The sequence below is a fragment of the Streptomyces sp. NPDC023723 genome (assembly GCF_040639815.1).
In the GTDB taxonomy this organism is placed as follows: domain Bacteria; phylum Actinomycetota; class Actinomycetes; order Streptomycetales; family Streptomycetaceae; genus Streptomyces.
On the sequence record NZ_JBFAAP010000049.1, the window covers coordinates 1 to 53,907 of the forward strand.

Annotated in this window: 48 protein-coding genes, 3 pseudogenes and 1 riboswitch; of the genes and pseudogenes, 23 read left to right on the top strand and 28 right to left on the bottom strand. The window is 72.5% G+C overall.

Annotated features, from left to right (window positions below):
- Nucleotides 1-192: 192 nt before the first annotated feature.
- Together AB0G32_RS32405 and AB0G32_RS32410 are read left to right on the top strand one after the other, a co-directional pair.
- Nucleotides 193-1,044, top strand: coding sequence for a helix-turn-helix transcriptional regulator (locus AB0G32_RS32405; protein ID WP_361171522.1), 852 nt, complete (start codon nucleotides 193-195; stop codon nucleotides 1,042-1,044).
- 12 nt (nucleotides 1,045-1,056) lie between these two features.
- On the top strand, nucleotides 1,057-1,251 hold the full coding sequence (locus tag AB0G32_RS32410) for a DUF397 domain-containing protein (protein ID WP_361171525.1): 195 nt from the start codon (nucleotides 1,057-1,059) through the stop codon (nucleotides 1,249-1,251).
- An 8-nt stretch (nucleotides 1,252-1,259) separates the two neighbouring features.
- Here AB0G32_RS32410 and mnmA read toward each other — a convergent pair whose 3' ends face one another.
- Entirely contained in the window at nucleotides 1,260-2,393 is a 1,134-nt protein-coding gene (gene mnmA / locus AB0G32_RS32415) for a tRNA 2-thiouridine(34) synthase MnmA (RefSeq protein WP_361171528.1), read from the bottom strand.
- Between the two features lie 61 nt (nucleotides 2,394-2,454).
- Here mnmA and AB0G32_RS32420 point away from each other — a divergent pair, with 61 nt between their 5' ends.
- On the top strand, nucleotides 2,455-3,201 hold the full coding sequence (locus AB0G32_RS32420) for an N-acetylmuramoyl-L-alanine amidase (RefSeq protein WP_361171531.1): 747 nt from the start codon (nucleotides 2,455-2,457) through the stop codon (nucleotides 3,199-3,201).
- A gap of 6 nt (nucleotides 3,202-3,207) precedes the next feature.
- Here the strand turns inward: AB0G32_RS32420 and AB0G32_RS32425 are convergent, their stop codons facing one another.
- The 3 genes from AB0G32_RS32425 to AB0G32_RS32435 form a co-directional block, all read right to left on the bottom strand.
- Nucleotides 3,208-4,377: a cysteine desulfurase family protein gene (locus AB0G32_RS32425; protein WP_361171534.1), complete on the bottom strand. Its 1,170-nt coding sequence runs from the start codon at nucleotides 4,375-4,377 to the stop codon at nucleotides 3,208-3,210.
- A 298-nt stretch (nucleotides 4,378-4,675) separates the two neighbouring features.
- Entirely contained in the window at nucleotides 4,676-4,942 is a 267-nt protein-coding gene (locus AB0G32_RS32430; protein WP_361171537.1) for a DUF4190 domain-containing protein, read from the bottom strand.
- Nucleotides 4,943-4,953: 11 nt separating this feature from the next.
- Nucleotides 4,954-5,121, bottom strand: a complete 168-nt coding sequence (locus tag AB0G32_RS32435) for a hypothetical protein (RefSeq protein WP_361171540.1) — start codon at nucleotides 5,119-5,121, stop codon at nucleotides 4,954-4,956.
- 107 nt (nucleotides 5,122-5,228) lie between these two features.
- On the opposite strand from AB0G32_RS32435, the gene AB0G32_RS32440 reads away from it, so the two are divergent.
- Nucleotides 5,229-5,858: a TetR family transcriptional regulator gene (locus AB0G32_RS32440; RefSeq protein WP_361171543.1), complete on the top strand. Its 630-nt coding sequence runs from the start codon at nucleotides 5,229-5,231 to the stop codon at nucleotides 5,856-5,858.
- A gap of 6 nt (nucleotides 5,859-5,864) precedes the next feature.
- On the opposite strand, the gene AB0G32_RS32445 is transcribed toward AB0G32_RS32440, so the two are convergent.
- From AB0G32_RS32445 to AB0G32_RS32490, 10 genes are all read right to left on the bottom strand, one after another.
- On the bottom strand, nucleotides 5,865-6,725 hold the full coding sequence (locus tag AB0G32_RS32445) for a thioesterase family protein (RefSeq protein WP_361171546.1): 861 nt from the start codon (nucleotides 6,723-6,725) through the stop codon (nucleotides 5,865-5,867).
- 68 nt (nucleotides 6,726-6,793) lie between these two features.
- Nucleotides 6,794-7,453 (bottom strand): trimeric intracellular cation channel family protein, encoded by a 660-nt coding sequence (locus AB0G32_RS32450; protein ID WP_361171549.1) that lies wholly within the window; start codon nucleotides 7,451-7,453, stop codon nucleotides 6,794-6,796.
- 79 nt (nucleotides 7,454-7,532) lie between these two features.
- Nucleotides 7,533-8,930, bottom strand: coding sequence for a dipeptide ABC transporter ATP-binding protein (locus AB0G32_RS32455; protein WP_361171552.1), 1,398 nt, complete (start codon nucleotides 8,928-8,930; stop codon nucleotides 7,533-7,535).
- Between the two features lie 23 nt (nucleotides 8,931-8,953).
- Nucleotides 8,954-10,051, bottom strand: coding sequence for an ABC transporter ATP-binding protein (locus AB0G32_RS32460; protein ID WP_361171555.1), 1,098 nt, complete (start codon nucleotides 10,049-10,051; stop codon nucleotides 8,954-8,956).
- Complete coding sequence (locus AB0G32_RS32465) at nucleotides 10,048-11,046, bottom strand: ABC transporter permease (RefSeq protein ID WP_361171558.1); 999 nt, start codon at nucleotides 11,044-11,046, stop codon at nucleotides 10,048-10,050. The genes AB0G32_RS32460 and AB0G32_RS32465 overlap by 4 nt, the downstream gene beginning before the upstream one ends.
- 110 nt (nucleotides 11,047-11,156) lie before the next feature.
- The gene (locus tag AB0G32_RS32470) at nucleotides 11,157-12,950 is read right to left on the bottom strand and encodes an ABC transporter substrate-binding protein (protein WP_361171561.1); all 1,794 of its coding nucleotides are present in this window, start codon (nucleotides 12,948-12,950) and stop codon (nucleotides 11,157-11,159) included.
- A gap of 71 nt (nucleotides 12,951-13,021) precedes the next feature.
- Nucleotides 13,022-14,029: an ABC transporter permease gene (locus AB0G32_RS32475; RefSeq protein WP_361171564.1), complete on the bottom strand. Its 1,008-nt coding sequence runs from the start codon at nucleotides 14,027-14,029 to the stop codon at nucleotides 13,022-13,024.
- A gap of 309 nt (nucleotides 14,030-14,338) precedes the next feature.
- Nucleotides 14,339-15,136, bottom strand: coding sequence for an enhanced serine sensitivity protein SseB C-terminal domain-containing protein (locus tag AB0G32_RS32480; protein WP_361171567.1), 798 nt, complete (start codon nucleotides 15,134-15,136; stop codon nucleotides 14,339-14,341).
- A 193-nt stretch (nucleotides 15,137-15,329) separates the two neighbouring features.
- On the bottom strand, nucleotides 15,330-16,103 hold the full coding sequence (locus AB0G32_RS32485) for an enhanced serine sensitivity protein SseB (RefSeq protein ID WP_361171570.1): 774 nt from the start codon (nucleotides 16,101-16,103) through the stop codon (nucleotides 15,330-15,332).
- A 53-nt stretch (nucleotides 16,104-16,156) separates the two neighbouring features.
- Nucleotides 16,157-16,825, bottom strand: coding sequence for an AAA family ATPase (locus AB0G32_RS32490; RefSeq protein WP_361171573.1), 669 nt, complete (start codon nucleotides 16,823-16,825; stop codon nucleotides 16,157-16,159).
- Nucleotides 16,826-16,981: 156 nt separating this feature from the next.
- A riboswitch (glycine riboswitch) is annotated at nucleotides 16,982-17,077 on the top strand.
- A 161-nt stretch (nucleotides 17,078-17,238) separates the two neighbouring features.
- Here AB0G32_RS32490 and gcvT point away from each other — a divergent pair.
- The 4 genes from gcvT to AB0G32_RS32510 all read left to right on the top strand — a co-directional run bounded on the left by gcvT (nucleotide 17,239) and on the right by AB0G32_RS32510 (nucleotide 21,590).
- Nucleotides 17,239-18,372: a glycine cleavage system aminomethyltransferase GcvT gene (gene gcvT, locus AB0G32_RS32495; RefSeq protein ID WP_361171576.1), complete on the top strand. Its 1,134-nt coding sequence runs from the start codon at nucleotides 17,239-17,241 to the stop codon at nucleotides 18,370-18,372.
- A 67-nt stretch (nucleotides 18,373-18,439) separates the two neighbouring features.
- The gene (gene gcvH, locus AB0G32_RS32500; RefSeq protein WP_361171579.1) at nucleotides 18,440-18,820 is read left to right on the top strand and encodes a glycine cleavage system protein GcvH; all 381 of its coding nucleotides are present in this window, start codon (nucleotides 18,440-18,442) and stop codon (nucleotides 18,818-18,820) included.
- Nucleotides 18,821-18,828: 8 nt separating this feature from the next.
- Nucleotides 18,829-20,148 carry a serine hydroxymethyltransferase gene (gene glyA, locus AB0G32_RS32505; protein WP_361171582.1) on the top strand — a complete coding sequence of 440 codons (1,320 nt, stop codon included), beginning with the start codon at nucleotides 18,829-18,831 and terminating at the stop codon, nucleotides 20,146-20,148.
- 74 nt (nucleotides 20,149-20,222) lie between these two features.
- Nucleotides 20,223-21,590 carry an L-serine ammonia-lyase gene (locus AB0G32_RS32510; RefSeq protein WP_361171586.1) on the top strand — a complete coding sequence of 456 codons (1,368 nt, stop codon included), beginning with the start codon at nucleotides 20,223-20,225 and terminating at the stop codon, nucleotides 21,588-21,590.
- A 94-nt stretch (nucleotides 21,591-21,684) separates the two neighbouring features.
- On the opposite strand, the pseudogene AB0G32_RS32515 reads toward AB0G32_RS32510, so the two are convergent.
- Nucleotides 21,685-21,973: pseudogene (locus AB0G32_RS32515) on the bottom strand (transposase family protein); the annotation flags it as partial.
- 451 nt (nucleotides 21,974-22,424) lie between these two features.
- Between AB0G32_RS32515 and AB0G32_RS32520 the strand changes: the two are divergent.
- Nucleotides 22,425-22,607, top strand: a complete 183-nt coding sequence (locus tag AB0G32_RS32520; protein ID WP_361171589.1) for a hypothetical protein — start codon at nucleotides 22,425-22,427, stop codon at nucleotides 22,605-22,607.
- Nucleotides 22,608-22,777: 170 nt separating this feature from the next.
- On the opposite strand, the gene AB0G32_RS32525 is transcribed toward AB0G32_RS32520, so the two are convergent.
- On the bottom strand, nucleotides 22,778-23,245 hold the full coding sequence (locus tag AB0G32_RS32525; protein WP_361171592.1) for a TetR/AcrR family transcriptional regulator C-terminal domain-containing protein: 468 nt from the start codon (nucleotides 23,243-23,245) through the stop codon (nucleotides 22,778-22,780).
- A 185-nt stretch (nucleotides 23,246-23,430) separates the two neighbouring features.
- A pseudogene (locus AB0G32_RS32530) lies at nucleotides 23,431-23,985 on the bottom strand (hypothetical protein); the annotation flags it as partial.
- A 276-nt stretch (nucleotides 23,986-24,261) separates the two neighbouring features.
- Between AB0G32_RS32530 and AB0G32_RS32535 the strand changes: the two are divergent.
- The gene (locus AB0G32_RS32535) at nucleotides 24,262-24,936 is read left to right on the top strand and encodes a class I SAM-dependent methyltransferase (protein WP_361171595.1); all 675 of its coding nucleotides are present in this window, start codon (nucleotides 24,262-24,264) and stop codon (nucleotides 24,934-24,936) included.
- Between the two features lie 277 nt (nucleotides 24,937-25,213).
- On the opposite strand, the gene AB0G32_RS32540 is transcribed toward AB0G32_RS32535, so the two are convergent.
- Nucleotides 25,214-25,792, bottom strand: coding sequence for a helix-turn-helix domain-containing protein (locus tag AB0G32_RS32540; protein ID WP_361171598.1), 579 nt, complete (start codon nucleotides 25,790-25,792; stop codon nucleotides 25,214-25,216).
- 113 nt (nucleotides 25,793-25,905) lie between these two features.
- On the opposite strand from AB0G32_RS32540, the gene AB0G32_RS32545 reads away from it, so the two are divergent.
- From AB0G32_RS32545 to AB0G32_RS32555, 3 genes are all read left to right on the top strand, one after another.
- A complete protein-coding gene (locus AB0G32_RS32545; RefSeq protein WP_361171601.1) occupies nucleotides 25,906-26,787 on the top strand; it encodes an SDR family oxidoreductase in 882 nt (293 codons plus the stop codon).
- Between the two features lie 124 nt (nucleotides 26,788-26,911).
- Nucleotides 26,912-28,360: an MFS transporter gene (locus AB0G32_RS32550; RefSeq protein WP_361171661.1), complete on the top strand. Its 1,449-nt coding sequence runs from the start codon at nucleotides 26,912-26,914 to the stop codon at nucleotides 28,358-28,360.
- 131 nt (nucleotides 28,361-28,491) lie between these two features.
- A complete protein-coding gene (locus tag AB0G32_RS32555) occupies nucleotides 28,492-29,049 on the top strand; it encodes a glycoside hydrolase family 25 protein (RefSeq protein ID WP_361171604.1) in 558 nt (185 codons plus the stop codon).
- 18 nt (nucleotides 29,050-29,067) lie between these two features.
- Here the strand turns inward: AB0G32_RS32555 and AB0G32_RS32560 are convergent.
- The 8 genes and pseudogenes from AB0G32_RS32560 to AB0G32_RS32595 all read right to left on the bottom strand — a co-directional run.
- Nucleotides 29,068-29,757, bottom strand: a pseudogene (locus tag AB0G32_RS32560) (NAD(P)-binding domain-containing protein); the annotation flags it as partial.
- A gap of 61 nt (nucleotides 29,758-29,818) precedes the next feature.
- On the bottom strand, nucleotides 29,819-30,505 hold the full coding sequence (locus tag AB0G32_RS32565; protein WP_361171607.1) for an FCD domain-containing protein: 687 nt from the start codon (nucleotides 30,503-30,505) through the stop codon (nucleotides 29,819-29,821).
- Nucleotides 30,506-30,584: 79 nt separating this feature from the next.
- Nucleotides 30,585-30,797 carry an EF-hand domain-containing protein gene (locus tag AB0G32_RS32570; protein ID WP_361171664.1) on the bottom strand — a complete coding sequence of 71 codons (213 nt, stop codon included), beginning with the start codon at nucleotides 30,795-30,797 and terminating at the stop codon, nucleotides 30,585-30,587.
- 94 nt (nucleotides 30,798-30,891) lie between these two features.
- Nucleotides 30,892-31,509, bottom strand: a complete 618-nt coding sequence (locus AB0G32_RS32575; protein WP_361171610.1) for an ADP-ribosyltransferase — start codon at nucleotides 31,507-31,509, stop codon at nucleotides 30,892-30,894.
- Nucleotides 31,510-31,605: 96 nt separating this feature from the next.
- Complete coding sequence (locus AB0G32_RS32580; RefSeq protein ID WP_361171613.1) at nucleotides 31,606-32,109, bottom strand: ATP-binding protein; 504 nt, start codon at nucleotides 32,107-32,109, stop codon at nucleotides 31,606-31,608.
- A gap of 262 nt (nucleotides 32,110-32,371) precedes the next feature.
- The gene (locus AB0G32_RS32585) at nucleotides 32,372-33,139 is read right to left on the bottom strand and encodes an enoyl-CoA hydratase-related protein (protein WP_361171616.1); all 768 of its coding nucleotides are present in this window, start codon (nucleotides 33,137-33,139) and stop codon (nucleotides 32,372-32,374) included.
- A 39-nt stretch (nucleotides 33,140-33,178) separates the two neighbouring features.
- A complete protein-coding gene (locus AB0G32_RS32590; RefSeq protein WP_361171619.1) occupies nucleotides 33,179-34,417 on the bottom strand; it encodes an Ig-like domain-containing protein in 1,239 nt (412 codons plus the stop codon).
- A gap of 141 nt (nucleotides 34,418-34,558) precedes the next feature.
- Nucleotides 34,559-35,785, bottom strand: coding sequence for an Ig-like domain-containing protein (locus AB0G32_RS32595; protein WP_361171622.1), 1,227 nt, complete (start codon nucleotides 35,783-35,785; stop codon nucleotides 34,559-34,561).
- Between the two features lie 166 nt (nucleotides 35,786-35,951).
- Between AB0G32_RS32595 and glgX the strand changes: the two genes are divergently transcribed.
- The 7 genes from glgX (at nucleotide 35,952) to AB0G32_RS32630 (ending at nucleotide 47,649) form a co-directional block, all read left to right on the top strand.
- Complete coding sequence (glgX, locus tag AB0G32_RS32600) at nucleotides 35,952-38,219, top strand: glycogen debranching protein GlgX (RefSeq protein ID WP_361171625.1); 2,268 nt, start codon at nucleotides 35,952-35,954, stop codon at nucleotides 38,217-38,219.
- A gap of 210 nt (nucleotides 38,220-38,429) precedes the next feature.
- A complete protein-coding gene (locus AB0G32_RS32605) occupies nucleotides 38,430-39,836 on the top strand; it encodes a sulfatase-like hydrolase/transferase (RefSeq protein WP_361171628.1) in 1,407 nt (468 codons plus the stop codon).
- An 85-nt stretch (nucleotides 39,837-39,921) separates the two neighbouring features.
- The gene (locus tag AB0G32_RS32610; protein ID WP_361171631.1) at nucleotides 39,922-41,727 is read left to right on the top strand and encodes an ABC transporter ATP-binding protein; all 1,806 of its coding nucleotides are present in this window, start codon (nucleotides 39,922-39,924) and stop codon (nucleotides 41,725-41,727) included.
- Nucleotides 41,724-43,577: an ABC transporter ATP-binding protein gene (locus tag AB0G32_RS32615; RefSeq protein ID WP_361171634.1), complete on the top strand. Its 1,854-nt coding sequence runs from the start codon at nucleotides 41,724-41,726 to the stop codon at nucleotides 43,575-43,577. The genes AB0G32_RS32610 and AB0G32_RS32615 overlap by 4 nt, the downstream gene beginning before the upstream one ends.
- 31 nt (nucleotides 43,578-43,608) lie before the next feature.
- Nucleotides 43,609-45,342, top strand: a complete 1,734-nt coding sequence (locus AB0G32_RS32620) for an ABC transporter ATP-binding protein (RefSeq protein WP_361171637.1) — start codon at nucleotides 43,609-43,611, stop codon at nucleotides 45,340-45,342.
- Entirely contained in the window at nucleotides 45,339-47,093 is a 1,755-nt protein-coding gene (locus AB0G32_RS32625) for an ABC transporter ATP-binding protein (RefSeq protein ID WP_361171640.1), read from the top strand. The genes AB0G32_RS32620 and AB0G32_RS32625 overlap by 4 nt, the downstream gene beginning before the upstream one ends.
- 46 nt (nucleotides 47,094-47,139) lie before the next feature.
- The gene (locus AB0G32_RS32630; RefSeq protein WP_361171643.1) at nucleotides 47,140-47,649 is read left to right on the top strand and encodes a DUF1990 domain-containing protein; all 510 of its coding nucleotides are present in this window, start codon (nucleotides 47,140-47,142) and stop codon (nucleotides 47,647-47,649) included.
- A gap of 13 nt (nucleotides 47,650-47,662) precedes the next feature.
- On the opposite strand, the gene AB0G32_RS32635 is transcribed toward AB0G32_RS32630, so the two are convergent.
- Nucleotides 47,663-48,046 carry a helix-turn-helix domain-containing protein gene (locus AB0G32_RS32635; RefSeq protein WP_361171646.1) on the bottom strand — a complete coding sequence of 128 codons (384 nt, stop codon included), beginning with the start codon at nucleotides 48,044-48,046 and terminating at the stop codon, nucleotides 47,663-47,665.
- 82 nt (nucleotides 48,047-48,128) lie between these two features.
- On the opposite strand from AB0G32_RS32635, the gene AB0G32_RS32640 reads away from it, so the two are divergent.
- Entirely contained in the window at nucleotides 48,129-48,539 is a 411-nt protein-coding gene (locus tag AB0G32_RS32640; RefSeq protein WP_361171649.1) for a RidA family protein, read from the top strand.
- A gap of 33 nt (nucleotides 48,540-48,572) precedes the next feature.
- Here the strand turns inward: AB0G32_RS32640 and AB0G32_RS32645 are convergent, their stop codons facing one another.
- Nucleotides 48,573-51,191 (bottom strand): glycosyltransferase family 1 protein, encoded by a 2,619-nt coding sequence (locus AB0G32_RS32645; RefSeq protein ID WP_361171652.1) that lies wholly within the window; start codon nucleotides 51,189-51,191, stop codon nucleotides 48,573-48,575.
- 294 nt (nucleotides 51,192-51,485) lie between these two features.
- Here AB0G32_RS32645 and AB0G32_RS32650 point away from each other — a divergent pair, with 294 nt between their 5' ends.
- A complete protein-coding gene (locus AB0G32_RS32650; RefSeq protein ID WP_361171655.1) occupies nucleotides 51,486-52,694 on the top strand; it encodes a S8 family serine peptidase in 1,209 nt (402 codons plus the stop codon).
- A gap of 146 nt (nucleotides 52,695-52,840) precedes the next feature.
- A partial coding sequence (locus tag AB0G32_RS32655; RefSeq protein ID WP_361171658.1) for a maltotransferase domain-containing protein occupies nucleotides 52,841-53,907 on the top strand: 1,067 nt, incomplete at its 3' end.

A 53,907-nucleotide genomic window follows, 5' to 3' on the forward strand; every position in this document is an offset into this window, starting at 1 on the left:
ACTCCGGTTCCGCGTTCCTCACGCGACACCTCCTTGTGCGTATGGACGCCGATGCGAGTGGCGTGAGTCACACGCTAGGACATCGACTAAAACCCATGCTACCCGCTTCACCAAAACGAGTTATAGACCTCGAAGAAGTGGACGCGGCTTCCGAACGAGCGGCAAACTGTGCGCGCGAGCGAGGAGTTGTTCATGGCACCACGGCAGCAGCCGAGCATTCTTCAACGTCGTTTCGGGGCCGAGCTGCGGCGCCTGCGCGAGGGCGCGGGGATGTCGGCGCCCATGGCCGCGACACGGCTCGGCGTCGATCGCACGATGATTTCGAACATCGAGTCGGGCCGGTTCGGCGTCAGCCCAGAACGCTTGCGCCGTCTCGCGAGCATCTACGAGTGCAACGACCCCGATCTGGTCGACGCCCTTGCCGCTATGACGGGTGGACGGCCGAAGGGCTGGTGGGACGAGTACCGGGGCAAGATCCCGCCGGACTTCCTCGACGTCGCCGAGTTGGAACACCATGCCACCGGCATCAGAACCCTGCAGACCGCCCACATTCCAGGCATCTTCCAGACCGAGGAGCACGCCAGGGCCCTCTTCGACCTGTTCGTCCCCGCACTGCCGCGCCTCGAAGTGGAGCTACGGGTGGCCCAGCGGCTCGGCAGGCACCGTGTGGTCGCCGGCAGTCCGGGCACGCCCTACGTCGGATACGTGCACGAAGCGGCCCTGCGGATGCGCATCGGAGGCAGACGGGTCGCGAAGGGGCAGTTGCACCGGCTGCTGGAGGAGAGCGAACGCAGCAACGTCCGGCTGCTCGTCATCCCGTTCGCCGCCGAGGGCTTTCCGATGGCCGGGGACACCGTGATGTACGCCTCCGCGCCCAACTCGCAGCTGGACACGGTGCAGGTGGACTCCCCCATCGGTGCGGTCTTCTTCGACTCCCCCACCCACCTGGCCAACTTCCGTACCCGGCTGGACTTGGTCGAACGGGTGGCGTTGAATCCGGAGCAATCGAGGGACCTCATCCTCGGAATCATCGGAAACCTGTGAGAGGGACCACCCTTGTCAGAGCTGCATTGGTTCAAGTCCTCGTTCTCGGAGGCCTCCGGCAACGCGTGCGTCGAAGTAGCGCTCCGCGAGGACGAACAAGTGGCGATACGCCACAGCGTGCGCCCCGCACGCGCCCTCGCCGTGGACCGGACGGCGTTCGGCGCACTGGTCCGAGCCGTCCGGGCCGGAGACCTCCGCACCCCCTGAGCGACGGCTCAGACTCCCGCCGTCGCCCGCGTCGTGGACGCGATCGTCGCCGAGCCCACCACGCGTGTGCCGTCGTACAGCACGATCGCCTGGCCGGGGGCCACGCCGCGGACCGGGTGGTCGAAGGCGACCTCCAGGTTGCCGTCGATCAGCTCGGCGCGGACCGGTGTCTCGTCGCCGTGGGCGCGCAGCTGGGCCGTGTACGTACCGGGCCCGGCGGGAGCCGCACCGCACCAGCGGGGCTTGATCGCGCTCAGGGCGCCCACGTCCAGCGCGCCGGCCGGGCCGACCGTCACCGTGTTGGTCACCGGGGAGATGTCCAGCACGTAGCGCGGCTTGCCGTCGGGGGCCGGGGTGCCGATCCGCAGGCCCTTGCGCTGGCCGATGGTGAAGCCGTACGCGCCCTCGTGGGTGCCGAGGTGGTTGCCCGCCTCGTCGACGATGTCGCCCTCGGCGCGGCCGAGCCGGCCGGCCAGGAAGCCCTGGGTGTCGCCGTCGGCGATGAAGCAGATGTCGTGCGAGTCGGGCTTCTTGGCCACCGCCAGGCCCCGGCGCTCGGCCTCCGCGCGGATCTCGTCCTTGGTGGTGAGCGTGTCGCCGAGCGGGAACATCGCGTGGGCGAGCTGGCGGTCGTCCAGCACGCCGAGGACGTAGGACTGGTCCTTGGCCTGGTCGGAGGCGCGGTGCAGTTCGCGGGTGCCGTCGTCGCGGACCAGGACCTTCGCGTAGTGGCCCGTGCAGACCGCGTCGAAGCCGAGGGCCAGCGCCTTGTCCAGCAGCGCGGCGAACTTGATCTTCTCGTTGCAGCGCAGGCAGGGGTTGGGGGTGCGGCCCGCCTCGTACTCGGCGACGAAGTCCTCCACGACGTCCTCGCGGAAGCGGTCGGCGAGGTCCCACACGTAGAACGGGATGCCGATGACGTCCGCGGCGCGGCGGGCGTCGCGGGAGTCCTCGATGGTGCAGCAGCCCCGGGCGCCGGTGCGGAAGGACTGGGGGTTCGCGGAGAGCGCGAGGTGGACGCCGGTCACGTCGTGCCCGGCCTCGGCGGCACGGGCGGCGGCGACGGCGGAGTCGACTCCGCCGGACATGGCGGCGAGGACACGAAGAGGGCGGCGGGTGCGCTGCGGAGTGTCGTCAGTCATAACTCCTCCAGGGTAAGGGTGGTCCGGGAACCGGATCGCACGGATATGCGTTATCGATCACATGGAGGCGAACAGCCCATCTCCCGACGGATCACCCAGCGGGTCACCCAAGGACACCGACCGGCGCATCGGCAGACGCGCGCTGATCGTCGGCGGCGCGGTGACGGCCGCGGGCGCCGCCGTGCTGGCGCGTGACGAGCTGGACCGCCTGTGGTGGCGGGTGCCCGGGGTGGACAAGCCGCGTGACGACGGGGTGGTCGACTACCAGGGCGCGACCTGGGTGGCGGCGGCGGACGCCAACTGGCGGCGCGCGGACCGGCCCGAGGACTACCCCATAGACATGGTGATCGTCCATGTCACGCAGGGCAGTTTCGACGGCGCGGTCAGCGCGTTCCAGGACCCGGACCACCAGGCCGCCGCGCACTACATCGTGGGGCAGGACGGGCGGATCACGCAGATGATCCGCGAGCTGGACGTGGCGTACCACGCGGGCAACCGGGAGTACAACGAGCGCAGTGTCGGCATCGAGCACGAGGGGTTCGTGGACCGGCCGCAGGACTTCACGGACGCGATGTACGCGGCTTCGGCCAAGCTGACGGCCGGGGTCTGCGCGCGGTACGAGATACCCGTGGACCGCAAGCACATCATCGGGCACGTGGAGGTGCCGGGCACCGACCACACCGACCCGGGGCCGTACTGGGACTGGGACCGGTACATGAAACTGGTGCGGCGGGCGACGACGGCGCTGCCGTCGGGCTCGTCCTCGGCCTCGCCGTCGAGCAGCGGCTCGAAGACCTCCGCCGTGTAGCGGCCGTTACGTCAGCCCGGCCGCCCGGGCCCGTTCCACCGCGGGGCCGATCGCCTCGGCGACGGCCGTGACGTCGGCGGCGGTGGAGGTGTGGCCCAGCGAGAAGCGCAGGGTGCCGCGGGCCAGGTCGGGATCGGTGCCGGTGGCCAGCAGGACGTGGCTGGGCTGGGCGACCCCGGCGGTGCAGGCGGAGCCGGTGGAGCACTCGATGCCCTGGGCGTCCAGCAGGAGCAGCAGGGAGTCGCCCTCGCAGCCGGGGAAGGTGAAGTGGGCGTTGGCGGGCAGCCGGCCGCCGGGCGCCGGGTCGCCGCCGAGGATCGCGTCCGGCACGGCTTTACGGACCGCCTCGACCAGGTCGTCGCGCAGGGCGCCGATCTCGGTGGCGAACCACTCGCGGCGCTCGGCGGCGAGCCGGCCGGCCACCGCGAAGGAGGCGATGGCGGGGACGTCGAGGGTGCCGGAGCGGACGTGGCGTTCCTGACCGCCGCCGTGCAGCACCGGGACCGGGGTGTGCTCGCGGCCCAGGAGCAGCGCGCCGATGCCGTAGGGGCCGCCGATCTTGTGGCCGGAGACGGTCAGCGCGGCGAGTCCGGATGCGGCGAAGTCGACCGGGAGCTGGCCGACGGCCTGCACCGCGTCGGCGTGCAGCGGGACGCCGAAGCCGGCGCAGACGTCGGCGAGTTCGCGGACCGGGGTCACGGTGCCGATCTCGTTGTTGGCCCACATGACGGTGGCGAGGGCGACGCTGCCGGGGTCGCGGGCGATGGCCGCGCGCAGTGCCTCGGGGTGGACGCGGCCGTGCGCGTCGACCGGGAGGTACTCGACGGTGGCGCCTTCGTGCTCGCCGAGCCAGTGCACGGCGTCCAGGACGGCGTGGTGCTCGACGGGGCTGGCCAGCACCCGGGTGCGGGCCGGGTCGGCGTCGCGGCGGGCCCAGTACAGGCCCTTGACGGCGAGGTTGTCGGCCTCGGTGCCGCCGGAAGTGAAGACCACCTCGCTGGGCCGGGCGCCCAGCGCCTCGGCGAGCGCCTCCCGGGCCTCCTCCACGGTGCGCCGGGCGCGGCGGCCGGACGCGTGCAGGGAGGAGGCGTTGCCCGTGGGGCCGAGGTGCGCGGTGAGTGCCTCGACCGCCTCGGGAAGCATCGGGGTGGTCGCGGCGTGGTCGAGGTAAGCCATGGTGCCGCCGATTCTACGGGGCGGTCCGGGCCGGTCCCCGGCGGGACGACGGTGGCGCGCTGGGGGGACGACGGTGGCGCCCTGGGGGGGGCGGTAGCGTCCCTGCGGAACGGGGGCGTCCCCTGCGGATGCGGTGGCGTCCCTGCGGATACGGAGGCATCCCCTGCGGAACGGCGGCGTCCCCTAGGGAACTGGCAGCACCCCCCGCGGAAGGGCGGCGCCCCCTAGGGAACGGGTGGCATCCACTGCCCCCGCGGGACGATGGCGCTGGCGCCTCCCCCGGAGGGAACGGCCTGGCTCACAGGCTCCAGGAGAGCGTCTGGTCGGCCTGTACGAACGCCGCGAGGACGATCAGGTCGGCGATGCCCAGGCCGAGGCCGAGCAGGGCCCGGCCGCGGCGGGCAGTGCCGCGCCACAGGGCCACGCCGGCCAGCACGATGGCGATCGGCCCCAGGAAGACGTTGAGGACGAGCAGGCCCAGCAGGCCGAGGACGAAGGACGCGACGGCCATGCCGTCCGTGTCCCGGATTCCGGTGCGGCGGTTGGCCGGTGCGGTGAGCTGCATGACGGTCTCCCTCATCGGTCGGCGGTGGTGCGGCGGCGGCCGTGCCGCTCGCGGAGCGCGAAGACGCCGAGCCAGCCGGCGATGACGACGGCTGCGACGACGGAGAAGCCGAGCGGCGCGTGGGCGACGGTGCCCAGCGCGAAACCGAGCAGCAGGAGTGCGGCGACGATGAACAGCATGAGGTCACTCCTCCCTACCAGTAATCGGTAACAGTTGTTCACTGACTACCCAGTCTAGCGCGCACGACGACTTTTCAATTCCGGAGAACAGTTGTTAACTGCATGGCATGAGTCACACCCTGGGCGTCCGGCAGGAGCAGAAGCGGCGGACCCGGCAGGCGCTGCTGGACGCGGCGCTCGAACTGCTGGAGGAACAGAGCCTGAGCAGCCTGGGGCTGCGCGAGGTCACCCGCGCCGTCGGCGTGGCGCCCACCGCCTTCTACCGGCACTTCCGCTCGACCGCCGACCTCGGTGTCGCGCTGGTCGAGGAGGCGCTGGGCAGCCTGCACCCGATGATCCGGACGACGGTGACGCCGGACGGGGACAGCGAGGAACGCATCGTCCGCGCGGTGGAGTTGATCGAGGGCCATGTGCGGGAGTACCCCTCGCACGTCCGTTTCATCGCGCGCGAGCGGCACGGCGGGGTGCGGGCGGTGCGGGCGGCGATACGGGAGCAGCTCGCCCGGTTCGCCGAGGAGGTGCGGGACGAACTGGCCCGGGACCCGGAGTCGGCGGCCTGGCACGACGACGACCTGCTGATGCTCGCGGGTCTCTATGTCGACCAGATGCTGAGCACCGCCTCGCAGTTCCTGGAGACGCTGGAGGCCCCGGACGACGAGCGGCGGCGGGTCGCGACCACCGCGATCCGCCGCCTGCGTCTGATCAACGTCGGCCGCCGGCACTGGGCGGCGGCCTGAGCGGGGTCAGCCCAGCTTGACCCGGGCCAGTTGCCGGGACTGCGCGACCAGCCGGCCGGCGCTGTCCCACACCTCGGCGTCCTCCTCCAGGAAGCCGCCGGCCAGATTGCGGGTGCCGACCGACACCCGCAGCGGGCCCGGCGCCGGGCGGCACCGCACATGGACGGTCAGTTCGACCGTGGGCACCCAGCCGGACAGGCCCAGCTCGAAGGCGGTCGGCGGCAGCGCGTCGACCGCGAGGAGCACGGCGAGCGGGTCGGCGTCGCGGCCGTCGGCGAGCGCGAACCAGGCCCGCATCTCGCCCTTGCCCGAGGGCTTGCCGAGCGCCCAGCCCAGCGTGGCCGGGTCGACCTTGAGTAGCAGCCGGTCGGCGAAGGCGGAACCGCCGGCAACCGGCGCGGGCCCGTCCTCGGGGCCGAAGCACTCCTCCAGCGGCGGCATGACGGGCGGCTCGGCGGTGGTGCGGACGTCGTCCGGCAGGGTGCCCAGGTCGCCGTAGGAGGCGAGGACGCGGATGCGCTCGATCTCGTGGCCCTCGTCGTCGTACTGGAAGAGGGACGCCTGGCCGGTGGAGAGGGTGCGGCCGGTGCGCACGGTCTCGGTGCGGACCACCGCCGGGCCGGGGCGGGACGCGGTGAGGTAGTGCGCCGAGAGGGTGAACGGGTCGGGGTGCGGCAGGGCGTCGGCGAGCGCGCGGCCCAGGACCGCCAGCAGGAAACCGCCGTTGACGACGCCGAAGATGGTCCAGTCGGCGGAGAGGTCGATGGCGTAGACGCCCGGCTCGCGCGCGGTGAGCGCGGTGTCCCGGTCGAACTCGCTGTCGCCGAGGGTGGCCCGGGTGGCCGACGCGGAGGCTGCTGCTGGCATGGGTGCACGATACAGCAGAGAGCTACTAAGCGGTAGCTTTCACCAGTTGATCAATGTCAGCGCGGCGCTCACTCCGCCTCCAGCACCGTGGACCGCCGGTTCCAGGCCCGCGGCGCCCGCCAGTGGAACCGCATCGCGCACAGCCGCAGTACGAACGCGGTGACCACCGCGCAGCCGCTGGTGAACGGTGTGAGGGCGTCGAAGCGGATGCACAGGGCGACCGTCGTGGCGCCGACGATCGCGGGCACGGCGTACAGGTCGCGGTCCCAGCGCAGCAGCGAGGGCACCTCGTTGGCGAGTACGTCGCGCAGTACGCCGCCGCCGACCGCGGTGGCCAGTCCCAGGCAGGCGGAGGCGGTCAGACCGAGTCCGTAGTCGTACGCCTTGGTGGTCCCGGCGACGCAGAACAGGCCGAGGCCGGCCGCGTCGAAGACGTTGACGCCGGCCTGGAGGCGTTCGACGTGCGGGTGGAGGAAGAAGACCAGCACCGTGGCGAGCAGCGGGGTGACGAAGTACCCCAGGTCGGTGAAGGCGGCCGGCGGTACGGCACCGATCACCAGGTCCCGGAACAGCCCGCCGCCCAGCGCGGTGACCTCGGCCAGGACGGCGATGCCGAACACGTCGAAGTTCTTGCGGACGGCCAGCAGCGCGCCGGAGATCGCGAAGACGAAGATGCCGATCAGATCGAGCGTGTGCTGCACGGACGGGGTGAAGAGTTGCTGGTACACCCTGTCATTCTCACCCGCACACGAGCCCCCGCCTTGCGAACGAAGGCGGGGGCTCGCCGAGCGGACGGACCGCCGGGGGTTACTTGTCGTCGGCCGGAGCAGCCGGTGGAGCGTCCGAGCCCGTCCCCGGCGCCGAAGTCGCCGCCGTGTCCGACGGGTTCGGCCCGGCGGCCGCACTCTTCGCCGGCCCCTCGGCAGCGGCCTCGGTCTCGGTCAGCCCCTCGGCAGCGGCCTCCGTACCCTCTTCCGCCGCGACCTCCGAGCCCGCGGACCCCGCGGACCCCGCAGACGTCTCGGAACCCTTGGACCCCTCGGATCCTTCGGAAGCCACCTCCGCCGCCACCGCCGCCGAGGTCGCCGCCGACGCGGCCAGCGCGTCCTCGGAGACCAGCTCCGCCGCCTCCTTGGCGTCGGTGAGCAGGACGACGTCCTGCGGGGCCTGGTCGGCGAAGTTCTCCGGGTGGTGGCAGGCCACCTGCTGCCCCGGCCGCAGCTCCTTCAGCGGCGGCTCGGTGGTCTTGCAGATCTCCGTCGCCTTCCAGCACCGGGTGTGGAAGCGGCAGCCGGTCGGCGGCGAGATCGGCGAGGGCACGTCGCCCTTGAGCAGGATGCGCTCGCTCTTGGCGCCGCGGCGCTTGGGGTCCGGGATCGGCACCGCCGACATCAGCGCCTTGGTGTACGGGTGCATCGGCGTCTTGTAGAGCAGGTCGCGGTCGGCCAGCTCGACGATCTTGCCGAGGTACATCACCGCGATCCGGTCCGAGACGTGCCGCACGACGGACAGGTCGTGCGCGATGATCACGTACGTCAGGCCCAGCTCCTGCTGGAGGTCGTCGAGCAGGTTGACGACCTGGGCCTGGATGGAGACATCAAGGGCGGAGACCGGCTCGTCGGCCACCACCAGCTTGGGGCTGAGCGCGAGCGCCCGGGCGATGCCGATGCGCTGGCGCTGGCCGCCGGAGAACTCGTGCGGGTAGCGGTTGTAGTGCTCGGGGTTGAGCCCGACCACCGACAGCAGCCGCTGCACCTCCTTCTTGATCCCGCCCTCGGGCTCGACGCCCTGGAGCTTGAAGGGGGCGCTGACGATGGTGCCGATGGTGTGCCGCGGGTTCAGCGACGAGTACGGGTCCTGGAAGATCATCTGCACGTCGCGGCGCAGCGGGCGCATCCCGCCGACGCCGAGGTGGCTGATGTCGGTGCCCTCGAACTCGATGGTGCCGGCAGTCGGTTCAAGCAGCCGGGTGATCAGCCGGCCCATGGTCGACTTGCCGCAGCCGGACTCACCGACCACGCCGAGGGTCTCGCCGGAGCGGACCTCGAAGTCCAGGCCGTCGACCGCGTGCACCGCGCCGACCTGCCGCTGGAGCAGCCCTTTCTTGATCGGGAAGTGCTTCTCCAGGCCGCTCACCTTCAGCAGGACCTCGCCGGGGGCGGGGTCCTTGACGAGCGTGGCACCGCTCTGCGCGGGGATGGTCACCGCTTTGTCCTCTGCCTTGTCACTCACAGCTTCGGCGCAATCTCTTCGGTCCAGATCCGCTCCCGCTGCTCCTGCGACATGTGGCAGGCGGCCCAGTGCTTGCTGCCGACCTCGGTCAGCTCGGGGCGGACCGTGCGGGTGACGTCGTCCTTGGGCACGTCGGCGTACGGGCAGCGCGGGTTGAAGGCGCAGCCGGACGGGATGTTGATGAGCGAGGGCGGCGAGCCCTTGACCGGGATCAGCCGTTCCTGCTGGTCGCGGTCGAGCCGCGGCATCGAGCCGAGCAGGCCCCAGGTGTAGGGGTGGCGGGGCTCGTAGAAGACCTTCTCGGCGGGGCCGCGCTCCACGCACCGGCCGCCGTACATCACCAGCAGGTCGTCGGCGAGTTCGGCGACGACGCCCAGGTCGTGGGTGATGATGATGACCGCGGAGCCGAACTCCTTCTGGAGGTCCCGGATCAGGTCCAGGATCTGCGCCTGGACGGTGACGTCCAGGGCGGTGGTCGGCTCGTCGGCGATCAGCAGCTCGGGGTTGTTCACCAGCGACATCGCGATCATGGCGCGCTGGCGCATACCGCCGGAGAACTCGTGCGGGTAGTTGTCCACCCGCTTGTCCGGCTGCGGGATGCCGACCCGGTCGAGCATCTCCACGGCGCGCCGCTTGGCGGTCTTCTTGTCCACCTTGTGGTGGATGCGGTACGCCTCCACGATCTGCTGGCCGATCGTGTAGTACGGGTGCAGCGCGGACAGCGGGTCCTGGAAGATCATCGCCATCTCGCGGCCGCGCAGCTTGCGTACGTGGTCCGGGTCGGCGGTGAGCAGCTCGGTGCCGTCCAGCCAGATCTCGCCGGAGATCCGGGCCTTGCGCTTGCCGTACTGGCCGGCGGTGTGCAGGCCCATGATGCCGAGCGAGGTGACCGACTTGCCGGAGCCGGACTCACCGACGATGCCGAGGGTCTTGCCCTTCTCCAGCTGGAAGCTGAGCCCGTCGACGGACTTGACCAGGCCGTCGTCGGTCGGGAAGTGCACCTTCAGATCGCGCACTTCGAGGAAGGCGGTCGGCGCGGGAGAGGTGCCGGTGGGTTCGCCCACGGCGGCGCCGCTCTTGTCGAGGTCGGTCATGTGAGCCTCACTCGGGGGTCGATCACGGCGTACAGGACGTCCACCACGAGGTTGGCGATGAGCACCGCGAGAGAAGTGATCAGGGTGACACCCAGGATGACGGGCAGGTCCTGGTTGCGGATGGCGGTCAGCACCGCCTGGCCGAGGCCGGGCAGGTTGAAGGTGGTCTCGGTGAGGATGGCTCCGCCGATGAGGGCGCCGAGGTCCATGCCCAGCATGGTGAGGATCGGCGTCAGGGTGGAGCGCATCGCGTGCTTGCCGATGACGGTCTGCTCGCGCAGCCCCTTCGCGCGGGCGGTGCGGATGTAGTCCTCGCCGAGGATCTCCAGCATCGTGGCGCGGGTGATGCGCGCGTACATGGCGGCGTAGAGGAACGCCAGGGTGATCCACGGCAGGATGAGGCCGCCGAACCAGCCGGTGAAACTGTCCGTCAGGGGCACGTACTGCGCGTCGAGCCAGTCCAGCCCGAACGCGAAGATCGCCAGGCTGGCCATGCCCGTGAAGTACACGGGCAGCGAGACGCCCGCCAGGGCCACGACCATCGCGCCGCGGTCCCAGAAGCTCCCCCGCTTCAGCGCGGAGAGCACGCCGGCCGCCATGCCGAAGAGCAGCCACAGCACGGCCGCACCGAGCGCCAGCGCCAGGGTCACCGGGAAGCGGTCGGTCAGCACCGGCCAGATGGCCTGTTCGCTGCGGAAGGAGTACCCGAAGCACGGGGCCGAGCAGTGGGTGACATCGCCGCCGCCCGAGTAGGTGCGGCCGGCGAAGATGCCCTTGAAGAACTCCCAGACCTGGGAGTAGATCGGGTCGCTCAGGCCCAGCTTCTGCCGCACCGCTTCCACAGCGGCCGGGTCGGCCTGCTTGCCCACGAAGCTCGAGGCGATGTCGACGCCCGCCCACTTGGGGACGAGGAAGAAGATGCCGAAGACCACCAAGATGATGACCACCAGCATCACTGCGGCGGCGAACAGCCGCCTGATGAGGTAAGCGAGCACAGCGTGCGGCCCGCCGCGGGACCGCGGGCCCCGGAGGTCTTCCGGGGGCCCGCGGTCCCGCCGCGCCGGCCTTCACCTGCCTTTCGTGCCGTACGGCGGGTGTTTACCGGTTACTTCGTGGACTTCAGGCCGAGGTTGACGAAGTCGTACATGCCGCTGTAGCCGTCGGTGGTGTACACGTTCGCCAGGCGGCTGGAGCGCCAGTTGACGAACTTCTCGAAGACGAAGGGCAGGTAGTACGCGCCTTCCATCACCTTGTGGTTGATCTCCGTGGCGATCTTGGCCTTGCCGGCGTCGTCCAGCGTGTCGACGTAGTCGTCGAACAGACCGTCGATCGTCTTGTCCTTGATGAGCGCGTAGTTGTTGTTACCGCTCTCCAGGATGTAGTCGCTGTCCCACAGCGGCAGACCGTAGCCCTGGACGGACGGGAAGTCCGGGCCCCAGCCCATGATGATGATGCCGTAGTTCTTCTTCTTGACGTTCTCGGGGCTGCCGATGATGCCGGCGGTCTGCGAGCCGTCGTACTGGTCGATCTCGGCGGTGATGCCGATCTTCTTCAGCGACGCCTGGAGGGACTGCGCGGTGGCCACCTCGACCGGCTTGTTGTTGCGGACCGCGATGGTGGTCTTGAAGCCGTTGGGCTGGCCGCAGGCCTTCAGCGCCGCCTTGGCCTCCTCGACGTTGCCGTTCTTGTTGTCCGAGGCGAGCTTGTACGGGTCGTAGTCCTGACCCTCGGCACCCGGGACGGCCGGCGGCAGCATGTTGGTACCGATGTCACCACCGGCGACCGGGCCACCGCGCGCGGTCTGCAGGGAGACGTGGTCGGCGCCGAGGATGACGGCCTTGCGGCACTCCAGCTTGTCGAACGGTGCCACGCTCTGCGGGAACACGGCATAGCGGATGTAGCCGGAGACCGGGTTGTCCAGGTTGGCCTTGTGCTCCTTCAGCGCCGTGGTACGGCCCTGCGGCGACATGCCCGTCTGGTTGATGTCCAGGTCGATGTCGCCGCTCAGCAGACGCTGGTCGAGCTGGTTGGCGTCCGAGAAGAACTGAACGGTGATCTTGTCCGGGTAGGCCTTGCGGATCGGGTCGGAGTCCTGCTTCCACTCGGTGTTGCGGACCAGCGTGAGGTCCTTGCCGGGGGTGTAGGACTCGAACTTGTACGGGCCGGAGGAGAACGGGTGCAGGCCGTACTTGGACTTGGTGTCCTTGTCCTGGCGGACCGGGGAGGCCGAGGTGAGCGCGAGCATCTCCTCGAAGTCCGAGTTGGCCTTCGGCAGCTTGAAGACGATGGTCTTGTCGTCCGGCGTCTCGATGGCCTTCAGACCCAGCTTGTCCTTGGACTTGTCCTTGTACGGACCCTGGTACTCGTCCTTGGGGTCGAGCACCTCCTTGAGGTACGTCGGACCGCCGGACAGCACGTCCTGCGCCCACACGCGCTCGATGCCGTACTTCACGTCCTCGGACGTGATCGCCTTGCCGTCCTCCCAGGTGACGCCGTCACGCAGGGTGTACGTGTAGGTCTTGCCGTCGTCGGAGACCTTGGCGGTCGAGGTCGCGAGGTCCGGGGTGACCTCGGCGCCGGCCGAACCGGGCTCCGTCTTGTTCGTGACGAGCTGACGGCTGTAGTAGCGGGAGAAGTTCCACATGAAGCCGTAGTAACCGCGCGTGGTGTCCCACGAGTCGGCGTCCTGGGCGCCGCCGAACTTCAGCGTGCCGCCCTTCTTGGCCAGCGTGGCCTGGGCGACCTTGTTGTTCGCGGCGTCGAAGCCGGCCGCGCCGTTCTTCGATCCCCCGTCGTCGCTGTCACCGCCGCCGCACGCCGCCGTGGTCAGCAGCGCGGCGACCACTGCGGCAGCGGCCAAAGCCTGCTTACGCCGCCCTGAGGTGCGTTGGGTAGTCACGATCTCGGATCCTCCGGATTAGATGAGAGACCCCGTGCAGGTGCCACGGGACGCTTGAGCGGTACGGCAGTTCAGCGGGAGCCCTTCGGGTCCAGCGCGTCGCGTACGCCGTCTCCGAAGAGGTTGAAGGCGAGCACGGTGATGAAGATCGCCACGCCGGGGACCACCATGTACATGGGGTCCGACTCGTAGTACTCGATCGCGCTCGACAGCATCTGTCCCCACGACGCCGTGGGCGGCTTGACGCCCACCCCCAGGAAGCTGAGTGCCGCCTCGGTGAGGATGTTGGTGGGGATCATCATCGTCGTGTAGACGATGATCGGCGCGACCAGGTTGGGCAGCAGTTCCTTGAACAGGATGTAGAGACGTCCGGCGCCCAGCGACCGGGCGGCCTCGACGTACTCCCGTTCACGCATCGAGAGGGTTTGGCCACGCACCACGCGTCCGATGTAGGGCCACCCGAAGAAGCCGATGACGAGGATCATCACGAAGACCCGCACGCCGGTTCCGTGCAGCCCCAGCATGTCGTTCGGCATGACGGAGACCAGCGCGATGATGAACAGCAGCTGCGGGAAAGCCAGCAGCCCGTCCATCACCCGGCTGATGACGGAGTCCACCCAGCCGCCGAAGAAGCCCGCCAGGACACCGAGGACCGTACCGAGAATCACGGCCACGATGGCGGACAGGAATCCGACCAGCAAGGAGATGCGCGCGCCGTAGAGGATGCGGGCGAGGATGTCGCGCCCGTTGACCGGTTCGACACCCAGCAGGTGATCACCGCTGATACCGCCGAGCGATCCGGTGGGGGTGCCGAACAGCGGGTCGATCAGATTCTCGTGGTACTCGTTGGGGTCCTGGCCCAGCAGGCCGGTGATGACCGGCGCGAGCAGCGCGACCACGATGAGCGCGACCACGATGATGCCGCCGGTCAGCGCGAGCTTGTCCCGCTTCAGGCGCTCCCAGGCGATACGCCCCAGGGAACGGCCCTGTACCGACTTCGACTCGGCGCCGGCGACCGCCGCTTCCTCGGCCGCGCTCGGGGCCGCTTCGGCGGTCGGTTCGTGCAATGGTGCCGTCATCTGGCAGGGACCCCTCTCAACCGGCGGTAGCCGGCCCGCACTTGCCGCTGTGGCGGCGTGATCAGTCCGTAGTACACAGGGGCGAAGGCCCCTGGTGCGGGAGTCTTCAACGCATTGGCGATCTGTTGCCAGACTTGGCGGTGAATGGATGCGCAACCGTGATGCTGTTTGAGGGTTTCCGTTATCCGGACGCCGGGTAACACCGAGCGGACGCGGACGAGTTGGGACACCTTGGACAGATGGGGAGCTTACCTTCCGCTCTACGCGCGGAGATCACGCCGGTTCACAGCGGAACCTCATCGTCCACGGTCAGTACCGGCCGCCCGCCGGAGGGTAGCCGTACCCGCCCGCCGGAACCTGGGCGGGGGCCGCGTGGGCCTCCCGGTCGTAGAACGGGCGGGCGTTGGCGCGCAGCCACATCGCGACCGGGTCCAGCGTGTCCGACATCGCCACGGTCGACACCGGCAGCCCCTCCGGCGCCGCGCCCACGGACTGCTGCATCATCGCGCGCACCGCGCCGACGGCCGGCGAGGAGGTGTCGTACAGGTCGAGGCCGATCGCCAGGTAGGGCGCGCCGAGGGCCGGCTGCACCCAGGCCCGGCGCAGGGCGCGGACCACCGGGGTGCGGTGGGCGTTCTGGGTGAGCAGGGCGTAGAACTGCGGGAGTTCGATGGCCGGTTCGGACAGCCGCAGCGGCCCGGCGGGCTGGCGGTCCAGGCCGGTGGCGATGCGGCGCAGGTCGAGCCAGGGGATGCCGACGCCGCCGCCGGGGGCGTGCGGGTTGAGCCAGAGGCCGTAGCGGTCGGGGAAGAGGGCGCGGGCCACCTCGAGTCCGTCGACCACCTCGTAGGACCGGTTCCAGCCGCTGGCGGACAGCTCCTGGGCGGAGGTGACGCAGGGCGCGTAGCCGTGGCCGTCGACCTCCATGTTCCCGTACTGGGCGTCCGGGGAGCCGGCCTGGCCGTGCCACAGCAGCATCCAGACCTGGCCGGAGGCGGGGGAGGCGAGGGCGCGCAGCAGCGCCTCGTAGGCGTCGTAGCGCCCGGGGGTCACCTGGCGCAGCGTGTGCTCGACGTGCCCGGCTGCGGCGGTACCGCTCGCGCTCACGTGTTACCGACCTCTCGGGAAGCGTGCGTGGTTGGGGTCCAGCTTAGGTGGCTCCGCGGGCGGGGGGCGCCGTCGAACTCGGGGGTTCCTGCGCCTGGGCGGGTGCGGGTGCGTTGTGGCTGGTCGTGCCCGCGCGGCGGAGCCGCATGTCGATACGGCCCCGCGCCCCTTGGCGGCGTCCCCCTCGCGGCGGTTACAAGGCCCCTTGGTAGAAGGGACGGACGTGGTCCCTGAGCCAGTCGCAGACCGGGTCCTGGGCCGCTTCCAGCAGGACCAGGTTGACCGGCCACTTGACCGGGGCGCGGCCCAGGGCGCGGCCCAGGGCGTCCAGCGGGACGGCGCGGGCGTCGCCCTCCCAGTGGGTCAGTTCGACGCCGACGAACATGACCGGGTCGGCGGTCTCGACGGTGGCGAGGCAGCGGCGGGCGGTGCGGACCACGCCGGTGGCGGCGAACTCGGCGGACGCGGCGGACAGGAAGTCCACCGGGTCGTCCTGCCAGTCGGGTTCGAAGAGGCGGACCCGGCCGCCGGCCGCAGGGCCGTCCAGCGGGCCGCGGCCGGCCCGGCACAGCTCGGCCACCGCGGCCGGCGGCAGCGGGACGCCGACCACGCCGTCCGGGTTGACGGCGATGCCGACCTGCGGGGGCAGCCCGCGGGCGAACTCCACCGCCGGGGCGACGGTGAACGCCAGGTGCCCGCCGACGACCTGGCGGAACTGCTCCTCGGAGCTGAACACCGGCACGTACGCCTGGCCGGCGATCTCCAGTGTGGGCAGGTCCAGCGGGCCCTGGTGCGGGCCGCCGCCGTTGGGCAGCGGGACCCAGACGAAGCTGCGGCCCAGGACCTCGACTATCCGGCCGCCGGCGCCGGGCACGCCGAAGGCGGCCGACAGCACCTCCTCCAGTTCGTTGCCGGGCCATCCGCCGTGCGGATGTGGGTGCGCCTGCGCCTGCGCCGGAAAGTCCATCTGCTTGCCTACCGCCTGTGGGGAACCGCTGGTGTGGCTGAAAAGGCTACCGGTCAGCCGGTGAAGCCGATCCGGCGCAGCGTGTCGGCCGCCGCGCGGTCGAGCAGGACGGCGGCGCCGCAGCCGGGCGGCAGTTCGCCTTCGGCCGCCGCGCGCAGCAGCCGGTGGGTGGCCGCGCGGTGGCGCAGGAACGCGTACCGGGAGACGCCCCGGCCGCGCTCGCGCTGGCCCGCCAGTGCCTGCTCGGCGTCGACGTCGAGCAGCAGCAGGTGCAGGGTGCCGCCGCGTCGCCGGGCCTCGCGGGTCAGCCAGCGGCGCACCCAGGTCTGGGTGCCGCAGTCGTGCACGACGACGCCCGCGCCGGAGCGCAGGGCGCGGCGCAGCCCGGCGTAGTGCGCGATGCGGACCAGGGGGCGGTAGACGGCGTACGGCAGGAGGCGCGGCATGCGCCGGTCCCAGCGGTCGCGGGTGTCCTGCGAGTCGACGCGCGCCCCGCGCACGGTCCGCTTCATCAGCGTTGACTTGCCGCTGCCGGGCAGGCCGGTGACGGCGACGAGGTCCTTGGGGCCGAAGAGCAGGGCGTGCGGGCTGCGGCCGGCTCGGTCCCGCAGGTCGCGGACGACGGGTGCGGGCCGCTCGGCGCACGCCTCCCGGGCCGGGGCCGTGTGCTGCTCGGGCAGCGCGAGTCCCGAGGTCGTGGCGTATGCCGTGGTCCTGTTCACCGTGATCGTCCTCCCCTGGGGCGGTTCACGAGTTCCCATCCCCGTCGAGTGTAAAGAGAAGGTAATGCGGTGGTCTCGCGATTTCATTCGCTTCGTGCCACAAGCCGGTCACAAACGCAGTGCTAGGGTGGCCGCGCCAACTGCATACCGGCCGTTTGAATCCGCGCGGGAGAGTCCCCGGCCAGTCGCCGGGGCGCCGAAGGAGCAAGTCCCTCCCTTGAATCTCTCAGGCACCGTCACCGCGCGGGCGAGGCACATCTGAAAAGCGGGCCGCCGTGACCGGCGGTCCCACCCAAGGTGCAAGTTCTGGTCCCGGCTCCCCGCGAGCCGTGATCACGGCGAACCTCTCAGGTACCGATGACAGATGGGGAGGACCTTCCTCGCCCGTGCCGTCCTGTCCTGGGAGACGACCGATGAGCAGTACCCCGCTCCGCCATACCGCGCTGGACGCCGTGCACCGCGCGCTCGGCGCGACGATGACCGACTTCGCCGGCTGGGACATGCCGCTGCGCTACGGCTCCGAGCGCGACGAGCACACCGCCGTGCGCACCCGGGCCGGGCTCTTCGACCTCTCCCACATGGGCGAGATCACCGTCACCGGCCCCGCGGCCGCCGCCCTGCTCGACCACGCCCTGGTCGGCAACATCGGCACGGTCAAACCGGGCCGGGCCCGCTACACCATGATCTGCCGGGCGGACGGCGGCATCCTGGACGACCTGATCGTCTACCGGCTGTCCGGGACCGAGGCCGGTTCCGCTCACTACATGGTGGTCGCCAACGCCTCCAACGCCGAGGTGGTGCTGGACGCGCTGACCGAGCGGGCCGCCGGATTCGACGCCGAGGTGCGCGACGACCGCGACGCCTACGCGCTGCTCGCCGTGCAGGGCCCCGCGTCCCCGGGCATCCTGGCCGCGCTGACCGACGCCGACTTGGACGGCCTGAAGTACTACGCCGGACTGCCCGGCACGGTGGCCGGCGTCCCGGCGCTGATCGCCCGCACCGGCTACACCGGCGAGGACGGCTTCGAGCTGTTCGTCGCCCCGGCCGACGCGGAGCGGCTGTGGCAGGCGCTGACCGGGGCCGGCGCGGACGCCGGTCTGGTCCCGTGCGGCCTGTCCTGCCGGGACACGCTCCGCCTGGAGGCGGGCATGCCGCTGTACGGGCACGAGCTGACCACCGCGCTGACGCCCTTCGACGCCGGGCTCGGCCGGGTGGTGAAGTTCGAGAAGGAGGGCGACTTCGTGGGCCGCGCGGCGCTGGCCGAGGCCGCCGCCCGGGCGCAGGACAATCCCCCGCGCGTCCTGGTCGGCCTGGTCGCCGAGGGCCGCCGGGTGCCGCGCGCCGGGTACGCCGTCGTCGCGGACGGCCGGGTGATCGGCGAGGTCACCTCCGGCGCCCCCTCCCCCACGCTGGGCAAGCCGATCGCGATGGCGTACGTCGACCCGGCGCACGCGGCGCCGGGCACCGCCGGGGTCGGCGTGGACATCCGCGGCAGCCACGAGCCGTACGAGGTCGTGGCGCTGCCGTTCTACCAGCGCCAGAAGTAGGCGCACACCGCCCTTTCGGCGCCCCCGCATTCCCCTTCACTCCACCGCATACAGGAGAATTCAGGCCATGAGCAACAACCCCCAGCAGCTCCGCTACAGCAAGGAACACGAGTGGCTGTCGGCCACCGCGGACGGCGTCGCGACCGTCGGCATCACCGAGCACGCCGCGAACGCCCTCGGTGACGTCGTCTTCGTCCAGCTCCCCGAGGTCGGCGCCGCCGTCACCGCGGGCGAGACCTGCGGCGAGCTGGAGTCGACCAAGTCGGTCTCCGACCTGTACTCCCCCGTCTCCGGCGAGGTCACCGAGGTCAACGAGGACGTGGTCGACGACCCGTCGCTGGTGAACTCGGCCCCCTTCGAGGGCGGCTGGCTGTTCCGGGTGCGGGTCGCGGACGAGCCGGACGACCTGCTCTCCGCCGACGAGTACACCGCCTTCTCGGCCGGCTGAGGCCCGCGATGTCCGCCCCGAACACGGTCCCGGCCGCCCCGAACGCGTCCCCGGCCGCCCTGTACACGCCGCTGCGCGAACTCGACCCCGACGTCGCCGCCGCCGTCGACGCCGAGCTGCGCCGCCAGCAGTCCACCCTGGAGATGATCGCCTCCGAGAACTTCGCGCCGCTCGCGGTGCTGGAGGCCCAGGGCTCGGTGCTGACCAACAAGTACGCCGAGGGCTACCCGGGCCGCCGCTACTACGGCGGCTGCGAGCACGTCGACGTGGTCGAGCAGATCGCCATCGACCGGATCAAGGCGCTGTTCGGCGCCGAGCACGCCAACGTGCAGCCGCACTCCGGTGCCCAGGCCAACGCGGCGGCGATGTTCGCGCTGCTCGAGCCGGGCGACACGATCATGGGCCTGAACCTCGCGCACGGCGGGCACCTGACCCACGGCATGAGGATCAACTTCTCCGGCAAGCTGTACGACGTCGTCCCGTACCACGTGGGCGACGACGGCCTGGTCGACATGGCCGAGGTGGAGCGCCTCGCCAAGGAGAAGCGGCCCCGGCTGATCGTGGCCGGCTGGTCGGCGTACCCCCGGCAGCTGGACTTCGCCGCGTTCCGCCGGATCGCCGACGAGGTCGGCGCGTACCTGATGGTCGACATGGCGCACTTCGCCGGGCTGGTCGCGGCGGGGCTGCACCCGAACCCGGTGCCGCACGCCCACGTCGTGACCACGACCACGCACAAGACGCTGGGCGGTCCGCGCGGCGGTGTGATCCTCTGCACGGCCGACCTGGCCAAGAAGATCAACTCCGCCGTCTTCCCCGGTCAGCAGGGCGGCCCGCTGGAGCACGTGATCGCCGCCAAGGCGGTCGCCTTCAAGATCGCGGCCGGCGAGGAGTTCCGGGACCGCCAGCGCCGTACGCTGGAAGGCGCCCGCGTGCTGGCCGAGCGCCTGGTGCGGGACGACGCGCGGGCGGCCGGGGTCTCGGTGCTCACCGGCGGCACCGATGTCCACCTGGTCCTGGTCGACCTGCGCGGCTCCGCGCTGGACGGACAGCAGGCCGAGGACCGGCTGCACGAGGTCGGCATCACGGTCAACCGCAACGCCGTACCCAACGACCCGCGACCGCCGATGGTGACCTCCGGACTGCGCGTCGGCACCCCGGCACTGGCCACCCGCGGCTTCGGCGCCGAGGACTTCGCCGAGGTCGCGGACGTGATCGCCGAGGTGCTGAAGGCGCCCTCGCCCTTCGGGGCGGCCGACGCGCAGGCGCTGAAGGCCCGGGTCACCGCCCTGGCCGACCGCCACCCGCTGTATCCCGGGCTCGACCAGTAGCCCGCCCCGCACGGGGGGCCGGCCCGCCACAAGCGGGCCGGCCCCCCGTGAACCACCCCCGCTAAGGAGTCCCCGTGGCCATCTCGGTCTTCGACCTGTTCTCGGTCGGCATCGGGCCGTCGAGTTCGCACACGGTCGGCCCGATGCGCGCGGCCCGCATCTTCGCCCGCCGGCTGCGCGGGGAGGGCCTCCTCGGCTCCGTCGCCGCGGTCCGGGCCGAGCTGTACGGCTCGCTGGGCGCCACCGGCCACGGCCACGGCACCCCCAAGGCGGTGCTGCTCGGATTGGAGGGCGACTCCCCGCGCACGGTGGACGTGGAGACGGCCGACGACCGGGTGGCGGCGATCCGGGCGGACGGCCGGCTGCGCCTGCTCGGCACCCACGAGATCCCCTTCTCCTACGACGACGACCTGGTCCTGCACCGCCGTAAAGCCCTCCCCTACCACGCCAACGGCATGACCCTGTGGGCCTACGACGACCAGGGCGGCGAACTGCTCACCAAGACGTACTACTCGGTGGGCGGCGGCTTCGTGGTCGACGAGGACGCGCTCGGCGCGGACCGCATCGTGCTCGACGACACGGTGCTGAAGTACCCCTTCCGCACCGGCGACGAGCTGCTGCGGCTGACCCGGGAGACCGGCCTGTCGATCTCCGCGCTGATGCTGGAGAACGAGCGGGCCTGGCGCACCGAGGACGAGATCCGGGCCGGCCTGCTGGAGATCTGGCGGGTGATGCGGGAGTGCGTGGCCCGCGGCCTGTCCAGGGAGGGCATCCTGCCCGGCGGCCTGAAGGTCCGCCGCCGCGCCGCGCACACCGCCCGCAAGCTGCGCTCCGAGGGCGACCCGCTGGCCCTCTCGATGGAGTGGATCACCCTGTACGCGATGGCCGTGAACGAGGAGAACGCGGCCGGCGGCCGGGTGGTCACCGCCCCCACCAACGGCGCCGCCGGCATCATCCCGGCCGTCCTGCACTACTACCTGGACTTCGTGCCCGGCGCCGACGAGGAGGGCGTGGTCCGCTTCCTGCTGGCGGCCGGCGCGATCGGCATGCTGTTCAAGGAGAACGCCTCCATCTCCGGCGCCGAGGTCGGCTGCCAGGGCGAGGTCGGCTCGGCCTGCTCGATGGCGGCGGGCGCGCTGGCCGAGGTGCTCGGCGGCTCGCCCGAGCAGGTGGAGAACGCCGCGGAGATCGGCATGGAGCACAACCTCGGCCTCACCTGCGACCCGGTCGGCGGCCTGGTCCAGATCCCGTGCATCGAGCGCAACGGCATGGCCGCGGTGAAGGCGGTCACCGCGGCCCGGATGGCGATGCGCGGCGACGGCTCGCACAAGGTCTCGCTGGACAAGGTCATCAAGACCATGAAGGAGACCGGCGCCGACATGTCGGTGAAGTACAAGGAGACCGCCCGCGGGGGGCTCGCGGTGAACATCATCGAGTGCTGAGGTTCTAGGCTCTGACCAGCGCGTTTCCATCTTTCAGCGCTGTCAGGGCCTTCCCTGTCTGCACGGCGGGAAGTGAGCGACCGGTTGACGTCCTTCTGACCTCGTGGACGGCACCGGGCAGAGCCGGAGAGGCCCACAGCAGTCGGCCGGACGGATCGGCCAGGACCTGCACGTTCATCCCGTGTGTCTTGTGTCTGCCGGAGTAGAAGGGGCGGTCCGCGGCGATGCGGTCGATGGGCGGCAGGGTGCCGTCCAGCAGCCTGCCGGCCCGGGCTCAGGCGCCGCCACCGGGTGCCGGGCCCGCGACGGTGTCGGCGGAGCTTGGCGGACAGGAAGCGCAGGACAGAGCTGGACACGTCGATGCCCGACGGGCAGACAAACACCCGAAGCCTCTGGTGGAGACGGCCCAACTGACCTGCCCCGCGACGAGGTTGGAAAGGGCTCACTGGCGGCCGGAGCGGGGACACCGCCGCGGTCAGCCGCCTCAGCAGCTCCGTCATCACCAGGTCTGGGCATGTGGGAAGCCTCTTCACGATCACCAGTCGGACCCGATCACCATCGTCCGTCGGCGGGAGCAACGGCAGGTCACCCTCAGAACCCAGCCCGCTCCCCGGACACGTTGAGTAACCGATCACGGAAGTTGAGCCAGAACCGCAACTCGTAAACAGAGCCACCCGGTCCAGTACCTGATTCACCCAGCCGCCAAGAGCCATCACAAGCGACCCAACTGGTGGCGCGAGCAGGACTGAGCGGGAGCAGTACGCTCCCGCGCCATCGCTCTTGGGCGCGGGAGTGTCTGATCAACGGCGCCCCACAGCCGGCCGCCAGGCCGTAATGATCTCCGCGCGCGGCTGCGGCTGCGGCCCCGGCGGCCGCCCCAACGACAGCAAGGACTACCTGGTCCCCACGGTGCCCCTCGAGCTGGCCATGGCGCCCGACGTCCCGGCAATGACCGAGCCCGTCCCGCTTCACCAGACGTCCTTGGCCTCGGCCCACGAGAACAGGCCGGCCGGCTGACCGAGACAGGCTCCGCATCCTCCCGAACCCCGGCTGACCGTCCACTTCGCCCATCCCGACGCCCCCACCGGCGAAGTGAAACCCGGCGCCCACCCCCATTGCGCTCGGCATCCCTCCGGTACGGCCGGCGCCCGCATCATGACTGCGCCGGCGCGACGGCGGAAGACCCGCTACCGGGCGTGGACGCCGAAGGCGCGGATGAAGGTGTGTACGCCGCTGGCAACGACACTGCGCAGTCGGCCTTCGGCGACGTTACGCGGATCGGGCTGGTCGTCGTTGGCAAGGAGGAGCGTCAGGGCACCGAAGTGGAACGCCGCGGTACGGGCGTCGTCGATGTCCAGGAGCCCGGCCTCCACGAAGCGCTCGAAGCGGGCGGCGAGCGCATGCACGACTGGCTCGGTGGACACGTCGTCGGCGGGAGCCTCCGTCTGCCACCGGCGCTGGTTGACGAGGGTCAGAACACCTCCGTAGCCCTGCGACCCGGTCATCATCGTCGCCAGGTCGACGGCCAGGTCCGTGAGCGCCTCTTCCAACTGCGCAAGCGTTTGGATGTCCACGTCATCGATGTGCCGCCGCAGAGCACCGTCGGTCGATGTGCGCAGCGCCTCCGACACATCGGCAAGGATCGCCAGGAACAAGAGCTGCTTACTGCCGAAGTGACTGTAGAGCGACCGGTGGCGGGGTCGTCGAACGTGAACTGCTGGAAGTCGTCGACGATCAGGTTGACGACCTTGCTGGTGGTCAGCGTGGTGCCGTCGGCCGGGTACCGGCCACCGCGCGCGGTGGTGACCGTGCCCTTCTGGACCAGGGTCGCCTTCGCCGCGACTATGGTGCCGCCCGGCGTGCTGTCACCGACCGCCGGCCCGCCCTCCCCGGGGGACTCGCCCGTGCCGCTCGACGCACTGGCCGAAGGACTGGGGCTGCTCGACGCGGACGCGGAGGCCGAGGCGGAGGCGCTCGCTCCGCCCCCCGACCCCTGCTGCGTCACCCACAGGGCCGCCGCCTCGTCGTCGGCCGACAGCTCGACCAGGACATAGCGTCCGTCCCGGCCCCGCTCCGCGAGCTCGGCCGCCGTGTTCGCGTACACCTTCGTAACGGTCCGGTCCGTCACGGCGAAGGTCGACGTCGTCAGGGACGAGGTGTCGATGTCCTGGTCGTACTCGACCGCGACGGCGATCAGCTTCTGGCCGTCGCCGAAGACCTCGGTGATGGCGGTGGCGCTTTGGACGGGTGCGGTCGACGAGTCCGTGCCGGCCGGCTCGGCGGCCGAACTGTAGGCCGCCGTACCCAGCACGGCCACGGCTCCGGCCGTAGCGGATCCGGCGATGAACGTCCGCCTGGCAACCAATGCAGACTCCTTCGTTGATGCGAGTGCCATCACGGCGACACCGCGATGGTCCGCCTGCCGGAAGCCGGACGCGATCACCGACCGGGGCCTTCCGGGGCCCTTCGGTACGGCGGGAGCATTCCGGCCGTCCGGCTTCCCAGCGGCGGCCTCGACATTACGAACGTAACGTTTGCGAGAGCTGTGAGCGACCTGGCGGATGACGGCCGACGCCCTCTCCCCCAGCTCCGCCCGCCACTCCCCGGACCAAGGTCAGCGATATATCGTGATACTACTGATCGTGTCGGAGTCCCTTACGGAGGAGTGCGAATGTCCACCGAGCCAGCCACCAGCCCGTTGCGCGATCCCCAGGTCCAAGCGGTACTCGAGCGTCTGTACAGCCAGCGTCGCCGCCCGTCCGGCGGCGGCCCCGGCGGCGGCCCCGGCGGCGGCCGCGTCGTCCGCGACCCACACGACTTCGCCGACATCGGCTTCTCGATCCACCCGGCTCAGGGAGACCTGATCTACCTGCTCTGCCGGGCGATCGGCGCGACGCGGACCGTGGAGTTCGCCACCTCCCTCGGCGTGTCCACGCTCTACTTCGCCGCCGCGGTCCGCGACAACGGCGGCGGGACGGTGATCGGCTCCGAGATCGTCCCGGAGAAGGCCGCCACCGCCCGGCGCAACCTGACCGAGGCCGGCCTGGCCGACATCGTCGACCTGCGGGTCGGGGACGCCCGCGAGACACTGCGCGATCTGGGCGGCCCGGTCGACTTCGCGCTCATCGACGGCTGGCCGGTCAGCTCGGGCCCCACGCTGGCCCGCCAGGTCGTTGAGCTGATCGCACCGCAGCTGAGGACCGGCGCGATGATCATGAACGACAACGCCGAGCCCGACTATCTCGACTACATCCGGGACCCGGCGAACGGCTTCCGGTCCGTCTCCCTGCCCCTCAAGGGCTCGACCGAGCTGTCGGTGAAGGTGGACGCGGTCACTGGTTCCTGACCGCCGGCCGGGCCGCTGCGAGGTGCCGGACGGCCAGGCGAGCAGCCCCGAGCGGCAGAGCCCCGGGAACGCCTCGTGAACCGCACACGGCATCCCGGGCGGCCGGACACCCGAGGGGCCCGCCGCCCGGCACGGAACAGGCGGCTGGCCCCGGAACGGAGCGACCGCACCGGTTCACCCGGTGGCGGCCACGGGTTTCGGCCCGGGACATCGCGACCGCCGGAGGGCTGAGGTCCCGCCCCACTCCGCCGGTCGCACACCGTCGCGCCGGCGCCGCTCAGCCCAGCGCCGCGGTCGCCCGTCGCAGGTCCTCCAGGGCCGCCAGCGCGTACGGCGCGAACTCCTCCGTGTCGTCGCGGTCGCTCTCGGACCACTGGGCGTAGCCCCGCTTGAAGGCGAGCACGCCCAGCTCGCCCGCCAGGTGCGCGACCGGATCGGGCACCCCCCGGGCGACCAGCGCCGACGTCATCGCCGCCGCCAGCCCGACGCTCTTGAGGGCGTCGCGCTCCTGGAGTTCGGTACTGGCCGCGATGGCCGCCTTCAGCCGGGGGCCGAGTTCGCGGTTGGCCGGCCCCATCACGCTCGACGCGCGCTCCAGACCGGCCGCCACCGCCTGGAGCGGGCCGGCGTCCGCGGGCGCCTCGGCTATGCCGTCGGCCAGCAGCCGGCTGAGCGTCTCCTGGCCGGCCACCAGCAGCTCGCGCTTGTCGGAGAAGTGCCGGAAGAAGGTGCTCTTGGTGACGCCGGCCCGCTCGGCGATCTGCGCCACGGTGGTGGCGTCGTACCCCTGCTCGGTGAAGAGGTCGACGGCCGCGACGACGAGTCGCTGGGTCGCTCCGGGTTGCCATCTAGCCATACGCACAGGATAGGTGATGGGACTTCTGTCCCGTCACAGGTGTAGGGTCGATGACGGGACAAAGGTCCCGTCACCCGTCACTCACCTGTCTCCCGTCCTTCCGAGGAGTACTCATGCATGTCTTCGTCACCGGCGGCACCGGCACCATCGGCTCCGCCGTCGTCACCGAACTGCTCGGCAACGGGCACACCGTCCTCGCCCTGGCCCGCTCGGACGGCTCCGCGCGGACCCTGGAGGAGGCCGGCGCCAAGGTGCTGCGCGGCGAACTGGCCGACCTCGACGTCCTGCGGTCCGGCGCCGCGCAGTCGGACGGCGTGATCAGCCTGGCCTTCGGCCGCGACTACGCCAGCCCGGACGCGCTCGCCCGGGGCATCGCCGAGGAGACCGCCGCGCTCACCGCGCTGGGCGACGAACTCATCGGCGGCGACCGCCCGCTCGTCACGGTCTCGGGCACCCCCTGGGTGCCGGGGCGGACCGCCACCGAGGCCGATCCGGCGCCGACCGACGGGCCGGTGGGCGGCCGCGGCCGGGCGGTCACCGCGCTGCTGGACCGGGCCGCCGACGGACTGCGGAGCATGGCGGTGCGGATGCCGCGCACGGTGCACAACCAGGGCCGGGGCGGATTCGCCGGTCTCCTCGCCGACCAGGCCCGCCGCACCGGGGTGGCCGGTTACCCGGGCGACGGCAGCCAGCGCTGGCCGGCCGTGCACGCGCTGGACGCGGCGGTCCTGTTCCGGCTGGTGCTGGAATCGGCGCCGGCCGGGACGGCCTGGCACGCGGTGGCCGACGAGGGCGACGCGGTGCGGGACATCGCGACGGTGATCGGGCGGCGGCTGGGCCTGCCGGTCGAGCGGGTGCCGGAGGAGACCTTCGGCCCGTTCGGACCGATCTTCGCCGCGGACCAGCCGGCCTCCGCCGCCCGCACCCGGGAGGCCCTCGGCTGGCGGCCGACGCACCCGAGCCTGCTGGCGGACCTGGAGAACCTCCGGCCCTGACCGCGCCGCGGGCCTGAGCGAAGACCGCCACCTTCGTCTTACATTCTGATATCCGCTTTCCAGAACATAAGACAGCTTGAGAAGGTGGCGAGGTCAGTACCTTTCGCACGTGAAAGACCAGGACATGCCCGCACCAGCCACCGGCCCGGCCGCCGCCCCCGTCAACCCGCGCTCCCGCGTCCTCATCGCCAGCCTCATGGGCACAACGATCGAGTTCTACGACTTCTACATCTACGCGACCGCCGCGGTCCTGGTCTTTCCCAAGCTCTTCTTCCCGAGCAGCGACCCGACCACGGCGCTGCTGTCCTCCTTCGCGGTGTTCGGCGCCGCGATGGTCGCCCGGCCGATCGGGGCCGTCTTCTTCGGGCATCTCGGGGACCGGCTCGGCCGGAAGAAGACACTGGTGGTCTCGCTGCTCACGATGGGCGTCGCCACCTTCCTGATCGGCGTGCTGCCCACCTACGCGCAGGTCGGCTGGGTGGCCACCGCGCTGCTCGTGCTGATGCGGCTGGCCCAGGGCTTCGCGCTCGGCGGCGAGTGGAGCGGCGCCGCGCTGGTCGCCACCGAGAACGCGCCCAAGGGCAAGCGCGCCCTGTACGGCACCTTCCCGCAGCTCGGCGCCCCGCTCGGCTTCATCATCGGCAACGGCCTGTTCCTGATCATCGGGGCGGTGCTGCCGTCCTCGGCGGGCGCCGACCCGACCCAGCCCTCCGAGGCGTTCGCCAACTGGGGCTGGCGCATCCCGTTCCTGTTCTCCGCGGTGATGGTCGCGATCGGCCTGTGGGTGCGCTCCCGGCTGGTGGAGTCCGCGGTGTTCGCCAGGACCCGGGAGTCCGGCAAGGTCCGCAAGCTGCCGCTGGCCACCGTCGTCCAGGGCCACTGGAGGCAGCTGATCCTGGGCACCTTCATCATGCTGGCCACGTACGTGCTCTTCTACCTGATGACCACGTTCTCGCTGAGCTACGGCCGCACCGCGAAGGACGCCGCCGTGCCGGGCCTCGGCTACAGCTACACCACCTTCGTACTGATGATGATCTTCGGCGTGCTGTTCTTCGCCGTGTTCACCCTGGTCTCCGGCCCGCTCGCCGACAAGTACGGCCGCCGCGCCACCCTGATCTGGATCACCGCCGCGATCGTCGTCTTCGGCCTGGTCTGGGTCCCGCTGATCGGCCTGGGCACCCTCGGCGTCGTGCTGTGGCTGGTCCTCGGCTTCACCCTGATGGGCATGACCTTCGGCCCGATGGGCGCGCTGCTGCCGGAACTCTTCCCGACCAGCGTGCGCTACACCGGCTCCGGCATCTCGTACAACGTCAGTTCGATCCTGGGCGCGGCGGTCGCCCCGTTCATCGCGGTGGCACTGTGGGAGGCCGGGGACGGCTCGCCGTGGCTGGTCGGCGTCTACCTGTCCGCGATGGCCGTACTGACCCTGATCGCGCTGCTGCTCGGCAAGGAAACCAAGCACGTCTCCCTGGACGAGGCGGACGGGGTGAGCGAGGCGGACGGGGTGAACGACGCCGAGTCCCCCGCGCCCGCCGCCGGCACCCACGCCCCCGCGGCCTCCCCCGCCCCCTGACGTCCACCGGCGTTCACCACCACCGGAACCCGAGCTTCCGCGCGCCCAGCGTACGGCTGTCGTTCCAGGGCATAACAACAACTCCCGGCCCCACCGCACTTGTACCGCACGAGGCACCCGAGGGAGTCCCCATGCTGCGCGGCATCGACGTGAGCGCCTACCAGTCCGACACCTACGACACCGACGGCCTCTCCTTCGTCTTCATCAAGGCGACGGAGGGCCGTTCGTACACCAACCCCAAGCTGTCGGCCCAGACCAAACGGGGCCGCGACGCCGGACTGGTCGTCGGCTTCTACCACTTTCTGTGGCCGGGCAATCTCACCGCCCAGGCCGAGCACTTCGTCGCCAAGGCCCCGGACAGAGCCGGCGACATCCTGGCCGTCGACTGGGAGTCCACCGGCGACGGCAATCACGCGAGCAACGCCGAGAAGGACCGCTTCATCAAGAAGGTGAAGGAACTCCGCCCGGACCACCGGGTCATGCTGTACTGCAACCGGAACTTCTGGCTGACCGTCGATACGACGTCCTACGCCGGCGACGGCCTGTGGATCGCCGACTACGTCTCCGCCGGCAAGCCCCGCATCAAGGCCAAGTGGCGCATCCACCAGTACACGGCCGAGCCGCTGGACAAGAACGTGGCCGACTTCGAGAGCAAGGCGGCGCTGAAGAAGTGGGCGGACGGCGCCTGAGCCGTCCGCCCCCGGGAGTCAGCCCCGGAACTCCGCCGGCCGCTCCTCGGACGCCTCCGCCAGCGCCTTCCGGACCGCGTCCACGTCCCCGCGCAGCCCGTACACCGGGGTGCCCGGCTGCTGGCGCCAGGAGTCGTCGATGCCGCCCGCGTCGACCGTGTCAAACCCGAGTTCCCCGATCAGGGCCCGGACCTTCGCCTTGGCCGCCGGGTCGTCGCCGGCCACCGGGAGGGCCATCCGGCCGGGGTCGCCGGCCGGGCGGGGGCGGTCCAGGATGTCCTGGGCGTAGGTGCCGTTGAACGCCTTGATGACGGGGTGGCCGAGGTGCTGTTCCGTCCAGCGGCTCTCGGTGCGGCCCTCGTCCTCGATCCCGGCGATCCGGCCGTCGCGCTGCCGCGGGTAGTAGTTGCCGGTGTCGATGACCGCGAGGCCGTCCGCCGCTTCGCCGAACAGCCCCCCGGGCAGGTCCGGGACCGCCTTCAGCGGCACCGTGACCACCACGAGTTCGGCGCCGCGGGCCGCGTCCTCGGCCCGGACCGGCGTCGCGCCGGTCTCCTCGGCGAGCGCGGTGAGGGTGTGCGGGCCGCGCGAGTTGGCGACCGAGACGTCGTGGCCGAGGGCGGTGAGCCGCCGGGTGAGGTTGCCGCCGATGTTGCCCGCGCCGATGATGCCGATCTTCATGGTCCGGCTCGCCTGACCTTCCGGGTCGTGAGTACGTCGTGGATGTGCGGTACGCCGTCGGGCATCCGTAACCGGACCGGTGGGCGGGCTATTCCTCGGTACCTCCGAACGGGTCCGTCAGTTCCGCGCGCAGGATCTCGGCGGCGCCCGCCGCGTCGCCGTCCGCGACCGCCCGGACCAGGGCCGCGTGGGCGGCGTCGCCGTGCCCGGGTTCGTCCGTGCGCAGACCGGTGAGGGCGAGCAGGTCGACCAGGCCGTCCCGCAGCACCGGGACGAACTGGGTGAACAGGTCGGTGAGCACGGGGTTGTGGGCGGCGGCGACCACGGCCGCGTGCAAGGCGATGTCGGCGTCGACGAAGGCCGCGTCGTCCCCGGCCGCCGCCGCCCGGCGGCCCGCCAGTGCCGTGTGCAGGGCGGTGATGTCGTCGTCGGTGCGGCGCTGGGCCGCGAGCCGGGCGGCGTGCACCTCGACGGCCATCCGGACCTCGTAGACGTCCGTCACCGCGGCCCGCCGCAGCCGGGCCGGCCAGTCCTCGACCGGCTCGGTGGCGATGACGAACACGCCGGCGCCCTGCCGGGGCCGGACCAGTCCCGCGCCGGACAGCGCGCGCAGCGCCTCGCGGACGGTGGAACGGCCCACGCCGAGTTCCTTGGCCAGGGTGGTCTCGCCGGGCAGCCGGGTGCCGACCGGCCAGTGGCCGCCGGTGATCTGCTCGCGCAGCCGGGCGGTGGCCTGCTCGACCAAGGGGCTGGGGCGGACGGCGCCTAGCGGCATGGGGTCACCAATCGACGGGCGGGCGGGAAGAGTGTTCCTCGGCAAAAAGGGCGTCCGTCCGCACGGACGCCCTCCCGCGTCACTTGTTCAGGAACGCCCAGAACTCGTCGAACGACAGCAGCTTGTCGCCGTTCAGGTCGCGGCTCTTGATGATCGCCTCCGCGACGGACTCGGTGACGTTCCAGTCGCCGCCCTGGGCCAGCGCGGTCTTGAACTCGGCCGCCGTGATGTGCCCGTCGCCGTCCGCGTCGATCCGGTCGAACTGCTTGCGTGCTTCCTCGATGTCCGCCACCGATCCGCCCCTCATCCTGTGCTCTGGTCCTGCCATGAACGTCGTACTGACGCTGGTCAGATTAACGTTCCGGTCGTCTTCCTGGGTTCCGGGGTCAGTGCCACGGCTCGTAGTGCGGGTTGCTCCGGCACTCGTCCATGATCTCGGTCTTGGTCCGCTTGTCGACCGGGCAGACACCGATGACGTACTCGCGGTCGACGCCGCCGGGGAAGGCGACCTCGGCCTGGGCGGCCCAGCGGTGGGTGTCGCCGATGGTCTCGTTCACGTCGATACCGCCGGGGGCGTCGATGTAGTAGTTCCAGCCGGACTTGTACCAGGTCTTGTACAGGTCGTGGTCGTAGGAGGTCGACACGTACGGGGAGGGCTGGTTGACCAGGACGTACTGCTCGATGTCGTACTGGCCGCCCACCACGTCCCGGGGCTGGAAGCCGTCCTCGAAGATCACGTCGGGGCCGCGGCCGTCGCTGCGGTAGAGGGTGCCGCAGGTGGTGCGCCAGGCGGGGGCGGGGGTGATGCGGTCGAGGTCGACGCGGCGGTCGGCGGCGGCCTTGAGCTTGTCTTCGAAGACCGGGCAGGAGGGCGCGGCGGCCCGGGCGGCGGCCGGGGCGGCGGCGGGGACGGCCTGCGGAAGGGTGGCGGCCGTTGTGGCGAGGACGGCGGCGAGGGAGAGGACGGCGGCGGCGGTGCGGCGCCGCAGACGAGTGATGATCATGGGAAGCAGGATCACGGGCCGGAACGGGCACCGCGCGGAATGTCACCCGTGGGTGGCGTGTCCGCCGAACTCCCCGCGGACGGCGCCGAGATGGTGCTAGCGGTCCACCACGCGCATCTCGAACCAGGTCGTCTTGCCGCGCGGCAGCAGGTCGACGCCCCAGCGGTCGGACAGCTTGTCGACCAGGAAGAGACCGCGGCCGCTGAGGTCCAGCGGCTGGACCGGCAGCAGACAGGGCAGCCCCCGGGACGGGTCGCGGACCTCGACCCGGACCCAGCCGGGCCGGCGCCGCATGCGCAGGCCGAAGACGCGGGCGCCGGTGTGCCGTACGGCGTTGCCGACCAGCTCGGAGACGAGGAGGACGGCGTCCTCGGCGAGTTTGGGGCTCAGTTGCCACTGGCGCAGGACGACGACCTGGGCGAGCCGGCGGGCGGTGGCCGCGGACTCCGGGCGGGAGGGCAGCGGAACCTCGCCCTCCGTGGGATCCCCGAACAACTCGATCGCCCGCAGCGCGTGTTCGTCCTCGACCGCCGGCGACCAGCGCGCAGCGGTCGCACGTCCGGCTCCCCGTGGCTGCCCCGTGTCCTCCAGCCCCGCCATGCCCCCATCATGGCCGCCCGCGGCACCTTCCGGGGCCGTTCCGGGGGAATACGCCGGGGCCCCGGGCGGCACGGAAGAGCGGCTTCCGGCATATGCCAGAGGCAGAACAGAAATCGAAAGACGCCTTGTGAACTGGGGGGACTATTCGAGCAGTGCGGTGCGACGGCCGCTGATCCCCCGCCCGGCGCAAGGCCGCCTCAGTCCCTCCATAAACCGCTCCAACGAGGGACCCGGCCGCTACACCGCGTCAACAGCGCGCCGTTCAGATGAACTTCGCCTTGCCGGGTCCCTCCTCGACGAAGCTGCGCATCCCGCGCTCGCGGTCCTCGGTGGCGAACAGCCCCGCGAACCAGTTGCGTTCGACGGTGAGACCGGTGTCGAGGTCGGTCTCCAGGCCGGTGTCGACCGCCTCCTTCGCCGCGCGCAGCGCGATGGCGGGGCCCTGGGCCAGCCGGGCCGCCCAGGCGTGCGCCTGCTGGTGGACCTCGGCGGCCGGGACCACCCGGTCCACCAGGCCCAGCGTGAGCGCCTCGGCGGCCTTGACCTGGCGGCCGGTGAAGATCAGGTCCTTGGCCCGGGACGGGCCGATCAGCCGGGCCAGCCGCTGGGTGCCGCCGGCCCCCGGGATCAGTCCGAGCAGGATCTCCGGCTGGCCGAGCTTGGCGTTGTCGGCGGCGATCCGGTAGTCGGCGCAGAGGGCGAGTTCGCAGCCGCCGCCGAGCGCGTACCCGGTGACGGCGGCGACCACCGGCTTGGGGATGCGGGCGACGGCCGTGAAGGAGTCCTGGAGCGCCCGGGCCCGCAGCACCATCGCCGCGTGGTCCATCGCCTGCATCTCCTTGATGTCCGCGCCCGCCGCGAACACCTTCTCGCCGCCGTAGAGGACCACGGCCCGCACGTCGGCGCGGGCCGCGGCCTCCTCGGCGAGCTCCTTCAGCCGGTCCTGCGTGGCGGTGTCCAGCGCGTTCATCGGCGGGCGGTCGAGACGCAGCGTGCCGACGCCCTCGGCGACTTCGAGATGTACGGTCATGCCCGCAGGTTAACGGGGACTAACCGCCTTGGATAAGGCTCACGCCGTCCACTTGTCCCAGGACATGTTCCAGCCGTTGTACCCGTTGTCCGGGGCCACGGTGGCGTCGTCGGAGTTCTTGACCACCACCACGTCGCCGATCATCGAGTTCTCGAAGAACCAGGCGGCCGGCGCGTCCTCGTCCCAGCCGCCCTTCGTGTCGCGCAGGCCGACGCAGCCGTGGCTGGCGTTGCGGTTGCCGAAGGCGTCGCCGCCCCAGTAGTTGCCGTGGATGAAGGTGCCGGAGGTGGTCAGCCGCATGGCGTGCGGGACGTCCTTGATGTCGTACTCGCCGCCGTAGCCGACCGTCTCGCCGTTCATCCGGGTCACCGAGAGCTTCTCGCTGATGACCATCTGGCCGTTCCAGGTCTCGTAGCCCGGGGCGCCGGTGGTGACCGGGATCGTCTTGATGGTCTCGCCGTCGCGCCGCACCTTCATGGTGAGCTTCTTGGCGTCGACGACCGAGACCTGGCTGCGGCCGATGGTGAAGGAGACCTGCTTGGCCTGCTCGCCGTAGACGCCGTCGCGGCCCTCGACGCCGTCCAGGTCGAGGTCGACGGTGACCTTGGTGCCGGCCTTCCAGTACTTCTCCGGGCGGAAGTCGAGGCGGTCGTTGCCGAACCAGTGGCCCTCGACGTCGACGGCCGGCTCGGTCTTGACGCTGATGGCCTGCTCGACGTCCGCCGGGTTGGTGATGCCCCGGGTGAAGCGGATCGAGAACGGCATCCCGACGCCGACCTTCGAGCCGTCCTCGGGGGTGAAGGTGCCGATGAAGGTGTTCTTCGGCGTCAGGGTGGTGAAGCGGGAGTCCTCGGCGGCGGTGCGGCCCGCGGAGTCCTCGGCGACCGCGTGCACGGTGTAGGCGGTCGAGGCGGCCAGGTGCGAGGACGGCGTCCAGGTGGCGCCGTCCCCGGCTATCTTCCCGGCCACCTTCTCGCCGTCGGAGTCCTTCACCACCACCTCGGTGAGCTTCCCCTCGGCGACCTTGACCTTCAGGTCGCCGCTGGTGTCGACGGCCTTGGCGCCGTTGGCCGGGGCGATGCTGACCACGGCCTCGGACTGCTTGCTCTGCGCGGCCGTCGAGCCCTTCCCCTCGCCGTCACCGGACCCGGACCCGGAGTCCGACCCTCCCCCGCCGCACGCGGTGACCGCCAGCAGCAGCGCCCCGACGGCCAGCGCCGAAAATTTCCGGCCGCCGCGTCCCCGTGCCGAAGCCCCCGATATCGGACGCACGTTCAAGTCGTTCTCCCCTCGCCGGGCCCGGTCCGGCCCGCACCCCAAGTGCGCCTGCGCGCACCGGCGCATCGTAACCGCAGGCCAGCAAGGGTTTGCAGGGGTCGTTTGTCACTGTTGTGTACCGAGTTCGCCCCGGGCGGTGGATCACCGCACCGCGCTTCCCTCCCGCCACCGCCGCCAGCTCATGTTCCAGCCGCCGAGCCCGTTGTCGGGGGCGACGGTGCGGTCCTTGCTGTGTCTGACCTCGACGACGTCACCGACCAGACTGCGGTCGTAGAACCAGCCCGCCGGGGTGTCCGCCCCGCCGCCCCGGACATCGCGCAGGCCGACGCAGCCGTGGCTGACGTTGGTCTGGCCGAAGACCTCCCGCGGCGCCCAGTAGTTGCCGTGCAGGAAGGTGCCGGAGGCGGTCAGCCGCATGGCGTGCGGGACGTCCGGGATGTCGTACTCGCCGCCGAAGCCGACCGTGCGGCTGTTCATCCGGGTCACGTCGAGCATCTCGGCGACCACCATCTTGCCGTTGTACGTGGTGGTCCCGGCGGCGCCCGCGGTGACCGGCACGGTGCTGAGGAGTTCGCCGTCGCGCCACACCTTCATGGTCTTGCGGGCCGCGTCGACCACCGAGACCTGGCTGCGGCCGACGGTGAAGGCGACCTTCTTGTGCTGGAGCCCGTACACCCCGCGCGCGCCCTCCACGTCGCGCAGCCGCAGGTCGACGGTGACCTCGGTGCCGGGTCGCCAGTAGTGCCGGGGGCGGAAGTCGAGGCGGTCGTCGCCGAACCAGTGCGGGCGGATCTCCACGGCCGGTTCGGCGCTCACCCGGACGGCCCGCTCGACGGCGGCGCGGTCGGTGATCTCCCGGTTGAACTCCAGGGAGACGATCATGCCGGTGCCGACCGTCGACCGGTTCTCGGGGGCGACGTACCCGATGAAGCGCTCCTCGGGGACGTACGTCGTGAAGCTCGCGTGCCGCGCGGAGCGGCGGCCGTCCTCGTCGACCGCGACGGCGTCGACGGTGTACTTGGCGGCGAGCGCGAGGCGCCGGTCGTCGGGGTCCCAGCGCCGTCCGTCGGCGGAGATCCGGCCGGGCACCGGGGTGTCCCGCGCGTCCTGCGACTTGACCACCCGGACCGACTCCAGCCGCCCCTGCGGCACCCGGACCGACAGCTTCCGGCCGGGCCGCACCCCCTTGTCGCCGTCGTCCGGGACGATGCCGATGCCCTCGCCGGGACCTCCCGGTTTGCCGAACACCCCGCCGAGCCCGGTCCCGCCCGAGGTGCAGCCGGCCACTCCGGCCAGCAGTCCTGCCCATGTCAGTACGGCGGCCAGCGCGGCCCCCGCGCGCCGTGCGCGCCCGTGTACGTGGTTCACATCCACCCGTAACGACCGGTCCGCCCTGGGGAAACGTGAGTGCGAGCCGCGCTCTGGGCAGAACTAGGGAGGAGGACGACGCGACGGAGAGCGGCGGCCGGGACGCCGTACGCCCGTTTTTCACCCGTCTCGGCCCGTCGTCCCACGAGCCGTGGGAGGCCGACAGGTGTCCAGCGCAGCCGAGCGGGAGGCGGTGGCCGGGAAGCGGGCCGCCGAGGACGGGCGGGTGGCCGCCGCGGCGAACGGGGTACGGCGGACCGCGCCGCCGGCCGCCGTGCCCGCCTGGCCGGGCACGCCGGTGCCGCTCGGCGCCCGGTTCCGGACCGGCCCGGACGGCGTGGTCGGCACCAACTTCGCGCTCTGGGCGGGCGGCGCGGAGGCGGTCGAGCTGTGCCTGTTCGACGACAGCGGGCGGGACGGCGGCGGACGGGAGCGCCGGGTCCGGCTGACCGAGCTGACCCACGAGATCTGGCACGGGTTCGTGCCGGGGGTGCGGCCCGGTCAGCGCTACGGCTTCCGGGTGCACGGCCGCTGGGATCCGTGGACCGGCGCCCGCTGGAACCCGGCGAAACTGCTCCTGGACCCGTACGCCCGCGCGGTGGACGGCGACTTCCGGCTGCCGCCGCAGGTGTACGGCCATGTGCGGGACTGGCCGGAGCAGCACGTCGCCGACACCGTGCGCGACGACCGGGACTCCGCGCCGCACGTGCCCAAGGGCGTCGTCGTCCATGACGACGACGACTGGGCCGACGACCACCGCCCCAAGACCCCGTGGGCCGACTCGGTCATCTACGAACTGCACGTCCGCGGCTTCACCGCCCGCCACCCCGGCATCCCGCCCGAACTGCGCGGCACCTACGCGGGGCTGGCCCACCCGGCGGCGATCGCCCACCTGACGGGGCTGGGCGTGACCGCGGTGGAGCTGCTGCCGGTGCACCAGTTCGCCCACGAGAGCCATCTGCTGGAGCGCGGCCTGTCGAACTACTGGGGCTACAACTCCATCGGCTACTTCGCCCCGCACGCCGGCTACGCCGCGGCCGGCACCCGGGGCGAGCAGGTCGGCGAGTTCAAGCGGATGGTGCGGGCGCTGCACGCGGCCGGCATCGAGGTGATCCTCGACGTGGTCTACAACCACACCGCGGAGGCGGGCGAGCTGGGCCCGACGCTGTCCCTGAAGGGCATCGACAACCGGGGCTACTACCGCCTCCAGCCGGACGCCCGCCGGTACGCCGACTACACCGGCTGCGGCAACACCCTGCACGTGGTCCAGCCGCAGGTGCTGCGCCTGATCACCGACTCGCTGCGGTACTGGGTGACCGAGATGGGCGTGGACGGCTTCCGGTTCGACCTGGCGGCGGCACTGGCCCGCTCGATGCACGACGTCGACATGCTCTCCCCGTTCCTCGCGGTGATCGCCCAGGACCCGGTGCTGCGCCGGGTGAAGCTGATCGCCGAGCCCTGGGACGTCGGCTCCGGCGGCTACCAGGTGGGCGCCTTCCCGCCGCTGTGGACCGAGTGGAACGACCGGTACCGGGGCGCGGTGCGGGACTTCTGGCGGCACGCCCTGCCCGACGTACGGGAGATGGGCTACCGGCTGTCGGGCTCCAGCGACCTGTACGCGTGGGGCGGCCGGCGCCCCTACGCCTCGGTCAACTTCGTCACCGCGCACGACGGCTTCACCCTGCGCGACCTGGTCTCCTACCAGCGCAAGCACAACGAGGCCAACGGCGAGGGCAACCGGGACGGCACCGACGACAACCGGGCCTGGAACTGCGGCACGGAGGGCGAGACGCAGGACGAGACGGTACGGGCGCTGCGCCGCCGCCAGTTGCGCAACCTGCTCACCACCCTGCTGCTGTCCACGGGCGTGCCGATGCTGGTGGCCGGCGACGAGCTGGGCCGCACCCAGGGCGGCAACAACAACGCGTACTGCCAGGACAACGAGATCGGCTGGCTGGACTGGACGCTGCTGGACGACCCCGGCTGGCGGGCGCTGCACGACCTCACCGCACGCCTGATCCGGCTCCGGCACACCCATCCCGTGCTGCGCCGCCGGGCCTTCTTCGCCGGCCGGCCGCAGACCGCCGACGGACTGCGCGACCTGGCCTGGTTCACCCCGCGGGGCACCGAGATGACGCAGCGGGACTGGTACGCGCCGGCCGCCACGCTCGGCATGTACCTCTCCGGGCGGGACATCCCGGGCCGCGACGAGCGCGGCGCGCCGATCGTCGACGACAGCTTCCTGGCCGTGCTGCACGCCGGGGCGGGCCCGGTGGGCTTCGTACTGCCGGCCGCGCCCTGGGCCGAGCGGTACGAGGTGGTGGTGGACACCGGGCGGGAGGAACAGGACCGGGCGCCGGGCCGGACGCACCCGGCCGGGGCGGAGATCACGGTGCCGGGGCGGACGGTGCTGCTGCTGCGGGTGGCGGGCTGAGCGATTTCGCGACCTGGTGGGCCCGTCTTTCGCGACCTGGTGGGCCCGTCTTTCGCGACCTCGTGAGCCCGTCTTTCGCGACCTGGTGGACCCGTCTGTTTTGCGAACTCGTGAACTCGTCGGCGATCTTCTTGACCGGCGTTCAGTCCGGCTGGAAACGTGCTGATCACACCCCCCGCCACGCTTCCTCCGATCCCTTGGGGTACCCGCATGCCCGAAATATCCCGGCGCGTCTTCGGTGGCCTGGTCGGCGGCGGCGCGGTGACCGCCGTCGCCGGCGCGTCCGCCGCCTCCGCCGAGGCCGCCACGCCCACCGAGCACCCGTTCCAGGCCCGGACCGCCGCCGGCCGCTCCCGCAGCCGCCCCAACATCCTGTTCATCCTCGGCGACGACCTCGGCTGGGCCGACCTGTCGTCCTACGGCGCCCCGCACATCAGAACGCCGAACCTGGACCGGCTCGCCGCCCAGGGCGTCCGCTTCACCGACGCCTACTCGGGTTCGGCGACCTGCTCCCCCACCCGGTTCAGCCTCTACACCGGCCGCTATCCGGGCCGCACGGCGGGCGGACTGGCCGAGCCGATCGGCGACCTCACCCACGGCCTGGAGCCCGGCCACCCCACCCTGGCCTCCCTCCTGAAGAAGGCCGGGTACGCCACCGCCCTGATCGGCAAGTGGCACTGCGGCTTCCTGCCGGACTACAGCCCCACCCGGTCCGGCTGGGACGAGTTCTTCGGCAACTTCGGCGGCGCGCTGGAGTACTTCTCCAAGCTGGGGCAGCTCGGCGAATACGACCTCTACGAGGGCGACGCCGAGTACAAGGACCTGCGCTACTACACCACGGTGCTGACCGAGCGGGCCGTCGAGTACGTCTCCCGCGACCAGGACACGCCCTGGCTGCTCAACCTCAACTTCACCACCCCGCACTGGCCGTGGCTCAGCGCGGACGACGCCGAGACCGGTGCCGAGATCGCCGCGAAGATCCGGGCCGGCGGCGGGGTGAGCGCGCTGCTGCACAACGACGGCGGCTCGGTGGCCAAGTACAAGGAGATGGTGGAGAACCTCGACGCCGCCGTCGGCAAGGTGCTCACCGCGCTGCGCCGGGCCGGCCAGGAGGACGACACCCTGGTCGTCTTCGCCAGCGACAACGGCGGCGAGCGCTTCTCCTACCTGTGGCCGCTCAGCGGCGCCAAGTCCGAACTGCTGGAGGGCGGCATCCGGGTGCCGACCATCCTGCGCTGGCCGGCCGCGATCGACGCCCGCCAGGTCAGCCACGAGCCGGTGTACTCCCCCGACTGGACGGCGACCCTGCTGGAACTGGCCGGCGCCCGCGCGGACCCGGCGTACCCACTGGACGGGAAGAGCCTCGCCGGGTACCTGCTGCGCGGCGAGGACGTCCCCGAGCGCGACCTGTTCTGGCGGGTGCGGGGCAACCGGGCGCTCAGGCGCGGCGACTGGAAGTACTACCAGGACGCCGACGGCAAGGACCACCTCTACGACCTCGCCGCCGACGCCCGCGAACAGGCCGACCTGGCGGCCGACCGGCCCGAGCTGCTGGCCGAGCTGAAGGCGGCGTGGGAGAAGGTGAACGGCACGCTGCTGCCGTATCCGGCGTCCTGACCCCGCCGGGCGTGCCTCCGTACGCCCTGCGTGCCGACGGAAACTCGATGGGCAGTGTCAGTGGTGAACCGTAGGCTCGCTGCTGATGACCACGAAACCTGCATCCCCCGCGGAACGGTCCGCCGAACGGTCCGCCGTGCGGACCCTGCTGCGGCTGTGGCCGTTCGTACGGCCCGTGCGGGCGCGGCTGTTCGGCGCGGCGTTCGTCGCCGTGCTCGCCTCCTGCGTGGCGCTGGTCATTCCGCTGGTCCTGAAGTGGATGGTGGACGGCCCGGTCGCCGGCCGGGACCCGGCCGGGGTGTGGCTCGGGGCGCTGTACCTGCTGCTCCTGGGGCTGGCGGAGGCGCTGCTGTTCGGGCTGCGGCGGTGGCTGGTGGCCCGGCCGCTGTCGCATGTCGAGGCGGAGCTGCGGGCCGCGCTGTACCGGCGGCTCCAGCGGCTGCCGGTGGCCTTCCACGACCGGTGGCCCTCGGGACAGTTGCTGTCCCGGGGCACCACGGATCTGATGCTGCTGCGCATGTTCCTCGCCTTCCCGCTGACGTTCCTGCTGGTCAACGGGGTGACGATGCTGGTCGGCGTGGTCATCATGCTGGTGCAGGACTGGACGCTGGGGCTGGTGATCCTGGGGCCCGCCGTCCCGGTGGTCGTCACCTGCTCGGTGTTCGAGAAGAAGTACTCCGACGTGGCGCGGCGGGCACAGGACCAGGTCGGGGACCTGACCACGGTGGTCGAGGAGAGCGTGCTCGGCATCCGGATCATCAAGGGGTTCGGGCGCCATCGCAGCCAGGCGCGGGCATTCGGGGAGCTGTCCCGGACGCTGCGCGGGACGGAGCTGCGCAAGGCGCGGCTGCTGGCGGCCATCTGGGCGGTGATCGTGACGCTGCCGGAACTGGCCGTCGGGGCGGCGCTGGTGGTCGGGTCGGTGCAGGTGGCGGACGGGCGGCTGTCGGCGGGGACGCTGGTGGCGTTCCTGTCGACGGCGCTGGCGCTGCGCTGGCCGATCGAGTCGATCGGGTTCCTGCTGGCGATGAGCCAGGAGGCGGCGACGGCGACGGAGCGGTACTTCGAGGTGATGGACGAGGAGCCGGAGTCCGCCGGCGGACGGGCCGCCGAGCCGGTGCCCGCACCGGCTGCCCGTGCGGAGCCGGGGCTGCGGTTCGAGGGCGTCCGGTTCCGCTACCCCGACGCCGCCCCCGACGCCCCGCCGGTCCTCGACCGCGTCGACCTCCACATCCGCCCCGGCGAGTCCCTCGCGCTGGTCGGGGCCACCGGCAGCGGCAAGACCACGCTCACCGCACTCGTCCCCCGGCTGCACGAGGTGACCGAGGGCCGGATCACCCTGGACGGCACCGACATCACCGCGCTGCCCCGCGAGGAGCTGCGCGCCCTGGTCGCCGTCGCCTTCGAGGAACCCACCCTCTTCTCCGCGAGCGTCGGGGAGAACGTGCTGATGGGGGCCGGCGCCGACGCCGGGGACGCCGAGCTGGACCGCGCCCTCGGCATCGCCCAGGCCGGCTTCGTCCGCGCGCTGCCCGAGGGCACCGCCACCCAGGTCGGCGAACAGGGCCTGAGCCTGTCCGGCGGCCAGCGGCAGCGCCTCGCGCTGGCCCGCGCGGTGGCCGGCCGGCCCCGCTTCCTGGTCCTGGACGACCCGCTGTCCGCCCTGGACGTGCACACCGAGGCCGCCGTCGAGGCCGCCCTGCGCCGGGTGCTGGCGGACACCACCGCGCTGATCGTGGCCCACCGGCCCTCCACGGTGCTGCTCGCCGACCGCGTCGCCCTGCTCTCCGGCGGCCGGATCACCGCCGTCGGCACCCACCACGAACTGCTGCGCGGCAACGCCGAGTACGCCCACCTGATGTCGGGGGCAGGGGAGGACGACGACCGATGACGGCGCCCACCACCACCGCACCGCCCACGGACGGCCCCGAGGGCCCCCGCCCGGACCCGGGCGACGCCTTCGACCGCGACGTGCTGCCCACCCCGCCCGGCGCCACCGCCGCCCTGCTGCGCTCCCTGCTGGCGCCGATGCGCGCCCGGGTCGCCGTCACCACCCTGCTGCTCCTGCTCCAGCAGGCGGCCGTGCAGGCCGGCCCGCTGCTGGTGGCGTACGCCATCGACCACGCCGTACCGGCGCTGCGGGCCGCCGACCACGGGCCGCTGATCGCGGTCGGCGCCGGCTACCTGCTGTGCGCGCTGGCCGGCGGCGCCCTCCAGTACGCCTTCATCGGCGCCGCCGCCCGCGTCAACCAGGACGTGCTGCTCGACCTGCGCGGCCGGATCTTCCGCCACGCGCAGGCGCTCAGCGTCGACTTCCACGAGCGGTACACCTCGGGCCGGCTGATCTCCCGTGCCACCACCGACGTGGAGTCGCTGCGCGAGCTGCTCAGCGAGGGCCTGCAGGAACTGGTCACGGTCGTCCTCTCCTTCGTCTACATCGCGGCGCTGCTGCTCTGGCTAGACCTCGGTCTGGGCGCCGTCGCGGTCGCCTCGTTCGGGCCGCTGTACGCGCTGGTGCGGTCCTACCAGCGGCGGGCGGGGCGGGCGTACCGCAAGCGGTCGACGGCGATCGCGGCGGTGATCGTGAAGTTCGTGGAGACGATGAACGGCATCCGGCCGGTGCGCGCCTTCCGCCGCGAGGCGGTCAACGACGCCGGCTTCGCCGTGCTGAACGGGCGGCACGAGCGCAGCAACGGCGACGCGCTCCTCGAGATGGCCCGCTATGTCACCGGTTCCCGGCTGGTCGCCAACACGGCCGTCGCGGGCATCGTGCTGTGGGGCGCCCACCGGGTCGCGGACGACACCCTGGCGCTCGGTGTGCTGGCGGCGGCGGTGCTGTACCTGCGCCGGCTGTACGACCCGATCGACCGGCTCGGCATGTTCCTGAACTCCTACCAGTCGGCGGCGGCCTCGCTGGAGAAGATCGCCGGTCTGCTGGCCCAGGTCCCGGCCGTGCCGGAGCCGGCGGCGCCGAGGGAACTGCCGCCCCCGGCCACCGCCCTGCCCGGCCGCGAGGTCGTCTTCGACGGGGTCGCCTTCGGCTACCGCACCGGCGGCGAGGTGCTGCCCCGCTTCGACCTGACCGTCCCCGCCGGGCAGACCGTCGCGGTCGTCGGCTCCACCGGCGCGGGCAAGTCGACCCTGGCCAAGCTGCTGGCCCGGTTCTACGACCCGACCGCGGGCCGGGTGCTGCTGGACGGCACCGACCTGCGCGACCTGGCCGTGCCCGAACTGCGGCGCGGGGTGGTGATGGTGACGCAGGAGGCGTTCCTGTTCTCCGGGACGGTCGCCGAGAACATCGCCCTCGGCCGCCCGGAGGCGACGGCCGAGGAGATCGAGCGGGCCGCGAAGGCGATCGGCGCGCACGACTTCATCGCCGCGCTGCCGGACGGCTACGCCACCGACGTCCGCAAGCGCGGCGGCCGGATCTCCGCCGGTCAGCGCCAACTGGTCGGGTTCGCGCGGGCGCTGCTGGCCGATCCGGCGGTGCTGATCCTGGACGAGGCGACCAGTTCGCTGGACGTTCCCGGGGAGCGGGCGGTGCAGCGGGCGATGGGCACGGTGCTGCACGGCCGGACCGCGGTGGTGATCGCGCACCGGCTGTCGACCGTGGAGATCGCCGACCGGGTGCTGGTGCTGGAGCACGGCCGGATCGTGGAGGACGGCAGCCCGGCCGAGCTGACCGCGGGGACGGGCCGGTTCGCCGATCTGCACCGGGCGTGGCGGGACAGCCTGGCATGAGGGCACGGCGACGGGGACCGCGGGGGCACGGATGATCGACGCGTACGAGGAGCCCGGCCGGCCCGACGTCCGGGGCGGCTGGCGGTACCTGCGGTGGCTGGTGGCCCGGCAGCCGGGCCGGTGCGCGGCGGGGGCGCTGCTGGCCAGCGTCTGGATGGTGCTGCTGGCGGCCACCCCGTATCTGATGGCCCGGGCGGTCGACCACGGCCTGGAACCGGGTGACCTGGGCGCGCTGGCGGCCTGGACGGGGGCGCTGACCGCCGTGGGGGCGTTCAACGCCTGGGTGGGCATACTGCGCCACCGCGCGATGACCCGGGTCCGGATGGACGCCAACTTCCGCACGGTCAAGCTCGTCGTCGGGCACGCCACCCGGCTCGGCGCCCGGCTGCGCGGGCAGGTGGGCGCCGGGGAGGTCGTCACCATCGGGGTGGGCGACGTGCAGACGATCAGCCAGTCGCTGACGGCGGTGGGGCCCGGCGTCGGCGCGGTCGTCGCCTACGTGGTGGTCGGCCTCCTGATGGTGTCCGTGTCACCGCGGCTCGCCCTGGTGGTGCTGATCGGCGTACCGGTGCTGGGGGTGCTGCTGGGGCCGCTGATGGGCCGGTTGCAGGGCCGGGAGGCCGAGTACCGGGAGCGGCAGTCCGTGCTGACCGCGCGGATCGCGGACCTCGCGGGCGGGCTGCGGGTGCTGAACGGGCTGGGCGGCAAGGGCCTGGTCGCGGACGCCTTCCGCCGGGACTCGGCGCGGCTGCGCGCCCAGGGCTACCGGGTCGGCGCGGTGACCAGCTGGATCCAGGCCCTCGGCGTGGGGCTGCCGACGCTGTTCCTGGCCCTGGTGACCTGGCTGGGCGCCCGGCAGGCCGCGCAGGGGCAGATCACCGTGGGCGAACTGGTCTCGGTGTACGGGTATGTGGTGGCGCTGGGCTGGCCGGTCGCGTTCCTCATCGAGATGGGGTACCAGCTCAGCCGGGGTGTGGTGGCCGCCCGGCGGGTGGTGGCGTTCCTGCGCCTGGCGCCCGAGCCGGCCGGCGGCACCGCCGACGCCCCCGCCGAGCCGGCGGCGCTGGCGGACCTGGCCTCCGGTGTCCGCGTGGCGCCGGGCCGGTTCACCGCGCTGACCTCGGCCCGGCCGGCCGACCTGGCCGAGGTCACCGACCGGCTCGGCCGCTACGGCCGCACCGACGTCACCTGGGGCGGCGTACGGCTGGATGAGATTCCGCTGCCCGTGGTCCGGGACCGGGTGCTGGTCGCCGACCACGAGGCCGACCTGTTCGCGGGGCCGCTGCGCGAGGTGCTGGCCGGGCGGCGGACCGCCGAGGACCCGGGCGTGCTGCGGGCGGTGCGCGCGGCGGCCGCCGACGACATCGTGCGGGCGCTGCCCGACGGGCTCGACGCGCCGGTCGACGCGCAGGGCCGCAGCCTGTCCGGCGGGCAGCGGCAGCGGGTCCGGCTGGCCCGGGCGCTGCTGGCCGACCCCGAGGTGCTGCTCGCGGTGGAGCCGACGTCGGCGCTGGACGCGCACACCGAGGCACTGGTGGCGGACCGGCTGCGGGCCGCCCGCGCGGGCCGGACCACCGTGGTGGCCTGCACCTCCCCGCTGCTCCTCGACCGGGCGGACGTCGTGCACTACCTGGTCGACGGCAAGGCGGTGGCCAGCGGCACCCACCGCGGACTCCTCGGCGCCGAGCCGGGCTACCGGGCGCTGGTGGCGCGGGACACCGGTGAAGCCGACGAAGCCGACGAAGCGGAAGAGGCTCTTCGATGACCTCGACGGAGGGCGGGCGGCTGCCGGTCGCCGGCCGCGCCGATGTACGCCGGGCGGCGGCCGGACTGGTGCGGGCCGACGCCCGGCCCTTCGCCTCGGTACTCGCCCTGAACGCGCTGGCCGCGCTGGCCGCACTCGCCGGACCGTGGCTGCTGGGCCGGATCGTCGACGAGGTGCGGGCCGGCGCCGAGGTGGCCGTCGTGGACCGGATGGCGCTGGCCATCCTGCTCTGCTCGCTGGCGCAGTTGCTGCTGGCCCGCTGGGCCCGTTACGTCGGCCACCGCTTCGGCGAACGGACCCTGGCCCGGGTCCGGGAGCGCTTCGTGGACCGGGCGCTGGCGCTGCCCGCCTCGGTGGTGGAGCGGGCCGGCACCGGCGACCTGACCACCCGGGGCACCGCCGACGTCACCGCCGTCGGCGCCACCTTGCGGGACGCCGGTCCCGAGCTGCTGGTCAACGCGGTGCAGGCGCTGTTCCTCACCGTCGCGGTGTTCGTCCTGGACCCGCTGCTCGGCGCGGTCGGCGTGCTGGGCCTGCTGCCCGTCTGGGGCGCGCTGCGCTGGTATCTGCGCCGGGCCCGCGCCGGATACCTCGCCGAGGGCGCCGCCAACTCCGACGTCGCCGAGGTGCTGGCCGCCACGGTGGCCGGGGCCCGCACGGTGGAGGCGTTCGGCCTGGCCGGGCGGCGGATCGCCGCGAGCCGCGACGCGCTGGAGGTGTCCCGGCGGACCCGCCTGCACACCCTGTACCTGCGCTCGGTGTTCTTCCCGGTGGTGGAGTTCTCCTACGTCCTGCCGGTGGCCGCCGTACTGCTGATCGGCGGGGTGCTGCACACCCACGGGGCGGCGAGCGTGGGGACGGTGGTGGCCTGCGCGGTGTACCTCCAGCAGCTCGCCGGGCCGCTGGACGAGGTGCTGGTGCGGCTGGAGCAGCTCCAGGCCGGCGGCGCGTCGTTCGCCCGGGTGGAGGGGCTGGCCCGGGCGCCGCGCGCCGCACCGGACGGCTCCCCGGCGCCGGCCGGCGACCGGATCGACGTGACCGGGGCCCGCTACGCCTACGACCGGGGCGGCGAGGTGCTGCGCGGGGTGGACCTCACCGTGCGGCCGGGCGAGCGGCTGGCGGTGGTCGGGCCGTCCGGCGCGGGCAAGACGACGCTGAGCCGGCTGCTGGCGGGCGTCGACACGCCGACCGCCGGCGCGGTGACGGTGGGCGGGGTGCCGGTGCACGGCCTCGGCCCGGAGCGGCTGCGCCGCCAGGTCGTCCTGGTCACCCAGGAACACCACGTCTTCCTGGGCACGGTCCGCGACAACCTGCTCATCGCCGAACCGTCCGCCACCGACGACCGGCTCTGGTCCGCGCTGGCCGCCGTCGGCGCCGACACCTGGGTACGGGAACTCCCGGCCGGCCTCGGCACCGAGCTGGGCACCGGCGGCCACCGCACCGACGGCTCCCAGGCCCAGCGGCTCGCGCTGGCCCGGGTGGTGCTGGCCGACCCGCACACCCTGATCCTCGACGAGGCCACCGCCCTGCTCGACCCGACCACGGCCCGGCACACCGAGCGCGCCCTGGCCGCCGTACTCGAGGGCCGGACCGTCATCGCGATCGCGCACCGGCTGCACACCGCGCACGACGCCGACCGGGTGGCCGTGATGGAGGACGGCCGGCTCACCGAACTGGGCACGCACGACGAACTGGTCGCGGCCGGCGGCGCCTACGCCGCGCTGTGGCACTCCTGGCACGGACCCCGGTAGGCGGGTGCCGGTGCCGCGCCCGGACGGGCCCTTAGTCTTGGGACCCATGTCCTTCACGTACGACGCCGTCGGCGCGACCCGGGAGCAGGACCGCTGCCCGCCCGGCTTCCATTCCCTGCATGTCCGCACCCGTCTCGGGGAGGGCGAACCGGTCTTCCGGCGGGCCGCCCAGGCGCTGCTGACCTGGGAGTTGCACCGGGCGGTGGGGGTCGGCCTGGACACGGGCGCGGACCGGGCCGCGCCCGGTGTCGACGTCACCGTCACCCTGGCCGGCATGATCAAGGCGCCCTGCCGGGTGGTGTGGACGGTGGAGGAGCCCCGGCGCGCCGGGTGGGCGTACGGCACGCTCGCCGGTCATCCGGAGTGCGGCGAGGAGTCCTTCGTGGTGGACCGCACGGGTGACGGCACGGTCTGGCTGACGGTGACCGCCTTCAGCCGCCCGGCCAAGTGGTACACCAAGGCGGGCGGCCCGGCGGCCCGGGGCCTGCAGCACGCCTACGCCCGGCGCTGCGGCAAGGTGCTGCGCGAACTGTGCGGACCCGCCGCCGAGGACTGACGGGTCCGCGCGCTCAGGGCGACGCGGTCAGGCCGAGGTCGAAGGCGTCGCGGGCGCGCTCGATCGCCGGCAGCTGGGCCGCGGCCCAGCCGAGCAGCACCTCGACCGGATGCCGGAGGGTCTTGCCCAGCGGGGTGATCCGGTACTCGACGGCGACCGGGCGCGAGCTGAGCAGCACCCGCTCGACGATGCCGTTGCGTTCGAGCCGGCGCAGCGTCGCGGTCAGCGACTTCTGCGTCACCGCGGGCACGGCCCGGCGGAGTTCGTTGAACCGGCGGGGACGCTCGCACAGTTCGTTGAGGACGTCCAGTGACCACTTGTCCAGCACCTGGTCGAGCAACTCCCGGTGCGGGGCGGTGATCCGCAGCTCACCGACGGGTTCCGGCACGGTATCCATGCTGATACTTGGTCTCCTTGAAGTGTCCTTCGTGCACCAGGTAGCAAAGGTATACCTACCGTTCCGGTCCGAGGAGACCTTGATGCCCGTTCGCCGCTTCACCCCCGACGGCATGCTGCGCCCCACCCCCTACGACCACGTCGCCGTCGGCACCGGCACCCGGCACGTGCACGTCAGCGGCCAGATCGCGCGGACCGCGGACGGCACGCCGGTCGCCCCGGGCGATCTCGCCGGGCAGGTCGCGCAGGCGCTGCGGAACACCGCGACGGGGCTGGCGGGCGCCGGGGCGACCTTCGCCGACGTGCTGCGCCTGACCTTCTACGTCACCGCCTGGGCGCCGGAGCGGATGACCGCTTTCCTGGCGGGGGTCGAGCAGGTCGCCGGGGAGATCGGGCTGCCGCGCCCGATGCCCCCGGCCTCGCTGATCGGGGTCGACCACCTCTTCGAACCCGATGTGCTGGTCGAGGTGGAGGCCACCGCCCTCACCGGCTGACGCCCGGCGCCGGCGGCGAGGGCGGCGTCCGGGTCACCGCATCAGCAGCCCCGCCGCCTCCACCAGCTCCCCCGACGGCACCGCGACCAGGCCCAGTTCGGCACCGGAGGCCAGCAGCGGGTGGGCGGGCAGGATGCGGACCGTGTAGCCGAAGGTGCCGGTGCGGTCCAGGGCGAGCGGGCCCTCGTAGGCCCAGCGGCCCTCCAGGTCGGGTCCGCCGACCGGTTTCAGCGGCACCGCCGTCGCCCCGGTGATCCGGTCCTCGGAGTCCACCCGGCCGGAGACCGCCTGCACCTCCACGTCGTCCGGGGCCAGTTCGCCGAGGTCCACCCGCACCCGCAGGCCCAGGGTGGAACCCAGTTCCGCGGTGGCGGTGGCGGCGGTGGTCTCCACGTGGTCGACGCTCACCCCGTGCCAGGCGGCCCGCAGCCGGGTCTTCCACTCGGCGAGGTCGCGCGCCGCGTCCGGGCCCATCGCGCGGTGCGCCGCCGCGGCGGGGGCGTACAGCCGCTCCACGTACTCCCGGACCATCCGCCCGGCCAGCACCTTCGGTCCCAGCAGGCTCAGCGTCTGGCGGACCATCTCGATCCAGCGGTCCGGCAGCCCGGACTGGCCGCGTTCGTAGAAGCGCGGGGTGATCCGCTGTTCCAGCAGGTCGTAGAGGGCGGCGGCCTCTATGGCGTCGCGCCGGTCCGGGTCGGTGCCGGCGCCGTCCGCGGTGGGGATCGCCCAGCCGAAGTCGGGCTGGAACCACTCGTCCCACCAGCCGTCCAGCACGGACAGGTTGAGGCAGCCGTTGAGCGCCGCCTTCATCCCGGAGGTGCCGCACGCCTCCAGCGGCCGGAGCGGGTTGTTCAGCCAGATGTCGCAGCCCGGGTAGAGCTTCTGCGCCATCGCCATGCCGTAGTCGGGCAGGAAGACGATCCGGTGGCGTACCCGCGGGTCGTCGGCGAACCGGACCAGTTCCTGCACCAGCCGCTTGCCGCCGTCGTCCGCCGGGTGCGCCTTGCCGGCCACGACGATCTGGATCGGCCGCTCCGGGTGCAGCAGCAGGTCCATCAGACGGTCGCGGTCGCGGAGCATCAGCGTCAGCCGCTTGTACGAGGGGACCCGGCGGGCGAAGCCGATGGTGAGGACGTCGGGGTCCAGGACGCCGTCGATCCAGCCGAGTTCCGCCGTGCCGGCGCCGCGCTGCCGCCAGGAGGCCCGCAGCCGCTCCCGTACCTCGGTGACGAGCTGTTCGCGCAGGGTGCGGCGCAGCTCCCAGATGTCCTCGTCGGGGATGTCGCCGACCGCGTCCCAGCGCTCCGAGCCGCCGACGGTCAGCGCGTCCTCGGTGCGCTGCACGCCGATCTGCCGGGCGCCGAGCCGGAACACCTCGGGTGCGACCCAGGTGGGCGCGTGCACCCCGTTGGTGACGGAGCTGATCGGTACCTCGTCGGCGTCGAAGCCGGGCCACAGACCGGCGAACATCTCCCGGCTGACCCCGCCGTGCAGGGTGGAGACGCCGTTGGCGCGCTGGGCCAGCCGCAGGCCCATCACCGCCATGTTGAACAGGTTGGGTTCGCCGCCGGGGTAGGTCTCCATGCCGAGCCGCAGGATGCGCTCGACGTCGATGCGGGGCAGTTCGGCGCCGGGGCCGAAGTGCCGGGCGACCAGCTCGCGGTCGAAGCGGTCGATGCCGGCCGGGACCGGGGTGTGGGTGGTGAAGACGGTCCCGGCGCGGACCGCTTCGAGCGCCGGGTCGAACTCCGAGCCCTGGTCGCACAGCTCCGCGATCCGCTCCAGGCCGAGGAAGCCGGCGTGTCCCTCGTTGGTGTGAAAGACCTCGGGCTCGGCGTGTCCGGTGAGCCGGCAGTACGTCCGTACCGCCCTGACCCCTCCTATGCCGAGCAGCATCTCCTGGAGGAGCCGGTGCTCGCTGCCGCCGCCGTACAGCCGGTCGGTGACGCCGCGTTCGCCGAGGTCGTTCTCCTCGACGTCGGAGTCGAGCAGCAGCAGCGGGACCCGGCCGACCTGGGCCAGCCACAGACGGGCCCGCAGTTCCCGGCCGCCGGGCAGCGCGAGGTGCACCTGGGCGGGGCTGCCGTCGGCCTCCTTGAGCAGGCCGAGCGGCAGTTCGTTGGGGTCGAGGACCGGATAGTGCTCCTGCTGCCAGCCGTCCCGGGACAGGGACTGCCGGAAGTAGCCGTGCCGGTAGAGCAGGCCGACGCCGATCAGCGGCACGCCGAGGTCGCTGGCGGCCTTGAGATGGTCGCCGGCCAGGATGCCGAGGCCGCCGGAGTACTGCGGCAGCGCGGCGGTGATGCCGAACTCGGGGGAGAAGTAGGCGACGGCGGCGGGCAGCCTGGCGGGCTGCGCCTGGTACCAGCGGTCGCCGGTCATGTAGTAGTCGAGGTCGTCGGCGACCGCGGTGAGCCGGCGCAGGAAGCGGCGGTCCTCGGCCAGCTCGGTGAGCCGGGCCGGGCGGACGGTGCCGAGCAGCCGCACCGGGTCGCAGCCGGAGGCCACCCAGCACTCGGGGTCGACGGACTGGAACAGGTCGCGGGTCTCCGCATGCCAGGACCAGCGCAGATTGCGCGCCAGGTCGCTCAGGGGCCGCAGGGGGTCGGGGAGGACGGGACGGACGGTCAGTCGGCGGATCGCCTTCACATGCCACCTCAACGCGATCGCTGGATTGACGCGGTGTGTACCGCGCCGTCCCTTCCGACGGTACCGGCGACCCGGCGGCCGTCGTGGGGGCTTGGCCCGGGGACCGCCCGATCGGCCGGAACGGCGCCGCCGTCCACCGCCGGACGGACTACCCGCACCGCATCTCCCGATATGGCTGATTCCACCCCGCTGGGCCGTCTTGTGACACTTCATGACACACGAGAGGCTGCGGACGTACGGGGCGGCCCCCGGGGAGGGCGGGCCGCACGCCGGGGTCGAGGAGGGGGACGCACCATGTCACGCACGCGCACGCCGCGTCCGCGCACGGCGGGGGCCCTGGTCGCGGTGGGCGGTGCCGCGGCGCTTTCGGCCACGGCCCCGCCCGCGCGGACCGCACCGGAGGGCCGGATGCTCGGCGCCGGGGCAGCCGGCCCGGTGAGCGGGAGTTGCCTGGTGACACTCAAGGGGGAGGTGCAGGCGGCCCCGGCCGCCGGACAGCGGCTCGCCGAAAAGCGCGGGGCGGGAATCAGCCGCCTCTACGGCACGGTACTGAACGGATACGACGGCACCTCGGTGTTCTGGGCCACCGAGGTGCCGGCGGAGCGCACCCAGCGGAACCCGCCGTCCCGGGGCCCGGACCGCGTCGGCCAGCGGAGCCTGCCGGAGCCTGCGCCGGACCGCCGCCGCACCGCACCCGCGAGCGGCGGCAAGGGCGTGCCGGTGCATGCCATCGACACCGCCGGGCGCACCGCGCACCAGGGCTTCGGCTCCCGGGCGAGCCGCGGCTACGACTTCGCCGGCCGGGACCGCACCGCCCGGGACGGCGACGGGCACGGCACCCATGCCGCGGCCACGGTGGCCGGACCGGCGTACGGCGTGGCCGGGAAGGCCCGGGTGGTCGCCGTCCGGGTGCTCGACGGCGACGGCGCCGGCACCACCGCCCGGGTCGTCGCCGGCATCGACCGGGTCACCCGGCACGCCCGCGGACCCGCGGGCGCCCACCTCGGTCCCCGCGGTCCGCGCGACAGCCGGCTCGGCGCCGCCGTCCGCGCCCCGGTCGCGTCCGGCGTCACCCACCCGGTCGCCGCGGGCAACGCCCGGCGCCCGGCGCCCGGATGCTCCCCCGCCGGGCTGCCCACGGCGCTCACGGCCGGCGCCACCGACCGGACGGACACCAGGGCGCTCTTCGCCAACTGCGGGCCGGCCGTCGGCCTGTTCGCCCCGGGCGTGGCCAACACCTCGGCGTCCACCTCGGCGTCCCGTGCGGGCGACACCACGCGGGCCACTGCCTCCGGTACGTCGACGGCGCCGCCGCGCCCGGCCGGCCATCCGCGCGCCGGGCCGGCCCAGGTGGTCAAGTCGCGGATCGCGGGGGCCGTTTCGGGCCAGGTGTCCGGCCGCGGCACGGCGTCGCCGAACCGGCTGCCGCACATACCCCGTGCACAGGTCCCGCGGACGGGACCGGTCCGGTGCGCGCGAAGACACCGCAGTACGCGCGAGTAGTTAACAAAGTGCCGGATTGCCCACCCGGAGAGTAGGGGAAGGCTCTCGCGGTATACGCCTCAGGTAGGACTCCGTCAGGACCCCCCGCACGGCCCACCTCCCCACAGTCATCCGCCCACCCTTCGTTGACGCGGACAGGAGCGGTCATGCCCGCCACGCACCACCAGCCAGCACCCCCCACCGTGCCCGGCGCCCCACCCCACGGCGCCGCGCCACCCCGCGCCGACGGCCCACCGGTCGTCGGCCGGATCCCCGTACTGGACGTCCACCCGGTGGTCCAGCACGGGCGCCGGCCCGCCAAGGCGGTGACCGGCGAAACGTTCCTGGTCTCGGCCACCGTGTTCCGGGAGGGACACGACGCGGTCGCCGCCAACGTCGTACTGGCGGACCCCGAGGGCCGGCCCGGGCCGTGGACCCCCATGCGGGAACTGGCCCCCGGCACCGACCGCTGGGGCGCCGAGGTCGCCGCCGACAGGCCCGGCCGGTGGACGTACACCGTCGAGGCGTGGGGCGATCCCGTCACCACCTGGCGGCACCACGCGCGCATCAAGATCCCGGCCGGCCTCGACACCGCCCTGGTCCTGGAGGAGGGCGCCCGGCTGTACGAGCGGGCCGCCGGACAGGTGCCTCAGGAGGCGGACCGGCGCGAGGTGCTCGCCGCCGCCGAGGCGCTGCGGGACGAGACCCGTCCGGCCGCCTCCCGGCTGGCGGCGGCGCTGACCCCCGAGGTGGACGCGGTGCTCGCCCGCTTCCCGCTGCGGGAGCTGGTCACCTCCTCGGACCCGATGCCGCTGCTGGTGGAACGGGAGCGGGCGCTGTACGGCGCCTGGTACGAGTTCTTCCCGCGCTCCGAGGGCACCCCGGAGCGTCCGCACGGCACCTTCCGCACCGCCGCCCGGCGGCTGCCGGCCATCGCCGCGATGGGCTTCGACGTCGTCTACCTGCCCCCGGTCCACCCCATCGGCACCACCCACCGCAAGGGCCCCAACAACACCCTGTCCGCCGGGCCGGACGACCCCGGGGTGCCCTGGGCGATCGGCTCCCACGAGGGCGGGCACGACGCCGTCCACCCGGACCTCGGGACCATCGAGGACTTCGACCTGTTCGTGGCCGAGGCCCGGGAACTGGGCCTGGAGATCGCCCTCGACTTCGCGCTCCAGTGCTCGCCCGACCACCCCTGGGTGCACAAGCACCCGGAGTGGTTCCACCACCG

Bases quoted from the DNA above. Each gene is read 5' to 3' on its own strand.
- mnmA (WP_361171528.1), bottom strand. From the start codon at position 2,393: ATGACTGACGACACTCCGCAGCGCACCCGCCGCCCTCTTCGTGTCCTC.
- AB0G32_RS32420 (WP_361171531.1), top strand. From the start codon at position 2,455: ATGGAGGCGAACAGCCCATCTCCCGACGGATCACCCAGCGGGTCACCC.
- AB0G32_RS32610 (WP_361171631.1), top strand. From the start codon at position 39,922: ATGACCACGAAACCTGCATCCCCCGCGGAACGGTCCGCCGAACGGTCC.
- AB0G32_RS32425 (WP_361171534.1), bottom strand. From the start codon at position 4,377: ATGGCTTACCTCGACCACGCCGCGACCACCCCGATGCTTCCCGAGGCG.
- AB0G32_RS32430 (WP_361171537.1), bottom strand. From the start codon at position 4,942: ATGCAGCTCACCGCACCGGCCAACCGCCGCACCGGAATCCGGGACACG.
- AB0G32_RS32585 (WP_361171616.1), bottom strand. From the start codon at position 33,139: ATGACCGTACATCTCGAAGTCGCCGAGGGCGTCGGCACGCTGCGTCTC.
- AB0G32_RS32520 (WP_361171589.1), top strand. From the start codon at position 22,425: ATGATCTCCGCGCGCGGCTGCGGCTGCGGCCCCGGCGGCCGCCCCAAC.
- AB0G32_RS32615 (WP_361171634.1), top strand. From the start codon at position 41,724: ATGACGGCGCCCACCACCACCGCACCGCCCACGGACGGCCCCGAGGGC.
- AB0G32_RS32640 (WP_361171649.1), top strand. From the start codon at position 48,129: ATGCCCGTTCGCCGCTTCACCCCCGACGGCATGCTGCGCCCCACCCCC.
- AB0G32_RS32580 (WP_361171613.1), bottom strand. From the start codon at position 32,109: ATGGCGGGGCTGGAGGACACGGGGCAGCCACGGGGAGCCGGACGTGCG.
- AB0G32_RS32630 (WP_361171643.1), top strand. From the start codon at position 47,140: ATGTCCTTCACGTACGACGCCGTCGGCGCGACCCGGGAGCAGGACCGC.
- AB0G32_RS32625 (WP_361171640.1), top strand. From the start codon at position 45,339: ATGACCTCGACGGAGGGCGGGCGGCTGCCGGTCGCCGGCCGCGCCGAT.
- AB0G32_RS32405 (WP_361171522.1), top strand. From the start codon at position 193: ATGGCACCACGGCAGCAGCCGAGCATTCTTCAACGTCGTTTCGGGGCC.
- AB0G32_RS32605 (WP_361171628.1), top strand. From the start codon at position 38,430: ATGCCCGAAATATCCCGGCGCGTCTTCGGTGGCCTGGTCGGCGGCGGC.
- AB0G32_RS32635 (WP_361171646.1), bottom strand. From the start codon at position 48,046: ATGGATACCGTGCCGGAACCCGTCGGTGAGCTGCGGATCACCGCCCCG.
- AB0G32_RS32460 (WP_361171555.1), bottom strand. From the start codon at position 10,051: ATGACCGACCTCGACAAGAGCGGCGCCGCCGTGGGCGAACCCACCGGC.
- glyA (WP_361171582.1), top strand. From the start codon at position 18,829: ATGTCCGCCCCGAACACGGTCCCGGCCGCCCCGAACGCGTCCCCGGCC.
- AB0G32_RS32620 (WP_361171637.1), top strand. From the start codon at position 43,609: ATGATCGACGCGTACGAGGAGCCCGGCCGGCCCGACGTCCGGGGCGGC.
- AB0G32_RS32650 (WP_361171655.1), top strand. From the start codon at position 51,486: ATGTCACGCACGCGCACGCCGCGTCCGCGCACGGCGGGGGCCCTGGTC.
- AB0G32_RS32485 (WP_361171570.1), bottom strand. From the start codon at position 16,103: ATGGACTTTCCGGCGCAGGCGCAGGCGCACCCACATCCGCACGGCGGA.
- AB0G32_RS32440 (WP_361171543.1), top strand. From the start codon at position 5,229: ATGAGTCACACCCTGGGCGTCCGGCAGGAGCAGAAGCGGCGGACCCGG.
- AB0G32_RS32445 (WP_361171546.1), bottom strand. From the start codon at position 6,725: ATGCCAGCAGCAGCCTCCGCGTCGGCCACCCGGGCCACCCTCGGCGAC.
- AB0G32_RS32565 (WP_361171607.1), bottom strand. From the start codon at position 30,505: ATGCCGCTAGGCGCCGTCCGCCCCAGCCCCTTGGTCGAGCAGGCCACC.
- gcvT (WP_361171576.1), top strand. From the start codon at position 17,239: ATGAGCAGTACCCCGCTCCGCCATACCGCGCTGGACGCCGTGCACCGC.
- gcvH (WP_361171579.1), top strand. From the start codon at position 18,440: ATGAGCAACAACCCCCAGCAGCTCCGCTACAGCAAGGAACACGAGTGG.
- AB0G32_RS32555 (WP_361171604.1), top strand. From the start codon at position 28,492: ATGCTGCGCGGCATCGACGTGAGCGCCTACCAGTCCGACACCTACGAC.
- AB0G32_RS32435 (WP_361171540.1), bottom strand. From the start codon at position 5,121: ATGCTGTTCATCGTCGCCGCACTCCTGCTGCTCGGTTTCGCGCTGGGC.
- AB0G32_RS32540 (WP_361171598.1), bottom strand. From the start codon at position 25,792: ATGGCTAGATGGCAACCCGGAGCGACCCAGCGACTCGTCGTCGCGGCC.
- AB0G32_RS32575 (WP_361171610.1), bottom strand. From the start codon at position 31,509: ATGATCATCACTCGTCTGCGGCGCCGCACCGCCGCCGCCGTCCTCTCC.
- AB0G32_RS32550 (WP_361171661.1), top strand. From the start codon at position 26,912: ATGCCCGCACCAGCCACCGGCCCGGCCGCCGCCCCCGTCAACCCGCGC.
- AB0G32_RS32545 (WP_361171601.1), top strand. From the start codon at position 25,906: ATGCATGTCTTCGTCACCGGCGGCACCGGCACCATCGGCTCCGCCGTC.
- AB0G32_RS32535 (WP_361171595.1), top strand. From the start codon at position 24,262: ATGTCCACCGAGCCAGCCACCAGCCCGTTGCGCGATCCCCAGGTCCAA.
- AB0G32_RS32475 (WP_361171564.1), bottom strand. From the start codon at position 14,029: ATGACGGCACCATTGCACGAACCGACCGCCGAAGCGGCCCCGAGCGCG.